The organism is Terasakiella pusilla DSM 6293 (genome assembly GCF_000688235.1).
GTDB lineage: Bacteria > Pseudomonadota > Alphaproteobacteria > Rhodospirillales > Terasakiellaceae > Terasakiella > Terasakiella pusilla.
This window is the reverse complement of sequence record NZ_JHYO01000003.1, coordinates 113,564-171,234: the sequence shown is the minus strand read 5'-3', so window position 1 is coordinate 171,234 and position 57,671 is coordinate 113,564. Positions and strand designations below refer to the sequence as shown.

The 57,671-nt window shown below is 51.1% G+C and carries 51 protein-coding genes (1 of these 51 cut by a window edge); 13 read left to right on the top strand and 38 right to left on the bottom strand.

Annotated features, from left to right (window positions below; translation table 11 throughout):
- From Q397_RS0103185 to hemC, 8 genes are all read right to left on the bottom strand, one after another.
- Nucleotides 1–117 carry the 5' portion of a BMP family ABC transporter substrate-binding protein gene (locus Q397_RS0103185; protein WP_028878175.1) on the bottom strand. 954 nt of this gene lie to the left of the window's left edge, so only the first 117 of its 1,071 coding nucleotides appear in the window; the start codon lies at nucleotides 115–117; its stop codon lies beyond the left edge, outside the window.
- Nucleotides 118–166: 49 nt separating this feature from the next.
- A complete protein-coding gene (locus Q397_RS0103180; protein WP_028878174.1) occupies nucleotides 167–1,102 on the bottom strand; it encodes an ABC transporter permease in 936 nt (311 codons plus the stop codon).
- A complete protein-coding gene (locus Q397_RS0103175; protein ID WP_028878173.1) occupies nucleotides 1,099–2,169 on the bottom strand; it encodes an ABC transporter permease in 1,071 nt (356 codons plus the stop codon). The genes Q397_RS0103180 and Q397_RS0103175 overlap by 4 nt, the downstream gene beginning before the upstream one ends.
- Nucleotides 2,166–3,695, bottom strand: coding sequence for an ABC transporter ATP-binding protein (locus Q397_RS20865; RefSeq protein ID WP_038012780.1), 1,530 nt, complete (start codon nucleotides 3,693–3,695; stop codon nucleotides 2,166–2,168). Before Q397_RS20865 ends, Q397_RS0103175 begins: the two co-directional genes overlap by 4 nt.
- Nucleotides 3,686–4,636 (bottom strand): tRNA dihydrouridine synthase, encoded by a 951-nt coding sequence (locus Q397_RS0103165; RefSeq protein WP_028878172.1) that lies wholly within the window; start codon nucleotides 4,634–4,636, stop codon nucleotides 3,686–3,688. The genes Q397_RS20865 and Q397_RS0103165 overlap by 10 nt, the downstream gene beginning before the upstream one ends.
- Nucleotides 4,637–4,719: 83 nt before the next feature.
- Nucleotides 4,720–6,078: a heme biosynthesis protein HemY gene (locus Q397_RS20860; protein WP_051609658.1), complete on the bottom strand. Its 1,359-nt coding sequence runs from the start codon at nucleotides 6,076–6,078 to the stop codon at nucleotides 4,720–4,722.
- Entirely contained in the window at nucleotides 6,078–7,874 is a 1,797-nt protein-coding gene (locus tag Q397_RS23825; RefSeq protein WP_051609657.1) for a uroporphyrinogen-III synthase, read from the bottom strand. Before Q397_RS23825 ends, Q397_RS20860 begins: the two co-directional genes overlap by 1 nt.
- Nucleotides 7,875–8,031: 157 nt before the next feature.
- Nucleotides 8,032–8,976, bottom strand: a complete 945-nt coding sequence (gene hemC, locus Q397_RS0103150) for a hydroxymethylbilane synthase (protein WP_038012779.1) — start codon at nucleotides 8,974–8,976, stop codon at nucleotides 8,032–8,034.
- 82 nt (nucleotides 8,977–9,058) lie between these two features.
- Here hemC and tsaD point away from each other — a divergent pair, with 82 nt between their 5' ends.
- Nucleotides 9,059–10,135 carry a tRNA (adenosine(37)-N6)-threonylcarbamoyltransferase complex transferase subunit TsaD gene (gene tsaD, locus Q397_RS0103145; RefSeq protein WP_028878170.1) on the top strand — a complete coding sequence of 359 codons (1,077 nt, stop codon included), beginning with the start codon at nucleotides 9,059–9,061 and terminating at the stop codon, nucleotides 10,133–10,135.
- On the opposite strand, the gene Q397_RS0103140 is transcribed toward tsaD, so the two are convergent.
- From Q397_RS0103140 to Q397_RS20850, 3 genes are all read right to left on the bottom strand, one after another.
- Nucleotides 10,132–11,550 (bottom strand): hypothetical protein, encoded by a 1,419-nt coding sequence (locus Q397_RS0103140; RefSeq protein WP_028878169.1) that lies wholly within the window; start codon nucleotides 11,548–11,550, stop codon nucleotides 10,132–10,134. The genes tsaD and Q397_RS0103140 overlap by 4 nt on opposite strands.
- Nucleotides 11,551–11,616: 66 nt before the next feature.
- Nucleotides 11,617–12,051: a thermonuclease family protein gene (locus Q397_RS0103135; protein WP_028878168.1), complete on the bottom strand. Its 435-nt coding sequence runs from the start codon at nucleotides 12,049–12,051 to the stop codon at nucleotides 11,617–11,619.
- A gap of 102 nt (nucleotides 12,052–12,153) precedes the next feature.
- A complete protein-coding gene (locus tag Q397_RS20850) occupies nucleotides 12,154–12,366 on the bottom strand; it encodes a DUF1674 domain-containing protein (RefSeq protein ID WP_038012778.1) in 213 nt (70 codons plus the stop codon).
- Between the two features lie 87 nt (nucleotides 12,367–12,453).
- Between Q397_RS20850 and htpX the strand changes: the two genes are divergently transcribed.
- Entirely contained in the window at nucleotides 12,454–13,362 is a 909-nt protein-coding gene (gene htpX / locus Q397_RS20845) for a zinc metalloprotease HtpX (protein ID WP_051609667.1), read from the top strand.
- A gap of 64 nt (nucleotides 13,363–13,426) precedes the next feature.
- Nucleotides 13,427–14,644, top strand: coding sequence for an RsmB/NOP family class I SAM-dependent RNA methyltransferase (locus tag Q397_RS20840; RefSeq protein WP_051609656.1), 1,218 nt, complete (start codon nucleotides 13,427–13,429; stop codon nucleotides 14,642–14,644).
- A 204-nt stretch (nucleotides 14,645–14,848) separates the two neighbouring features.
- Here the strand turns inward: Q397_RS20840 and Q397_RS0103115 are convergent, their stop codons facing one another.
- The 12 genes from Q397_RS0103115 to Q397_RS0103060 form a co-directional block, all read right to left on the bottom strand.
- Nucleotides 14,849–15,169, bottom strand: a complete 321-nt coding sequence (locus tag Q397_RS0103115; RefSeq protein ID WP_028878167.1) for a heavy metal-binding domain-containing protein — start codon at nucleotides 15,167–15,169, stop codon at nucleotides 14,849–14,851.
- Nucleotides 15,170–15,245: 76 nt separating this feature from the next.
- Nucleotides 15,246–16,013 carry a substrate-binding periplasmic protein gene (locus Q397_RS0103110; protein ID WP_028878166.1) on the bottom strand — a complete coding sequence of 256 codons (768 nt, stop codon included), beginning with the start codon at nucleotides 16,011–16,013 and terminating at the stop codon, nucleotides 15,246–15,248.
- Nucleotides 16,014–16,229: 216 nt separating this feature from the next.
- Nucleotides 16,230–17,801: a bifunctional phosphoribosylaminoimidazolecarboxamide formyltransferase/IMP cyclohydrolase gene (purH, locus tag Q397_RS0103105; protein WP_028878165.1), complete on the bottom strand. Its 1,572-nt coding sequence runs from the start codon at nucleotides 17,799–17,801 to the stop codon at nucleotides 16,230–16,232.
- Between the two features lie 94 nt (nucleotides 17,802–17,895).
- On the bottom strand, nucleotides 17,896–19,857 hold the full coding sequence (locus Q397_RS23820) for a hybrid sensor histidine kinase/response regulator (RefSeq protein ID WP_084148909.1): 1,962 nt from the start codon (nucleotides 19,855–19,857) through the stop codon (nucleotides 17,896–17,898).
- Between the two features lie 149 nt (nucleotides 19,858–20,006).
- Nucleotides 20,007–21,941 carry an acetate--CoA ligase gene (gene acs, locus Q397_RS0103095; RefSeq protein WP_028878164.1) on the bottom strand — a complete coding sequence of 645 codons (1,935 nt, stop codon included), beginning with the start codon at nucleotides 21,939–21,941 and terminating at the stop codon, nucleotides 20,007–20,009.
- A gap of 234 nt (nucleotides 21,942–22,175) precedes the next feature.
- The gene (locus Q397_RS0103090; protein WP_028878163.1) at nucleotides 22,176–22,517 is read right to left on the bottom strand and encodes a Rieske (2Fe-2S) protein; all 342 of its coding nucleotides are present in this window, start codon (nucleotides 22,515–22,517) and stop codon (nucleotides 22,176–22,178) included.
- Nucleotides 22,514–22,927, bottom strand: a complete 414-nt coding sequence (locus Q397_RS0103085) for an EVE domain-containing protein (RefSeq protein ID WP_028878162.1) — start codon at nucleotides 22,925–22,927, stop codon at nucleotides 22,514–22,516. Before Q397_RS0103085 ends, Q397_RS0103090 begins: the two co-directional genes overlap by 4 nt.
- 13 nt (nucleotides 22,928–22,940) lie before the next feature.
- Nucleotides 22,941–23,222: a YciI family protein gene (locus tag Q397_RS0103080; RefSeq protein WP_028878161.1), complete on the bottom strand. Its 282-nt coding sequence runs from the start codon at nucleotides 23,220–23,222 to the stop codon at nucleotides 22,941–22,943.
- Complete coding sequence (locus Q397_RS0103075; RefSeq protein WP_028878160.1) at nucleotides 23,222–24,211, bottom strand: NAD(P)H-dependent glycerol-3-phosphate dehydrogenase; 990 nt, start codon at nucleotides 24,209–24,211, stop codon at nucleotides 23,222–23,224. The genes Q397_RS0103080 and Q397_RS0103075 overlap by 1 nt, the downstream gene beginning before the upstream one ends.
- Before the next feature lie 71 nt (nucleotides 24,212–24,282).
- Entirely contained in the window at nucleotides 24,283–26,121 is a 1,839-nt protein-coding gene (locus Q397_RS0103070; RefSeq protein ID WP_028878159.1) for a carbamoyltransferase family protein, read from the bottom strand.
- A gap of 9 nt (nucleotides 26,122–26,130) precedes the next feature.
- Nucleotides 26,131–26,280, bottom strand: a complete 150-nt coding sequence (locus tag Q397_RS25180; RefSeq protein ID WP_169737961.1) for a DUF5989 family protein — start codon at nucleotides 26,278–26,280, stop codon at nucleotides 26,131–26,133.
- A gap of 13 nt (nucleotides 26,281–26,293) precedes the next feature.
- Nucleotides 26,294–26,719, bottom strand: coding sequence for an SxtJ family membrane protein (locus Q397_RS0103060; RefSeq protein ID WP_028878158.1), 426 nt, complete (start codon nucleotides 26,717–26,719; stop codon nucleotides 26,294–26,296).
- Between the two features lie 184 nt (nucleotides 26,720–26,903).
- On the opposite strand from Q397_RS0103060, the gene Q397_RS0103055 reads away from it, so the two are divergent.
- From Q397_RS0103055 to Q397_RS20830, 5 genes are read left to right on the top strand one after another with little or no spacing between them, the layout of a single operon-like run.
- Nucleotides 26,904–27,920: an NAD-dependent epimerase gene (locus tag Q397_RS0103055; RefSeq protein ID WP_028878157.1), complete on the top strand. Its 1,017-nt coding sequence runs from the start codon at nucleotides 26,904–26,906 to the stop codon at nucleotides 27,918–27,920.
- Nucleotides 27,921–27,922: 2 nt separating this feature from the next.
- Entirely contained in the window at nucleotides 27,923–29,206 is a 1,284-nt protein-coding gene (locus Q397_RS0103050; RefSeq protein WP_028878156.1) for a nucleotide sugar dehydrogenase, read from the top strand.
- 8 nt (nucleotides 29,207–29,214) lie between these two features.
- Complete coding sequence (locus Q397_RS0103045; RefSeq protein WP_028878155.1) at nucleotides 29,215–30,345, top strand: glycosyltransferase family 4 protein; 1,131 nt, start codon at nucleotides 29,215–29,217, stop codon at nucleotides 30,343–30,345.
- A 21-nt stretch (nucleotides 30,346–30,366) separates the two neighbouring features.
- Complete coding sequence (locus tag Q397_RS0103040) at nucleotides 30,367–31,368, top strand: MraY family glycosyltransferase (RefSeq protein ID WP_038012777.1); 1,002 nt, start codon at nucleotides 30,367–30,369, stop codon at nucleotides 31,366–31,368.
- 60 nt (nucleotides 31,369–31,428) lie between these two features.
- Entirely contained in the window at nucleotides 31,429–33,321 is a 1,893-nt protein-coding gene (locus Q397_RS20830) for a polysaccharide biosynthesis protein (protein WP_038012776.1), read from the top strand.
- Between the two features lie 3 nt (nucleotides 33,322–33,324).
- Here Q397_RS20830 and Q397_RS20825 read toward each other — a convergent pair whose 3' ends face one another.
- The 6 genes from Q397_RS20825 to Q397_RS0103000 all read right to left on the bottom strand — a co-directional run bounded on the left by Q397_RS20825 (nucleotide 33,325) and on the right by Q397_RS0103000 (nucleotide 41,388).
- Entirely contained in the window at nucleotides 33,325–34,980 is a 1,656-nt protein-coding gene (locus tag Q397_RS20825; RefSeq protein WP_051609653.1) for a heparinase II/III family protein, read from the bottom strand.
- Nucleotides 34,981–35,135: 155 nt separating this feature from the next.
- Entirely contained in the window at nucleotides 35,136–37,055 is a 1,920-nt protein-coding gene (cysN, locus tag Q397_RS0103025) for a sulfate adenylyltransferase subunit CysN (protein WP_028878153.1), read from the bottom strand.
- Entirely contained in the window at nucleotides 37,055–37,963 is a 909-nt protein-coding gene (gene cysD, locus Q397_RS0103020; protein ID WP_028878152.1) for a sulfate adenylyltransferase subunit CysD, read from the bottom strand. Before cysD ends, cysN begins: the two co-directional genes overlap by 1 nt.
- Nucleotides 37,964–38,142: 179 nt before the next feature.
- Entirely contained in the window at nucleotides 38,143–39,372 is a 1,230-nt protein-coding gene (locus tag Q397_RS0103015) for an ammonium transporter (protein WP_028878151.1), read from the bottom strand.
- Nucleotides 39,373–39,707: 335 nt separating this feature from the next.
- On the bottom strand, nucleotides 39,708–41,036 hold the full coding sequence (locus Q397_RS0103005; protein WP_028878150.1) for an ammonium transporter: 1,329 nt from the start codon (nucleotides 41,034–41,036) through the stop codon (nucleotides 39,708–39,710).
- Between the two features lie 13 nt (nucleotides 41,037–41,049).
- Nucleotides 41,050–41,388, bottom strand: a complete 339-nt coding sequence (locus Q397_RS0103000) for a P-II family nitrogen regulator (protein WP_028878149.1) — start codon at nucleotides 41,386–41,388, stop codon at nucleotides 41,050–41,052.
- A gap of 315 nt (nucleotides 41,389–41,703) precedes the next feature.
- Here Q397_RS0103000 and Q397_RS0102995 point away from each other — a divergent pair, with 315 nt between their 5' ends.
- Together Q397_RS0102995 and asnB are read left to right on the top strand one after the other, a co-directional pair.
- Nucleotides 41,704–42,924, top strand: a complete 1,221-nt coding sequence (locus tag Q397_RS0102995; RefSeq protein ID WP_038012775.1) for a UbiH/UbiF/VisC/COQ6 family ubiquinone biosynthesis hydroxylase — start codon at nucleotides 41,704–41,706, stop codon at nucleotides 42,922–42,924.
- A gap of 3 nt (nucleotides 42,925–42,927) precedes the next feature.
- Nucleotides 42,928–44,844, top strand: coding sequence for an asparagine synthase (glutamine-hydrolyzing) (asnB, locus tag Q397_RS0102990; RefSeq protein ID WP_028878147.1), 1,917 nt, complete (start codon nucleotides 42,928–42,930; stop codon nucleotides 44,842–44,844).
- A gap of 10 nt (nucleotides 44,845–44,854) precedes the next feature.
- Here asnB and Q397_RS0102985 read toward each other — a convergent pair whose 3' ends face one another.
- The 4 genes from Q397_RS0102985 to petA all read right to left on the bottom strand — a co-directional run bounded on the left by Q397_RS0102985 (nucleotide 44,855) and on the right by petA (nucleotide 48,782).
- Nucleotides 44,855–45,670: a hypothetical protein gene (locus Q397_RS0102985; RefSeq protein WP_028878146.1), complete on the bottom strand. Its 816-nt coding sequence runs from the start codon at nucleotides 45,668–45,670 to the stop codon at nucleotides 44,855–44,857.
- Nucleotides 45,671–46,157: 487 nt separating this feature from the next.
- Complete coding sequence (locus Q397_RS0102980) at nucleotides 46,158–46,967, bottom strand: cytochrome c1 (RefSeq protein WP_028878145.1); 810 nt, start codon at nucleotides 46,965–46,967, stop codon at nucleotides 46,158–46,160.
- A gap of 1 nt (nucleotide 46,968) precedes the next feature.
- The gene (locus tag Q397_RS0102975) at nucleotides 46,969–48,213 is read right to left on the bottom strand and encodes a cytochrome b (protein ID WP_028878144.1); all 1,245 of its coding nucleotides are present in this window, start codon (nucleotides 48,211–48,213) and stop codon (nucleotides 46,969–46,971) included.
- Nucleotides 48,214–48,227: 14 nt separating this feature from the next.
- Nucleotides 48,228–48,782, bottom strand: a complete 555-nt coding sequence (petA, locus tag Q397_RS0102970) for a ubiquinol-cytochrome c reductase iron-sulfur subunit (protein WP_028878143.1) — start codon at nucleotides 48,780–48,782, stop codon at nucleotides 48,228–48,230.
- Nucleotides 48,783–49,034: 252 nt separating this feature from the next.
- Here petA and Q397_RS0102965 point away from each other — a divergent pair, with 252 nt between their 5' ends.
- Entirely contained in the window at nucleotides 49,035–49,499 is a 465-nt protein-coding gene (locus tag Q397_RS0102965; RefSeq protein WP_028878142.1) for a tRNA (cytidine(34)-2'-O)-methyltransferase, read from the top strand.
- Here Q397_RS0102965 and Q397_RS23815 read toward each other — a convergent pair.
- Nucleotides 49,490–50,314 (bottom strand): hypothetical protein, encoded by an 825-nt coding sequence (locus Q397_RS23815; protein ID WP_051609652.1) that lies wholly within the window; start codon nucleotides 50,312–50,314, stop codon nucleotides 49,490–49,492. The two genes, Q397_RS0102965 and Q397_RS23815, sit on opposite strands and share 10 nt — an antisense overlap.
- Before the next feature lie 128 nt (nucleotides 50,315–50,442).
- Between Q397_RS23815 and Q397_RS0102955 the strand changes: the two genes are divergently transcribed.
- Complete coding sequence (locus Q397_RS0102955; RefSeq protein WP_028878141.1) at nucleotides 50,443–51,060, top strand: LysE family translocator; 618 nt, start codon at nucleotides 50,443–50,445, stop codon at nucleotides 51,058–51,060.
- Here Q397_RS0102955 and Q397_RS23810 read toward each other — a convergent pair.
- The 4 genes from Q397_RS23810 to Q397_RS0102935 form a co-directional block, all read right to left on the bottom strand.
- Nucleotides 51,057–51,521, bottom strand: a complete 465-nt coding sequence (locus Q397_RS23810; protein WP_051609651.1) for a hypothetical protein — start codon at nucleotides 51,519–51,521, stop codon at nucleotides 51,057–51,059. The genes Q397_RS0102955 and Q397_RS23810 overlap by 4 nt on opposite strands.
- 78 nt (nucleotides 51,522–51,599) lie before the next feature.
- Nucleotides 51,600–52,223: a bacteriohemerythrin gene (locus Q397_RS23805; protein ID WP_169737960.1), complete on the bottom strand. Its 624-nt coding sequence runs from the start codon at nucleotides 52,221–52,223 to the stop codon at nucleotides 51,600–51,602.
- Between the two features lie 150 nt (nucleotides 52,224–52,373).
- The gene (locus Q397_RS0102940; RefSeq protein ID WP_169737959.1) at nucleotides 52,374–54,329 is read right to left on the bottom strand and encodes a PhoX family protein; all 1,956 of its coding nucleotides are present in this window, start codon (nucleotides 54,327–54,329) and stop codon (nucleotides 52,374–52,376) included.
- A 101-nt stretch (nucleotides 54,330–54,430) separates the two neighbouring features.
- On the bottom strand, nucleotides 54,431–55,336 hold the full coding sequence (locus tag Q397_RS0102935) for a DUF1848 domain-containing protein (protein ID WP_028878139.1): 906 nt from the start codon (nucleotides 55,334–55,336) through the stop codon (nucleotides 54,431–54,433).
- Between the two features lie 110 nt (nucleotides 55,337–55,446).
- Here Q397_RS0102935 and Q397_RS23800 point away from each other — a divergent pair, with 110 nt between their 5' ends.
- Nucleotides 55,447–57,495, top strand: a complete 2,049-nt coding sequence (locus Q397_RS23800) for a sensor domain-containing diguanylate cyclase (protein WP_051609649.1) — start codon at nucleotides 55,447–55,449, stop codon at nucleotides 57,493–57,495.
- The last annotated feature ends 176 nt before the right edge of the window (nucleotides 57,496–57,671 follow it).

The window sequence follows — 57,671 nt, the reverse complement described above, 5'->3', positions numbered from 1 at the left end:
ACCGGCGTCCCCGATCGGTGATACATAAACGAAACCGATTTTCGTTTGTTCGGCCTGTGCTGCAGTCGCGCCCAATGCCAGAGTTGCAGCAGCCAAGACCGCTTTTAACTTACCCATAAAATTTGTCTCCTAGCCAAATATAAAAAGGTTACTCTTTACTTCCCAATTATCCATCAGCTCTGAATGGTTTGCCCAAACAAGCTGGTGCATTCAATCTGATCTTGGTTTCGTCACGCGAAATCAGGACCAGTACCAGAATCGTTGCGATATACGGTAGCATATTCATCAAATGCCCCGATACATCCAAGCCCAAGCTTTGCACATTTAACTGTAAAATGGTCACGCCGCCAAACAAATAGGCACCGATCAAGGCGCGTCCCGGCTTCCAGGTGGCAAACACGACCAGCGCCAGCGCAATCCAGCCACGACCCGCGGTCATGTTTTCAGCCCACATCGGCGTATAGATCAACGAAATATAAGCCCCTGCCAGACCACACATGGCCCCGCCAAACAGAATCGCACAAAAACGGATCAGTACCACCGGATAACCAATGGCGTGGGCGGCGTGGTGCGATTCGCCAACCGCACGCAGGATCATGCCCCAGCGTGATTTATTTAAAAACCAAGCCGTCACAGCCACCAGCACAAAAGCCGCATAGACCATAATGTCATGCCCAAACAGCAACGGCCCCACAATCGGAATGTCGCTCAAGCCCGGAATATCAATCGCCTGCAAGCCCTTGATCGGCGTGCCGATATATTTCAGTCCAAAAAAGGCGGAAACCCCGACGCCAAAAATCGTCAAGGCCAGACCGCTTGCCACCTGATTGGTATGGAGGAAAAGAACCAGCACCGCAAACAGTGCCGACAACAACGCCCCTGCCAACATGGCGGCGATAAAACCGACCGTTGGGCTGCCAGTTGCAACAACCGCAATAAACCCGCCGACCGCGCCAACCAGCATCATGCCTTCAACGCCCAAGTTCAGAACGCCGGCTTTTTCGGTGATTAATTCCCCGATCGCAGCAAACACCAACGGTGTCGCGCCCCGCGCAACGCCCAAAAGGATGGCAATTATCGTTTCGACTTCAAACCCGATCATGCGGCTTTCCTCTTAAACCCAAGTACCACGCGGTAATTAATCAACACATCACACGCCAACAGAAAGAACAACAGCATCCCCTGAAACACACCCGTTACCGCCAGCGGCAGGCTCAGTTCCATCTGCACCGTCTCCCCGCCCAGATAGGACAAGGCAACCAAGGTGCCGGCCAATAAAATCCCGATCGGGTGCAAACGCCCCAAAAAGGCAACGATAATCGCGGTAAACCCATATCCCGGTGAAATCACGGGCTGCAACTGACCGATGGGACCAGCAACCTCAAACATCCCGGCAAGACCTGCCAAGCCGCCGCCCAGCATCAGGCTCATCCAGATGACTTTTTTCGGGTTAAAGCCGGCATAATTCGCCGCCAGTGGCGTCAAGCCAACGACCTTGACCTGAAAACCGATCAATGTGCGGCTCATGATGAACCAACCGAGCAAAACAACAAACAGCGTAATCAGGGCGCCGATATGCAAACGGCTTTCGTCAAACAACAACGGCAACAAAGCCGCATCACCAAACATCCGCGATTCGGGGAAGTTAAATCCTTCCGGATTACGCAGCGGGCCATTGACCAGATAGCCCAAAAACAGGGTCGCCACATAAGTCAGCATCAAGCTGGTCAAAATCTCGTTGGCATGAAAGCGCGTCTTCAAAAAAGCCGGAATTGCCGCCCAAGCCATACCGCCCAGCACGCCTGCAATGATCATAATCGGCAGCAAAAACATACTTGTGCTGTCATACCATGTGACCGCAATGGCACCGGATACAATCGCGCCCATGGTCAACTGACCTTCCGCGCCAATGTTCCAGACATTCCCACGAAAACCCACAGCCAGACCGACCGCACAGAGGGTCAAAGGTGTAGCTTTCAAAAACAGCTCTGTCAGACCGTACGAATCGCTGATCGGCTGAATAAAAAACAGATAGAGCGAATTTAACGGATCATAGCCCAGCGCAGAAAACAGCATCGCGCCCGCAACCAACGTAAAACAGACGGCCAATATTGGCGCGCCATAGACCATCACCCGTGACGGGGCGAGACGAGGTTCAAAGCGGATCATCGTTGTGCCTCCTCGTCCCAGGCATCGACCTGATCAAACAGGCCGCCCATCAACAAGCCTACCTGTTCCACCGTTGTGTCATGGGTCGGGCGTGCAGGGGACAAACGCCCGTGGGAGATCACCGCCATACGATCCGTAATGGCAAACAGTTCATCCAAATCCTGAGAGACAACCAAAATCGCACATCCTTCATCGCGCAGGTTCATCAAAGCCTGATGAATTGACGCCGCCGCCCCGGCATCAACGCCCCATGTGGGTTGGGCGACGATCAACAGCTTTGGACTTTTCAACAATTCACGACCGATGATGAACTTTTGCAAGTTCCCACCGGACAGGGATTTCGCTTCCGACTTCGACCCGCCTGTACGCACATCGAAAGCCTCGATAATCTTTTTGGCAAGGTTATGCGCTTTGGAAAAACGCAAAAAGCCCATTTGCACCAGATCGGACACCCCATGACCGGACAAAAGTGTATTATCCGCCAAAGACATCTCCGGCACAGTACCGTGGCCTAAACGTTCTTCCGGCACAAAGGCCAAACCCAGCTTGCGCCGTTTATGCGGTCCCAAATGGCCAACAGACAGCCCATCCATGCGGATCGCCTCATCGTTAGGGGACAAGCGCTCGCCAGACAGCATGGACAGCAGATTGTTCTGCCCATTCCCTGCCACACCAGCGACACCAAAAATCTCGCCGGATTTGACGGTAAAGCTGACATTTTCCAGATCGGCAACAAACACATCGTCGGTGGACATGGACAGATTTTCGACGACCAAACGATCTTCCCCGACTTTGGCATTCGGATTGCGGGCCGGAATTTTGATCTCTTCACCCACCATCAACTGCGCCATAGAACGCGCACTTTCTTTGGACGGGTCACAGTCGCCCACAACTTTCCCCGCACGCAAAATGGTTGCGCGGTCGCACAGGGCTTTGATCTCGTCCAATTTGTGGGAAATATACAGAATAGAGCGCCCTTCTTCGCGCAGGCGGCGCAGGGTGACAAACAGTTTGTCAACTTCCTGTGGGGTGAGAACCGATGTCGGCTCATCCATAATAATAAGACTGGGGTCTTGCAGCAAACAGCGCACAATTTCAACACGCTGACGTTCCCCGACCGACAGCGTGTGGATATATCGTTCCGGATCAAGCGGCAGACCGTATTTATCCGACACCTCGACAATCCGTTTTGCGAGTTCCTTTAGCGGTCCCTTTTCGTTGATCCCCAAGGCCACGTTTTCCAGAACCGTCATGGATTCGAACAGCGAAAAATGCTGAAAGACCATGCCGATGCCCAATTTACGCGCCATACCGGGGTTTTCGATGGTTACGCTTTGACCTTCCCAGAGGATCTCGCCCTCATCGGGCTGCATAATGCCGTAGATCATTTTCACCAACGTGGATTTACCCGCACCATTTTCCCCCAAAAGGGCATGGATTTCGCCAGCTTCCACATTAAAGTTTACATGGTCATTCGCAATACAGGCGGGAAACGCCTTTGTAATGCCGGACAGTTCTAGGCGCATATGCCAACCTCGCGCGCTTCATTCATGACTATAGCGTTTATCGCCGCCGGGTCTTTCATCGGTTTGATCCGATCAAACAACTGTTTTGCTTCAGGGTACGTACGACCCAACAGTTTAATCCATTGTTTCATTCGCCCTTCTCCCCATTTGGGACGTTTTGTATCCTGCATCAGGGCGCAGTAAATTTCCAACCAGCCCAGCATTTCTGCCCACTGTGCAAACTCCCCGCCCTTAATTTCACGCGCTAAGGACGGTCGTGCAATCGCACCGCGCCCGATCATAATGTCGTGACAGCCACTGATCTCGCGACATTTCTGCGCATCTTCTGGCGTCCAAATCTCACCATTGGCAACAACCGGAATGTCCACGACTTCGCAAATTTTCGCAATCCATTCCCAATGGGCAGGCGCTTTATAGCCTTCCAGCTTGGTACGGGCATGGACGGTCAGCTTTTGCGCCCCCGCTTCTTGCAAGGCGCGCGCATTGTCAAGGGCGAGGGATTTATCCTCAAAGCCCAGACGCATTTTCGCACTGAGGGGAACAGAGGCGGGCAAAGATTTTTTAACCGCAGAACAAATTTCAAACAACTTTTCCGGCCATTGCAACAAGGCCGCCCCTGCCATATGGCGGTTAACGGTTTTGGCCGGACAGCCAAAGTTGAGATCAATGCCCGTTGCGCCCAATTCCACAGCAAAGGCGGCATTATCACCCATGACCTGCGCTTCGCCGCCCATCAACTGCACATGGACGGGCACACCCGCGCGGGTTTTTGCATCGGTCTTTAATTCCGGGCAATATTTGAAGTACCATTCAGCCGGTGCCACCACTTGAGAGACGCGCACAAATTCAGTCACGCACAGATCGAAACCTGAAATACGCGTCAACATATCACGCATATGAACGTCAACCACCCCTTCCATTGGGGCCAGTGTGATGGTCATCGATCCCACAATCCTTGACCGTTTGGTAAAAAAAGAGCTTGTAGCAAATCGCACCGAGCTTGTCTTTAGGGAAAATGATCCTTTTATGACAGTTTCGCGCTCTCTTCCAACAGCTCCGCCTCCACAGGTGCAGCAAGCTCCGCGCGGATTGCCTGCGGTGGGGTTTGCCACTGCTTGGTATCAAAATCAGCGCATTTGCCACAAACGGCTGACCACTGGGAACTCACATCCCCACAGGACTGACAGACCCACGCTGGATTTGCCGCCGCTTCGGTGGCTTTTTTCAACCATTCACGCGCGCCACGCATGTCGTTATTTTCGGTTTCAACCAATTGGGCTTGCAGGGTAAAGACCCGCGCACTGGGGGCTTCTTTAATCAAGACCTCCAGCTCGTCGCGTGCTTCCCCCCACAATTGGGCGTCAAGGGCCGCCCGCGCAATGATGATCCGGCTTTCCACATGTTGACGGTTTTGCGCTGCCAGCTTTTCAGCCAGTTTTACCCGTTTCAAGGCATCTGCTTCGCCATGCAAGTCTTGATAGAGATCATACAAATCAGGATGCGGCAGCCGCGCCCACATATCTTCTATCACACTATAGGCTTTGCGCAGCTTGTTGGTTTTCGCAAACAATTTCGCTTCCATCAACGCAGCGGGGACGCGCATCGGGTCGAGCTTCAGCGCCAACCCCAACAGGTTTAAGGCACCGGACAGCTCACCTTCTGCTTCGGCCGCACGTGCACGTTCCACCATCAAAGCCGCTTTTTGTGTTTTCCCGCTTTGGCTTTCCACGAACTTGTGTTTGATCGAGCTTTCCAGCGTCGATTCGGCTTCTGCCCAATTGCCCTGCTGGACTTGCAGGTCAAACAGATTTTGCGCCAGCCATTGTGCTTTCGGTTTAATTTTATACGCCTGTTGTGCCAGACTTAACGCTTCTTCCCGATCGCCACGGGCCAAAGCCTGATTAAACAGACCGCGCAATCCCAAAAACTCCATGCCTTTGGTTTTGGACATTTCTTCAAAGAAACGCATCGCGGCTTTGTCATCGCCTTCCAACTGGGCGGCTTGAGCAGAGAGCAACATGGTCAGGCTGGGGTCTTTTAATAAAGACTGGGCTTTACGCGCATGTTTAATCGCTTCACCCGATTCGCCTGCTGCCACGGCCACCAGACCTTTGGTTAAGGACTCATACCCCTGATGAGTGCGTTTTTCTGTGCGGTAATGACCAATCACTTGCGGGGAGCGACGGATAAACAGCCAGAATCGATACAGCACCGCGCACATCCCGATCACGATCAAAAAAGCGATCAAGGCCAGCGCAATCGGCACATCCACAATCAAGCCCTGCCAAGTCACCGACACCACACCGGGATTTTCTGCAAACCAGACCCCGACTGCGACACACAGCAGCAGCAGGATAATATATTTTGCGATGCGCCCGAACATTAGCCCTGTCCCCCGACGTTACCCAACAACGACAGAATATGCGCCTGCATCATGGAAACGCTCTGTTGAGCGTCCAATCGTGCTTTGGCTTGATCGATCCATGGCTGTGCCGCCTCGCGGGGGTTTCCTGCCAACGTCTCAAGTTCCGTAATGGCTGCCGCGATATCACCGTTCTGCACATTATGTTCAGCCCGCGCGACGATCCCCAACGCGCCTTCCCCGTCCAAATTCCCCGGTGCCCGCCGGATGGTCACAAGGGAGGTCACATTTTTAACCGTCTGTTCCATCCAACCAGCGCCTTCAGGCACGGCAACGGCGCGCACAATATCATTGGCGGTAGTTTTAAAGGACGTGGTCAAGGCCGACAGGGACGCCAGACCGCTTGTGGCATAAGGCTTCAAGCCGTCAACGGCACTTTCCAAAGTCACATCGCCTTGGGCCAAAGCGGCCAGTGCCGCAAGTTCTGCCTCAAATGGCGAAGAGGTGCGCAAGACTTCACGCAAGGTGCTCAAACTCGCGACCAGTGCTTGGGCATTATCGGACGAGCTGCGTTCTTGCACCTGTGCGGCCTCAAGGTCGGTCAGGCGGGCATTCAGCTCAATGACCAATTGGTTTAAACGGTCATTTTCAACCTTTAAGGCCACAATTTCTTTAACTTCTTCTACTGAGGCACCAGATGTATTAGAAATTTCGATAGACGCGATCTCGGTCTGAAGAGCCCCGATCGTCCCTTCCAACGCAGCGATTTTATCCAGCAACGGCTGCACATCCACAGGGGCCGGTTGCTTGCGTTTTTCCAGTTCTGCCATGCGTACAGAAATCGTGGACATGAAGCGTTCAATGTCTTCGGTCTGGTTGATCTTCAGGGCATGCGCCATCTCGGTCTTGACCGCAGGCACCCACAGATTCTGCGTGAAGAAGCCCCCAACACCGACAGCCACCACAATCACCGCCGCGCCCATCAAGGCTTTTGCTTTAAAGGACAGGCCGTTCGCTGGCGTTTGTGTCGTCGCCTGTGTCTCTGCTGCTGTGTCAGACGGTTTCGCCGCCCCTGCCTCTTTCTTGGTTTCGGGCTTTCCTTCTGGCAACAGCGTCAACAAGGCCGCCTGATCCGGTGTCTTTGCCGTCTTAACCTCTTTAAACGTGATCCCGTCCAGATTTTTGGCCACCGCATCACTCAGGCAATAAGCCGACATTTTTTTAAGATCAGCCTGCACGCCGCCTTTGCGCGCCAACTCCGCAAAAGCAGTCGAGGTCCGCGGGGAATAAAGTAAGACGCCGTCGATCTTACCCGCTTTGATCTCTTGTTTCAGCGTCAGGCTCAGTTCAGTGGTTTTATCTGCGCTATATAAAACGACACGGGCGTAGGTGAAGCCGTCTTTTTCCAACATCCCTTTCAGATCACCCGCAAGGCGGGAGCCCGCCACATGCAGCAAGGTGCCTTTTTTAGGATCGCACTTGTCCTTAACCAGCTTGGCAAGACCATCCACGTCACCCGTGGCGCACTCAATCTCTTTAAATCCGGCCTCGCGCGCGGCTTCCCCGGTCGCATCCCCAACAGCCATAATCTTGAAATGACGGCGTTTATCGGCGCGGGCGAAATGGCGCATCCCATTGGCGCTTGTCACCAACAGAGCCTGAATATCTTCATCTTTAAAGTTTTTAAGTTGGCCTGCCCCGTCGGCTTCCGGTTTGATGGTCAGCAGCGGAAACAACACAGGCTCATGGCCTTTGTCTCGCAGGATTTTGGCAAGGGGCTCGGCATCCTCTTTCGGTCGTGTGATAAGTAAACGCATAACTCCCCCAGTATTAATTGCCCATGCATTAAAAAACAGGGTCTTACTATAACACCACGGCGCGAGCGCTTAAAAGAGAATTGCTGTGAATAATCAAAAATATAGATAGAAAAAGGGCCGAACGTGTCATCCGTCCGACCCTGTTTTGCAATCAATCTTAGGCTTGGACGACGTCGCTTAAGAAATCTTCGCCCGCGCGGTCTTTCAATTCCTGCCCCGCTTTGGTGCCCAACCCGTCCGGGTCGGTAATCGGGCCGCGCATCTCATTCGTCAGCACTTCGCTGCCATCGGGTTTAGCAAGCATGCCGCGCAGATAAATCTCATCGCCGTCAATTTCCGCCAAGGCCGCAATCGGCGTGCGACACGACCCATCAAGCACCCGCAACAGCGCGCGTTCCGCCAACACGCGGATGGTGGAAGTTTCGCAGTTTAACGGCGCAAGATAATTCATCATGCGCTCATCCCCTGTGCGACATGAAATCCCGATAGCGCCTTGTGCGACAGCGGGCAACATATCTGTATCTTCAATCACAGAGGTGATCGCATCTTCATACTTAAGGCGGCGCATACCTGCATTTGCCAGCAAAGTTGCATCCACAACCCCTTCTTCCAATTTGCGCAAACGGCTTTGCACGTTGCCACGAAACGTGATGGTTTCAAGATGTGGGTATTTCGCCTTAATCTGGGCTTGGCGACGCAAAGACGCTGTCCCCACAACCGCGCCTTTCGGCAGGTCAGCCAATGTTTTGGCTTTTGGCGAAATAAAGACATCGCGCGGATCTTCACGCGGTAGAATGCACGGCAGGGAAATGCCCTCCGGCAACCATGTCGGTACATCTTTCATGGAATGGACAGCGATATCGATGCGCCCGTCAAGCTGTGCGTCATCAATCTCTTTTGTAAACAGGCCCTTGCCGCCAATTTCCGACAAGGGACGGTCTAAAATCATGTCGCCGGTGGTCTTGATCACTTCAATGGCAATCGCGCCGTCTGCGCGCAAATCTTCATGGGCGGCTTGCAAACGATCGCGTGTTTCGTAAGCTTGTGCGAGTGCAAGCGGGCTGCCACGGGTACCGATCACTAATTTTGGTTGGTCCGACATGATTTTGAATCTCTACCTTTGGGTTATCTCAAATTCGTGGTATCTCTGCCGCATAATTGTGACAGCATTAGGGCTATGACACTTGAAAATATTAGGTATTGAAACAAGTTGTGATGAAACCGCTGCTTCCGTCGTCACCGATGACGCACGGGGTGAAGCGCGGATTCTGTCCAACGTTGTCCTGTCCCAACTGGATGAACATCGCCCCTATGGCGGGGTTGTACCAGAAATTGCCGCGCGTTCCCACCTTGATCATATCGACCGCATCGTCGAAGAAGCCATGAGCGAAGCGAATGTGGATTTCAGCGAGCTTGATGCCGTGGCCGCAACCGGTGGGCCGGGCCTGATCGGTGGCGTCATTGTCGGCGTGATGACCGCAAAAGCCATTGCGCTGACCCACAATTTGCCCTTTGTCGCCGTCAACCACCTTGAAGGCCACGCCCTGACCGTACGGCTGAACGAACAAGTGGACTTCCCCTATCTGTTATTGCTGGTGTCAGGCGGCCATTGCCAATTGCTCGCCGTGGAAGGGATCGGTAAATATAAGCGCCTTGGCACCACCATTGATGATGCGTTGGGGGAGGCCTTTGATAAATCAGCAAAATTGTTAGGCCTTGGCTATCCCGGCGGCCCCCATGTAGAAAAAGCCGCCCTGAAAGCCACCAACCCGGATCGCTTTAAACTGCCCAGCCCCATGAAGGGCAAACCGGGCTGCGACTTTTCTTTTTCCGGCCTGAAAACAGCCGTGCGCCAAGCCGCCGAAGCCCTGCCCCCCGGCCCGTTTAAGGAAGAAGATTTAAACGATCTCTGCGCAGCCTTCCAAACCGCGGCTGCAGACAGTCTGGTCAATCGCTGTAAAAATGCGATCAAAATGTTTAAGCAGGATTATCCCGGCGGCAATACCTTGGTTGTGGCAGGGGGTGTGGCGGCAAACCAAGCCATCCGCAGCCGCTTGACCGAGCTATGCAACAAAGAAAAGATGCAGATGGTCGCCCCGCCCTTAAAGCTGTGTACCGACAATGGCGCCATGATCGCTTGGGCAGGTCTGGAAGCCTTTAAAGCTGGACAGCGCGATGACCTGTCTTTTGCCCCGCGCCCGCGTTGGCCCCTTGACCCCGATGCGCCGAAAGCCGCCTATGCAGGGGGCAAAAAGGCCTAATCAATCAGGCGGTTGGCACGGTCTTCTGCGATTTGTTCGCGCAGGTCGTGGGCTTTTGTGATGTTTTTATCAATCACATGGACCATGCTGGTTTTCCCCGTTTCCTGATAATAGGCGCGGGCCTCTTCAAAACACATCAAGGCATGATCCAACCATTGCGGGGTGTGCGGATCGCGCTTTGCCAAGGCAAACAGGGTCGCGCCCAGATTGTTGTGCGTGCTGGCGCGTTGGGCGGGATACTTATCTTCTGTGTAGACTTTCAATACCGCCTGAAAGGCAACGCCTGCCTGTTCCAGTGATTGTGCGCCCTTCATCATCTGACCGTGCAGCATCAGGGCTTTTGCCATGCGCGACATACAATCGGCCCAATTCAGCGGGAACCGTGTTTCCGTATACACGCCCATGGCTTTTTTATAATAGCGGGTGGATTTTTGCAGATAATCCGGCTCGCTCAACTGTCGCCCGATCTTGGAACAGGTCGCCGCAATGCGTAATTGCACCGCCGCCCATTCCAGACCTTGCTGTTTGCGGCTGAAAATATCGCTGACTTCTTCAAAGATTTTAATCGCGCGATCAATATGTTCCAGCGCAGTCGCATCATCGTCATGCCCGATCATGACTTCATAAAGCCAGCCCTGATGGTTTTTGGTAAAGGCCCAATCAATGGGATATTTTTCTTTATCCGCAACGGCTTCCCATTGCTCAAACGCCCGCACCGCCTGCTGGAACCAGCCAAGTTCCTGGCCGCGTCGGGCAATATTGGCAAGGATGATCGCCCCCATCCCCATGGCCGACATGCGGGCAGCGGGTTGGGTTTTACGGGTTGAAAGGCCGGTGGACAATTTGGTCAGCGGATCAACCGCGCCCAACAGATATTCCCCAATTTTAAGACCTTGTGTTGTATGGGTCGGCACGGTCGCCGCAAAAATGGCGGCATAAAGCACATCAAGGGAGGCTTTTTCAGGCGCAAAAGGGACCAACAAATTTTCCAGCTTCCCCGGAATACCCAGATCAGCGTCGCCTTCTTTTGCCGACAGAAAGTACCAGCGCACGGCTTGTTCGTCCAACAGGACTTCCCCCCACAGTAGCAAATCGGCCTGTTCCTTCGCCAACCATTTGCGCCCTTGCTCGACAATCTCTTTGACCTGATCGCTCAGGCTACCGGTCTTTGGTCGCGACAGGGTTTTGGGGAACAAACGGATAGACAGGCCCTCACGTTCTTTTAATGGCCCGAGCACATTTTCCAGTAAGACGGTCTTTGCTTCGACATTGGCAAACTCCCCTTCCGGCTCAGCAACGAGAACCGTGACGTCATTTAGCCCCTGCATCAGCTTGGACGGACTGGTCATCGGCGCGGGTTCTTTACTTTCGCGCATTGTAAACCAGTCAACAAAACGGTTGAAATAACTCGGCATAGGGTTTTTCCACTCTATTCGTACTTTATCTAGGAATACCCTAATGACGCTTGAGAAGAAACAGGTTTAACCACACCAGCCCATACGTTTCTTGCCCTGATAGGGGCGCGCAAAACCATTTTGAATCAGAAGTTCTGACAAGGGTTGCCCGGAAGCCGTTTCCACATCCGCCAACACGCGCCCGGCATATTTACCCGTTGTGACGTTTTTTAAAACAACCGTGCCAGTCTCGATGTATTTTTCCAGTGCCTGTTGCGCTTCAAGAGCAAGCTTCTTTTCTTCGGCGCATTTGCCGCGTTTTTCCGGCGTATCAATCCCAGATAGACGCACACGGGTTTGCAGATATTGCCCCAGCCACACGGTGATACGTACATCCAGTGTATCCCCATCCACAACGCGCAACACTTCCGCCGGAAAGGGACCGCTTAAGGTTTCTTTCGCGCGCGCCTCCACTGTGATCAACGCAGACAGAAAACAGGCAAAAAACAAAACAGCACGCATGGGATGGCCCCTTCATTTAAGAAGCCATCAATTTACCATAACGAGCAAAATAAAATCTACACACTAATAAGTGTAATCGGCCGTACCTTTTACAGCCGAATATTAAAAATCGACGCAGCGGCCGCCTTTTTCCCAATCCCCATAGCGGGTTGGATTAGGGCCATCTTTACGCCCGCCAATTTCTTTTTCTTCATCCACCTGATCAGCCATCGCTTCAAATTTACGCGGCGGTTGTGGCCCGATCGGGCGGCCGGCTTCGTTGCGCATCACATCGGTTGCTGTGAATTTAGGGCGATTAATTTGGTCGTCAGACATGATCCACCTTCAAGAAGGACTTGCGAAAAAGTTAAACTCCTACCTAAATACGCTTGGAAGACCTCAATTGCAAGGATGCAGGCTATGATGAGCTATACCCGTACGGCCCTTTTGTTGGCTGGCATGACCGGACTTTTTCTCGCCATCGGATTTATGATCGGTGGGGAAAGCGGCATGATGCTCGCGTTTATCTTCGCTCTGGGCATGAATATTTTCTCATATTGGAACTCCGATAAGGTTTTGTTGCGCATGTATGGCGCACGCCAAGTCGATGCCCAAAGTGCGCCGGAATTTTACCGAATCGTGGCTGACCTTGCCAAAGGTGCCCAACTGCCCATGCCCAAAGTCTTCATCATGGAAAATGCCCAGCCCAACGCCTTTGCCACAGGGCGCAACCCTGAAAACGCCGCCGTTGCCGCCACCACAGGCTTGTTAAACATGCTCAGCCGCGAAGAAATCGCCGGCGTCATGGCTCACGAACTGGCCCACGTCAAAAACCGTGACACGCTGATCATGACCATCACCGCAACCATTGCCGGTGCCATCTCCATGCTGGCAAACTTTGCCTTTTTCTTTGGCGGCAACAATCGCAACAATCCACTTGGCCCATTAGGGGGCATCTTGATCATGATCCTTGCGCCCGTTGCTGCCATGCTCGTGCAAATGCTGATCTCGCGCACCCGTGAATATGAGGCCGATCGCATCGGGGCTGAAATTTGCGGACACCCCATGTGGCTTGCCAGTGCCTTGAATAAGCTGGATAAAGGCGCATCGCTTGTGGATAACCACGCGGCAGAAAACAATCCGGCAACCGCACACCTGTTTATCGTCAACCCGCTGCATACCCGCAAAACCGACAGCCTGTTTTCCACCCACCCGAATATGGAAAACCGCATCAACGCGCTGAAGCAAATGGCAAACAGCCAGCCGCAAAAACGCAGTGCAAAATCCCGCATCCCCAGTAGTGATCAATCCATCAAGGGACCTTGGGGCTAGCTATCGCGGATCAGGTGGAGTATAAGGCCCCTTCAGCCCTCAGTTTATTTAGAAAGTGCCGCCTATGCCCCGTCGTGTTGCCTATGATGTTATCTGCCAGGTTCTGGGTAAAAAGCGCCCGTTGGATGAAGCCTTTAACACTCACCCGCATCTGGAAAAACTGTCGCCGAAAGCAAGGTCTTTTTCGCGTGCTGTTGTCACCACCGCTTTGCGCAACAAGGGGTTTATTGATCAGTTGATCGACGCCTGTATGGACAAGCGCCCCAAAGGACAAGCGCGTGATATCCTGAATATTATGCGCTTAGGGGTCGCACAGCTATATTTTATGGCGGTTCCGGCCCATGCAGCAGTCAACGAATCGTTAAAACTGACCAACTACGCCAAACTGATTCAGTATAAAAGCCTGATCAACGCCGTTCTGCGCCGCATTGAGCGCGAACGTAAAGAATATCCGGCTGCCCAGATCGCGCGCGCCAATATTCCAAACTGGTTGTTTGAAAGCTGGGTCAACGCCTATGGCGAAGACACCGCCCTAAAAATCGCGGAAAGTCATCTTGTCGAAGCGCCGCTGGACATCACCCTTAAATATGACGACGAAGCCGCCATCTGGATGAAACGCCTTGGCGCTGAACAGTTGGACAACGGCAGCCTGCGCATGAAAGCAGGCGGACGTATTGAAGAACTGGACGGCTACGGCAACGGATCATGGTGGGTGCAGGATGCTGCGGCTGCCGAGCCTGTCAAAATGCTGGGCGATGTCAAAGGCAAGACCGTATTAGACCTTTGCTGCGCACCCGGGGGCAAAACCATGCAACTTGCTGCCCGTGGCGCCAAGGTCATTGCGGTCGATAAAAACGAAAACCGCCTTAAGCGCGTGAACGACAATCTTGAACGCACCAAACTCACGGCAGAAGTCATTGCCGCCGACCTGATGGAATGGCAGCCCGACAGCGAAGTCGATGCAATTTTGCTTGACGCCCCCTGTAGCGCAACAGGCACCCTGCGCCGTCACCCGGATGGGCTTTGGACCAAAAAATCGGACGATATCAAGGCTATGTCTGATATTCAGGGGACTTTGTGGCACCGGGCCAGCAACTGGGTCAAACCCGGCGGTCTGATCGTTTACTGCACCTGTTCCCTGCAGCCGGAAGAAGGGGAACTGATGCTCAAAGCATTCCTCAAAGGACATGAGAATTTTGAACAGGTGGGTGAGGCACAACGCTTTTTGCCCTGTGACAACAAAGACGGGTTCTTCATCGCCTGTGTGAAACGTACTAAGTAACCCACCCGTCATGGGCGCACCCGTTGCGGCATCATCGGTAGAGGCCATACGCCTGCTTTCAACAGCTATCGCGCAACAGGTGCGCGATGACAGGTTCGGAGTGCGGGAGTGCGGGAAACTCCTTAAAAAACGTCCTGCCGGAACATCAAAAAAGGGCCATCGGTTTAATCCGTGGCCCTTTTTTCTATATAATACCGCTATATTTTAAAACTTAACGGCTGTCCCGTTGGCTGACACCATCAGCATTGTTTTCTGATCACCACCAATGACTTCATAGTCCAGATCAACACCAACAACAGCATCTGCGCCCATGTCTTGTGCTTGTGCAATCATGTCTTCAAGGGCGGCTTCTTTGGCTTTGCGAAATTCTTTTTCATAGGCGCCACTGCGACCACCAACTACATCGCGGATACCGGCGAAAAAGTCTTTAAACAGGTTCGCCCCTAAAATCGCTTCACCCGAAACAATACCGCAATATTGGGAAACCGTTTTTCCGTCTACATTATCCGTCGTTGTTACGATCATCTGTGTCATCCTTAAAGTAATAAATTTAATGCCCGTAAGGATATCATGGGCTTGGGATTATGGAAGGAGAAACAGCCTATTCGCTATATTTTTTAATAATCTGGTCATAACGTCCAGAAGCTTTCATCCGGTCCAGCACGGCCTGCCACTGAGCCACTTGCTCACTAGGAACACTTTTGTGGACCGCGATATACAACTCCATATCCAGAATTTTAACCGGAGTCTGAATCAGGGCTGTTAAAGGTTGCCCCAAGCTTTTCAAGACGTACTTAACCCCCAACGGCGAGTCACTAATCCCTAAATCAGATCGACCGGCTAATAACTTTCGATAGACTTCCCACCCATTTTTGGCCGTGTCTTCCAAATTGGTAAACCCATTTTTCTTCAAGAGTCTATGAACAAGGCCAGATTGACGGCTCGCCACCCTGTCCACCCGCTTTGCATCTTCAAGGCTCTTGATTTCGAGGGGGCTGCCTGCCCGTTTATAAAAATAAACCGATGAAGAAATGATCGGGCCAACCCACTGATATTTGTTTTCGCGGTCCTTGGTTCGGAATAACGAAACATATAGAGAGCCAGATTTTTTTTCAAAATTCGTTAACGCCCGCATTCCTGGCAGGACAACAAAATCCGCAGTGGTCTCAAGCTGGTTCAACAGATCTTGCAACACCTCGACAGCGATCCCTTTAAAAACACCTGCTTCCAAGTAATTATAAGGGGCCCATTCATCTGAAAAAACCGTAACGGTTTTATGTTGTGCAAACGCAGTAGAGACGCCATAAGCCAGAGAACAACAGAGAGCTGCTCCCCCTATAGTAAGACCCAAAAACTTACGTCTTGCCATCGAAATCCTGATCCTCCGCTTCTAAGGCGACATCTACAGAACAAAACAAACCTGTCTTACGATCCTACCTGATAGAGTGGGGGCAAGGCAAACAGTTACATCAACCTATAAATACTAGGCTTTAAACCTATTCAACCAAAAAACAAAAATCCCGGCCTTACCATCAAGCCGGGATCTTTGTTTTCGTGTGGCTCCCAGACGGGATCACCAAATCGCTTAGTGGCGGAAGTGACGCATGCCAGTGAAGACCATCGCAATGCCACGCTCATTAGCAGCGGCGATCACTTCTTCATCACGGATGGAGCCACCCGGCTGGATAACGCACGTCGCGCCCGCTTCAGCCGCTTCGATCAAACCGTCCGCAAACGGGAAGAACGCGTCTGAGGCAACCACAGAGCCTTTGGCCCAGCTTTCGCTATCACCCGCTGTTTTCGCCGCTTGTTCCGCACGGAAAGCCGCAATCCGGCACGAGTTGACGCGGCTCATTTGACCTGCGCCCACGCCGACAGTCATGTTATCTTTACAATAGATAATCGCGTTTGATTTCACATGCTTACACACAGTGAAGGCAAACTTCAGATCCTTCATTTCTTCCTCAGTCGGCTGACGCTCTGTCACCACTTTAAAGTCTTCGGAGAAAATCTCGTTATCTTTAGACTGAACGAGGAAGCTCCCGGACAGAGTTTTTACCATGTCAGCACTATCGTTCGGGTTCGGCATGCCACCGGTTTTGAGAACGCGCACGTTCTTTTTCGCTTTCAAAACCTCCAGCGCGTCATCATCAAAGTCCGGTGCAATCACCACTTCGAGGAAGATTTTCGCCAGCTCGTCGGCTGTTTCTTTATCCAGCTTGCGGTTAAAGGCGATGATACCGCCAAAGGCACTTTCTGTATCACAGGAATAAGCGCGCAGGTAAGCGTCTTTCATGTTGTCGCCAATGGCAACGCCGCAAGGGTTGGCGTGTTTAACGATGACACACGCAACATCTTCGGTAAATTCGCTGACCAGTTCAAAGGCCGCGTCCGTGTCGTTTGCGTTGTTGTAAGACAGTTCTTTCCCGTTCAGCTGTTCAGCCGTTGCCACACCGGGGCGGTTTTCACCGGTTGTGTAGAACGCCGCTGACTGGTGGGAGTTTTCACCGTAACGCATGGTCTGTTTTAGCTCACCCGCGATGACTTTGCGTTTCGGATACTCAATGTCCAACTGATCCGCATACCAGCTGGAGATCGCGGCGTCATAAGCGCCTGTGCGTGCATAAGCAATCGCAGACATTTTCTTGCGGAACTCCGCCGTTGTGCCGTTGTTCGCTTCCAATTCTTCCAGAACCAGCGCGTAATCTTCAACGTCAACGACCGTACACACGCCTTGCCAGTTTTTCGCAGCCGCACGGATCATGGCCGGGCCGCCAATGTCGATATTTTCAATGCAGGTATCAAAATCCGCACCCGCAGCCACGGTGCTTTCAAACGGATAGAGGTTAACGGCCAACAGATCGATCGGGGCGATGTTATGTTTTTCCATCGCCGCTACATGCTCGTCATTTTCGCGCAGCGCCAACAGGCCACCGTGAATTTTCGGATGCAGGGTTTTAACGCGACCGTCCATAATTTCCGGGAACCCTGTGTGGGCGGAAACTTCGATGACCGGCACACCAGCATCAGCCAACGCCTTATAGGTGCCGCCCGTAGACAACAATTCAACACCTTTGGAAGCCAGCGCTTTACCAAATTCAACAAGACCGGTTTTGTCGGAAACCGATAACAATGCACGACGGATGGGAGTAGCCATGGGGCAATCGCTCCTGCAATAATAAGAAGTGGGGTAAGAAACTCGCGCGCTCTATACCAGATCGCGTGCTAGTGTGCAATGCAACAGTGCGGGTTTAACCGTCGATGGTCATGTTCAGGACACTCAGCAGATCCGCCATGTTAAACGGCTTGGTCAAATATTCCACAAAGCCGGTTTCACACGCCTTTATCTTGGCTTGCTCCATAGCATCCGCACTCAGGGCAACCACGGGAATATTTTTAGTCTCCTCATGTTTTTTCAACAGTTTAAAAGCTTCATAACCATCCATGTCCGGCAAATTGATATCCATGATGATCAAATGTGGCTTTTCACGTTGCGCAAGTTCGATCCCATCGGTTGCGGTTTGGGCGCAAATCAAATTCAGGTTGGGGATTTCATCCACAATCGCCTTCATCAATTCACGATTAATGGCGATATCTTCCACATACAATAAGGTATGCAGGCTATCACAACATTGCATGTTCAAGGTTTCTGAAAAATCAAAACCGCTGGCAGGCATGGCCTGTGCCCCATAGGACGGCAGATCAATCCAGAAAGTACTGCCAACGCCCGGACTACTTTCAAAACCGATTTCGCCCCCCATGCCTTCAACGAGCTGTTTGGTCAGCAACAGGCCGATGCCCGTGCCTTCCACCTGTGTTTTTTCCGCCCCCAGACGCTGGAACGGCTTAAACAGTTTATCGTGGTCATATTCCGGGATGCCGTCCCCCGTGTCCCGGATTTTAAGGCGGAACATGGAACCCGGTCGCAACTCACCAGACACATAGACCTTGCCATTTTCCACATTGTATTTTTTGGCATTGGACAGCAGGTTCAAGATCACCTGACGCAAGCGCATTGGATCGACTTTCAAGGCAGGCAGGCTGCTTCGGGTTTCATCGATTACGGTCACATCCAATGTATTATAGGAGGCATCTGCCAGTTGTAGACAGTCATCCAGCGTGTCGCGCAAATTCACATTCTGGATATTGAACTGCATTTTCCCCGCTTCGACCCGCGCAAGATCCAACACCTCATCAATCAAGCTCAACAGATGATCACTTGCCGACTTGATGTTCGCCACATAGCTTTTCTGGCGATCACTCAACGGGGTCTTTTTCCCCATATCCAATAATTGGGAAAAGCCCATAATGGCATTTAACGGCGTGCGCAGCTCATGGCTCATGGAAGACAGAAAAGAGGACTTCGCCCTATTGGCATTTTCGGCCCGTTCCTTTGCCTCGATAAAGTCGGTAATATCCGTTTCGATACCGACATAGTTTATAATCTCTCCCCGATCGTCCATCACCGGAGAAATTTTCAAACGCGCCCAGTACAACTCACCATTTTTACGCTTATTTTTAAGCGTGCCGCTCCAAATCTGTCCGCTTTGAATGGTTTTCCACATTTCCTGATAGAAGTCACGGCCCTGCAAACCAGAATTGAGGATACTCGGTTGCTTACCGATAATTTCCTGAACATCATATCCATTAATCTGACAAAAAGCCGGGTTAATATACTCGATCATGCCTCTTGGGTCTGTGATCAAGATGCTGGCAGCCGATTGATTCACCGCCTCCCCCAGCAAGCGAGCTCCTCTTAACGCCTCTTCCAATTCCTGTGTGCGACGAGAAACTTCCTGCTCCAATTCATCGCGGCGACCACGTAGCTGGTTCTCCAACTCGACACGATCGCTAATATCGCGCAAGACCGTGTGTAAAACCGTTTTGCCTTCGAACGGAATAGCGGTCAGCAAGACTTCAACCGGAAAAACATCCCCATTTTTACGACGGTGCATCCAATGAAACCGATTGTTGCCCTGCTCAATAGCAAGGGCCATCATCTCATTGGCTTTATCAAACGAATTACGTCCGTCCGGCTGTTGCGGCGGAGAAATTTCAGCAGGATGGGTGGCAAAAAACTCTTCACTCGACGCAAAACCAAAAAGGTCTAATGTTGACGGGTTACATTCAACAAAGACCCCGCCATCAATAATAAGCATGGCATCCGCCGACGCCTCGAAAAAGACCCGATGCCTGTCTGATATTTGCGTCATATAGTATCTACCCCCCAGAAACACTACAAGATTACAAAAATATTATACATACAATCACGTGTATTGACCAGTTTGTTCGTCAACTAAAAAACAAAAAGGCCTCCCTCTTTATAGAGGAAGGCCTTCTGATTACCAATTATACGGACGCATTAATCGGAGCGATTCTGACGGTTGTCGATCAGTTCATCAACCACGCTCGGATCCGCCAATGTGGACGTATCCCCCAACGCACCGAAATCATCTTCCGCAATCTTGCGCAGGATACGGCGCATGATTTTACCGGAACGTGTTTTCGGCAGACCCGGTGACCACTGCAACCAATCCGGTGACGCAATCGGGCCGATTTCATGACGAACCCATTTCACCAGTTCCGTTTTCAACTCGTCAGAGGGTTCTTCATCCGCATTCAGAGTCACATAGACATAGATGCCCTGCCCTTTCAGGTCATGCGGTGCGCCCACCACAGCGGCTTCCGCCACTTTCGGGTGCGCCACAAGTGCAGACTCGATCTCTGCCGTGCCCATACGGTGACCAGACACGTTGATCACGTCATCCACGCGACCTGTAATCCAGTAGTAGCCATCTTCATCACGACGCGCGCCGTCCCCTGTGAAATATTTCCCTTTATAAGTCGAGAAATACGTCTGGATGAAACGTTCGTGATCGCCATAACAGGTGCGCATCATGCCCGGCCAGCTATCGACCATACACAGGTTCCCTTCGGTCGCGCCTTCCAGCACGTTGCCGTCATTATCAACCAGTTGCGGCTGAACACCAAAGAACGGACGGGTTGCAGAACCCGGCTTCAAGTCTGTTGCCCCCGGCAGCGGCGTAATCAGGATTCCGCCTGTTTCTGTCTGCCACCATGTATCCACAATCGGGCATTTACCTTTACCGACAACTTCGTTGTACCAGTTCCAGGCTTCCGGGTTGATCGGCTCACCCACAGACCCCAGCACGCGCAAGGTAGACAGGTCACATTTTTCAACCGGCTCATTACCTTCACGCATCAAAGAACGGATCGCCGTCGGTGCTGTGTAGAAGATGTTGACCTTATGCTTGTCGCACACTTCCCAGAAACGAGAGACGCTCGGATAGTTTGGCACGCCTTCAAACATCAATGTGGTCGCGCCGTTCGCCAACGGACCATAGACGATGTAAGAATGACCAGTCACCCAGCCCACATCTGCCGTACACCAGTAGACATCGCCTTCCTGGTAATCAAACACATACTCATGCGTCATGGATGCATAGACCAGATAACCGCCTGTGTTGTGCTGAACACCCTTCGGCATCCCGGTTGAACCGGATGTATAGAGAATGAACAGCGGATCTTCCGCATTCATTTCTTCTGCCGGGCAATCGCTAGAGGCAGCCGCTGTAATATCTTCGTACCAGACGTCACGACCTTCTTTCATGTCGATATCGCCGCCTGTGCGTTTAACAACGATGCAGGTTTCAACGTTTTCACGGTCCATCGCCAGATCAGCGTTGGCTTTCAACGGCACTTTACGACCACCACGCAGACCTTCGTCAGCGGTGATCAGACATTTTGCCTGGCAGCCTTTAATGCGATCCGCCAACGCATCCGGGGAGAACCCGCCAAAAACGATAGAATGGACCGCGCCAATACGGGCACACGCGAGCATAGCAACAGCAGCTTCCGGAATCATCGGCATATACAAGGTGACACGGTCCCCTTTGCCGACGCCGCGCGCTTTCATCGCATTTGCGAGTTTGCACACACGTTCGTGTAAATCTTTATAAGTGATATTTTCAGAATCAGACGGGTCGTCGCCTTCCCAAATAATAGCAACCTGATCGCCGCGTTTTTCAAGATGACGGTCAAGGCAGTTGTAGGCCACATTTGTGGTCCCGTCTTCAAACCAGCGGATGTCAACATTGCCGTCAAAACTGGAATTTTTAACTTTCGTGTAAGGCTTGAACCAATCGATTCGCTTACCGTGTTCACCCCAGAATGCTTCCGGGTTTTCCACTGACTGCTTATACATTTCCAGATATTTGTCGTTATCGGCATGCGCCTTGGCGGCAATCTCTGGATTGACTGGATAAATGTCGGACATTTTCGTGCGAATCTCCCTAGGTGTGTCGAGTTGTGAGCACGTATTTTCGTGCTTCGGTTTAAACTTGTGTGCCTTGCGAAAAACCATATCGCAGTGCACTGAGGGCTGATTATGTCAGAAAGTTCGCACGAAACAAGTGAATAAATCACTCTTCGCATACGCAACAAAGTTTTAAAATAGGTGCTACCAATTTGCCCCCATTTCTAAGCCCTTAAAACCTTTGGGGAAAAGGAGTTACAACCCTTTGGACACAAACAAATCTTCCCCAATAATTTCATAAGAGATCGGGGTCAGATTTTTTCCCAGACAGGGTCCATGGACACATTCGCCATCATCAAGCTTGAAAAGTGCCCCATGGGTGGAACAGATGACAAAATTCTTTTCCATATCCAAGAATCCGTCAGGTTGTATATTTAACGGGATGCCCAGATGAGGGCAGGTATTGGCAAAAACACTAATCACACCGTCTTTTTTCACCGCAAATACAGATTGCCCCTGGCTGTCATCAGGAACCATAAATTCCTTGCTGGTTTCTTCTTCAATCTCATGAATGCTGCACAAACGATGTGTTGTCACGGCTTTCCCTTTCCCTTTTCGCAAATAATTTCCCATGCCACAGGCGCAACCGGCATCACCGACAAACGGGCCTGTTTGACCAACGCCATGTCCTGCAGGCGGGGGTCGTCCTTAACTTCTTTCAACGTAACCGCGCACCCCAAAGATCGTCCAGCCTTTAAATCCACCATGACAAAACGCCCGGTCTCATCGCTGGGGTCCGGATAGGCTTCCCGGACCACTTCTACGATCCCGACGATCGCGCGTTCTTTGCCGGAATGATAGAAAAAGGCCAGATCACCGACCTTCATTTCCTTCATAAATTTACTGGCCTGATGGTTGCGCACCCCATCCCAAGGCTCAACACCTTTTTTGACATGATCCTGCCAGGACCAGGTTTCCGGTTCGGATTTAACAAGCCAGTACGCCATGATCAGCCCTTACTTACGCAGGTAAAACTTTCTTCCATTTGGAAATGGTGACGCTTTCAAACAAGCCTGCTTTTGCGTAAGGGTCATTGGCGCAAAAATCTTCCGCTTCTGCCTGATTTGCGAGGTCCAGAATAACCACGGATCCGTTCATGGCATCGTCTTCTTCTGACAACGTCGGGCCAGCGCCAACCAGTTTGTCGGCAAAGCTATTCAGATAGTCCAGATGGGCCGGACGGTTATCCAGACGAACCTGCAAATGATCCGGTTTATCCACACATGTAATGACATAAAGCATCAGAGTTCTTCCTTAAATGGACGTGATAACAGGTCTTCAACCACTTGGGTGATATCCGCACCTTCATTCAAAATACGATTAACCGCGGCACAAATCGGCATTTCAACGCCTTGGGTTTCGGCCAGTTTACAGACGGAGCGGGCGGTAAACACCCCTTCGGTGACGGCCTTGCGCACCTTCAGAATATCTTCCAGCTGTTCGCCCTGCCCCAGCGCCACACCAAGGGAAAAGTTACGCGATTGCATGGAGTTACAGGTCAGGGTCAAATCCCCCATCCCGGACAGCCCCATCAAGGTTTCCGCTTTTGCACCTTTGGACACACCCAAGCGCACCAGTTCCGAGATCCCGCGGGTGATTAAGGCCGCACGTGCATTATCGCCAAACCCTTTGCCTGAGGCCATCCCGCTGGCAATCGCCAACACGTTTTTAACCGCCCCACCGATTTGCGCGCCGACAATGTCGTCACTGGCATAAATCCGAAACCGATTCGACCCGATCGCGTTTGCAATCTCCATCGCGTGCGACAGGTTCGACATCGCAAGCGTACAAGCTGACGGCAGGGCGTTTACAACTTCAATCGCAAAGGTCGGACCGGATAAAATACCGACCTCCGCCTCCGGCAACTCTTCGCGCAGCACTTCGCTCATCAGCTTGCCACTGTCCAGCTCAATGCCCTTAGCACAGACCAGCAAGGGTGTTTCTTTTTTAAGGAAGGATTTAATCTGACGGGCGGTTGCGCGCACAAACTGGGCCGGGGCAACCATCAAAATAATGTCGCTATCTGCCAGATCGCTTAAATGAGGCGTGGCCTTTATATTCACATCAAGGCTGGTATTGGGCAAATAAACCGGGTTTGAATAAGTCCGGTTAATTGCTTCAGCAACCTCCGGCTCATGGGCCTGCAACAGGACCTCATTGCCCGCGCGTTGTGCCGCACAAGCCAATGCCGTGCCCCAAGCACCCGCGCCGATCACACCCACTTTTGTCATTGAACGTCAGACCTTCTCTCTAAAGAATTCAGTGTACCCTTTATGCGATGGAAAGGCCCAACGGTCAAATATCAATCCAGCTCAAACGCGTTTTTGTAATCCAGCTTCAGCTTTTTGTCCTGATCTTCTTTTTTCAGGAAGCAGTTGCCCACAACCAAGTTGTCCAGTTCGGTGCCCATAAAGCAACGGAACGCATCTTCCGGCGTATTCACAATCGGCTCGCCGCGCACGTTAAAGCTGGTGTTGACCGATACCGGACAACCCGTACGTTCTTTAAACGCTTTTACAACGCCATAAAAACGCGGGTTTGTGTCTTCATGGATCGTCTGGATCCGTGCCGAATAATCCACATGCGTCACCGCCGGAATGTCTGAGCGCGGCACGTTCAGTTTTTCAATCCCAAACAGGGCCTCTTGCTGCGGCGTCATCTCTTTTTGCTTGTCCTTGTGGACATCGGCAACCATCAGCATGTAAGGGCTATCGCCGTCCAGATCAAACCATTGGGCCACATCTTCACGCAACACAGACGGGGCAAAGGGACGGAACGATTCGCGATATTTTACCTTTAAGTTCAAGATCTTCTGCATCTTTGGGGAACGTGGGTCCGCAATGATAGATCGACCACCAAGGGCACGCGGGCCAAATTCCATGCGGCCTTGCATCCAGCCAATCGCACGTTCTGCCGCCATGGCATCGGCTGTGGCCGCAATGGTGTCTTCATCGCTCAGGACTTCAAAGACAGCCCCCGCCTCAGTCAGGCGTTTTTCAATATCCGCTTGTTCATAAACCGGGCCGAGGTACGATCCGCGCATAAAGTCTTTGCCCGTATCGGCAACACGTGGTTCGCCTTTATGGTGATAATGGGCTGTCATGGCTGCGCCCAAAGCGCCACCCGCATCGCCTGCCGCAGGCTGAACCCAGACATTTTCAAACGCCTGATCGCGCAAAACCTTCCCGTTTGCCACACAGTTCAGGGCCACACCACCAGCCATACATAGGTTTTTGATGCCATACTCTTCAGCCAACGAACGGGTCAGGCGCAAGACCACTTCTTCCGTCACCGCCTGTACAGAGGCCGCAATATCCATATGGAACTGCTCAAGCTCTTCCCCCTCACGGCCGCGCACCGGTTTGCCAAACAAATCGGCAAACTTCTGGTTCGTCATGGTTAAACCCGTTGCATAATTAAAGTAGGACATATCCAGACGGAAAGAACCATCCTCTTTCACATCAATCAGATGCTCCATGATCAGGTCTTTATATTTTGGCTGCCCATAAGGCGCCAGACCCATCACTTTATATTCCCCAGAATTTACCCGAAACCCCGTGTAATAGGTAAAAGCGGAATACAGAAGACCAAGGGAATGGGGGAAGTGAATTTCCTTCACCATTTCCAACTTATTGCCCCGCCCGATCGCAACAGACGTGGTCGCCCACTCGCCCACACCGTCCATGGTCAAGACGATCGCTTCTTCAAACGGACTGGGATAAAAAGCCGAGGCTGCGTGGCTTTGATGGTGTTCTGCAAACAGAAGTTTGTTCATCCAGTCAAAATCTGGATCGTACTTTTTAAATTCTTTGCGCAAAAAATCTTTCTGGAACAGCTTTTCCTTCATCCACACCGGAATGGCTGTTTTGAATGAGAGAAAACCACGCGGCGCAAAGGCCAAATAGGTTTCCAGCAAACGTTCAAACTTCAAGAACGGCTTATCGTAGAACGCCACATAGTCCACGTCTGCCATCGTGATGCCCGCTTCTTCCAGGCAATATTCAATCGCGTTTTTCGGGAAGGCCGGGTCGTGTTTTTTACGGGTGAAGCGTTCTTCCTGTGCTGCAGCCACAATCACGCCATCCACCAACAAAGCCGCCGCACTGTCGTGATAGAAAGCGGAAATTCCCAAAATGCGCATTAAAGGCTCCTAGAACAAAGTGTAAATAAACGGAGCCACCGCAGACCCCTGCGCCAAAACCAGCAGGCCGCCAAACAGCACCATGACAACAATAACCGGCAGGAGCCAGAATTTCTTGCGTTCTTTAATAAACGCCCAAAGTTCAGCAATAAAAGCCATTTTTTTCGATCTCTTAGAATTGTTTTTTCATAGATTCAGGGGAGGGGCCAGCCGGATCACGTTCGATCCAATAACTCTTGGCCTCTTTATCCAGCTTCATGCGCATAGGATCTTTGCCCGCCAGTCGCATCAACAAGCCGATAGGCACAATTGTAATCACGTACACCAGAAACATGATGATCGGATTCACAATCTTAAACATCAAAAAGCCAAGCTTCGTCCAAGCCTTGTTCAACGGTGCCAAAATTTTGGGATAAACCAACCCGAGCAGAAACAGAGGCACAGCAATCGCCAATAAAATAATACCAAATGTATCCAAGATCCCGCTTGACCATAATCGGTACGCTGCAATCAAGGCCAGAATACCACCAACGGTCAGGCCAAAGCTACGGTCCGATGAGGTTTCAATTTCATGAGTTGACTGATGTTCTTCGTGCATAACGCCCCCCTAGAATCCAAAGATTTTTTAACTACCTTTACAGACGAAAGCAAGAAAAGATGAAATTCATTTTAAACCCGCCCTTTTCAATCGCATGAAAATAAAATTCTCTATTCACTATTTACGCTACACACGCCCCCGTTTATGATGCGGCCTTTATTGATAAAAATAGGTTTTTTAAACTATGAAAGTCCTCGTCACGGGAACGGCTGGTTTTATTGGCTATCATCTGGCAGAAAAGCTCATTGCAAACGGACATGAGGTTGTCGGAATTGATTGCGTGAGTGACTATTATGATGTGTCTTTAAAAGAAGCCCGCCTTGCGCGCCTCAAAAAACACGCCGCGTTCACAGAAATCCGCGAGGACTTAGCAAATTCAGACGCCGTCATGGACGCCTTTGCAACCCACAAGCCGACACACTGCGTGAACCTCGCGGCTCAAGCCGGTGTACGCTACAGTCTGGAAAACCCCGCCGCCTACACCCATTCCAACATCGACGGCTTTTTAAGTATCCTTGAAGCCTGTCGCGCCCATCCGGTGCAACATCTGGTTTTTGCCTCCACCAGTTCCGTCTATGGCGGCAACCAGAATATGCCGTTTTCTGAACATAACAGCACAGAACATCCCCTGACGCTTTATGCCGCTACCAAAAAAGCCAATGAGCTGATGGCGCACAATTATGCCCACCTATTTAACATTCCGGCAACAGGCATGCGCTTCTTCACGGTTTATGGACCTTGGGGCCGCCCGGATATGGCGTTGTTTATGTTCACCAAAGCGATCCTTGAAGGCAAACCGATCAATGTCTTTAACCATGGCAATATGGAACGCGATTTCACTTACGTTGGCGATATCGTGGAAGGTATTTTCCAACTGCTTGGTACCCCACCGCAAAAAGATGCAAATTGGGATGCCAAAAACCCTGACCCTTGTACCTCCGGCATTGCGCCCTACCGGATCATCAATATCGGCAATTCCAAATGCGAAAAGCTCACCCGATATATCGAGGTTCTGGAAGAAAAGCTGGGTCGCAAGGCAGAGCAAAACCTCATGCCCATGCAAGATGGGGATGTGCCCGCCACTTGGGCAGACACAAGTGAGTTGAACAAAATTACTGGATATGCGCCCAATACATCTATAGAAGAGGGCGTGAGCAAGTTTGTCGACTGGTATGTCGATTTCTATAACGTGGACCTGTAAAAATGACTGAACGTAAAATCGCTGTTGTTGGCTTGGGCTATGTCGGCCTTCCGGTTGCTGTTTCCTATGGGCGCGCGGGCTTTCCCTGCGTTGGCTTCGATATCGACCAGACGCGTATTGCCGAGCTGAAAAAAGGCTGTGACAGAACCGAAGAAGTTGAAGACGGCGATGTTCTCCACGACAGCTTGACCTACAGCAGTGAACTTGACGATCTCAAACAGGCTGATTTTTATATCGTTACCGTACCAACGCCAATTGACAGCGCGCGTCGCCCCGATATGGGCGCTGTCCTTGCCGCCTCACGCACGGTCGCTAAAGTCTTGAAAAAAGGCGATATCGTCGTTTATGAATCCACCGTTTATCCCGGTGCGACCGAAGAAGATTGCATCCCTGTCCTTGAAGAAATCTCCGGCCTTAACTGCGGAACAGACTTCAGCGTCGGCTATTCGCCCGAACGCATCAATCCGGGGGATAAAGAGCACCGTTTCGAAACCATTTTGAAAGTGGTTTCCGGCTATGATGAGGCCACACTGGATATCGTCGCGCGCACTTATGAAGCGGTTGTTACCGCCGGTGTCTATCGCGCAGCAAACATCAAAACAGCCGAAGCAGCCAAGGTCATTGAAAATAGCCAACGCGACCTGAACATCGCCTTTGTGAACGAACTGTCCCAGATTTTCGATCTCGTTGGTATCGATACACAAGATGTTTTAGAAGCCGCAGGCACCAAATGGAACTTCCTGAAATTTACCCCCGGTCTCGTCGGTGGTCACTGCATCGGGGTTGACCCGTACTATCTGACCCATAAGGCAGAACAACTGGGCCACCACCCGCAAGTCATCCTTGCCGGTCGCCGCGTCAATGACCGCATGGGCCACCATGTTGCCATGCAGATTATCAAGATGTTGATGAAGCGGGGCCGTACAGACACACCTCGCGTGACCATTTTGGGTCTGACCTTTAAAGAAAACGTCCCGGACCTGCGCAACAGCAAAGTCGTTGATATCATCACAGAATTGGAAAACATGGGCATTAAGACCCAAGTCACCGACCCGTGGGCCGATAAAGCCGAAGCCATGGAAGAGTATGGCGTGACCTTAAAGGACACAACAGAGCTGGAACCAGCGGATGTGGTCGTTTTTGCCGTGTCTCACCGTGATTATATGGACGGGGGCTGGCCATTGGTACAAAGCCTGTTGAAAAGCAATGACGGGTTTGTGGTCGATATCAAATCCGCCCTTGATCGCGCGACAACGCCGGAAGGCCTGACCCTCTGGCGCCTGTAGACTGTGCCATGACAAAAAAAGCCCTGATCGTCGTCGCAGAAGACTGGTCTTTTCTATCGCATCGGGTGCCGCTTGCCCGTGCGTTGAAAGACGACGGCTATCAGGTTGCGATCGCCTGTCGCATCAAAGATCACAAAAACACGATTGAGGAGATGGGGTTTACCCCCATCGCCCTTGATCTGGCGCGGGAATCCATTTCCCCGACCACGGCCCTTAAAACCATCAAAGGGCTCATGAACCTTTATAAAGCAGAACAACCGGATGTGATCGTTCACTCTTCGCTGTTTCTTTCCCTGCTCGGCTCCCTTGCCGGGCTGTTCAGCGGCTTTCGAAAAAATGTCAATCTGATCACTGGTCTGGGGTTTATCTTCATTTCAAACTCCGCCAAAGCGCGGATTGTCCGCCTTGCACTAAAGCTCTGTTTCCGGCTATTTGCGAAGCTTAAAACCATTTCGGTTGTGGTTCAAAACCGCGATGACCAGCAGATTTTCCAAGCCCTTGGCTTCCGTGAAGGGGACACCTTGCATGTCATCCGCGGGTCCGGGGTGGATGATCAGGCTTTTCGCCCTTCGCCTCACGAACCGGAAACGCAACAAGTCACCTTCGTCGGGCGTATCCTTTGGGCAAAAGGCGTTGCTGAATTGGTAGAAGCCGCCCGCCTGTTAAAAGAACGGGGCAACCTGCCCAAAATCGTCCTTGTCGGGGAGCCTGACCCCGGCAATCCGCAAAGTGCCACCACCCAAGACCTTGAAAATTGGGCTAAAGAAGGTTTGGTGGACTGTTGGGGGCGACGCAGTGACATTGCCAACATCTATCAACATTCAACCATCGCCATCCTGCCGTCCTGGCGCGAAGGACTGCCCAAAAGTCTGCTGGAAGCTGCGGCCTGTGCCCTGCCCATGATCACCACTGATGTGCCGGGATGTCGCGAGATTGTCACCCACGAAGAAAATGGGCTGTTGGTTCCCCTGCAAGATGCACAAGGACTTGCCGATGCGATTGAGCGATTGATCCAAAACCCGACGGAGCGCCAAAAATTTGGACGGGCCGCACGCAAATTGGTAGAAGATGAACTCAACCAAAACGCCATTGCACAAAAAACACTGGCGGTCGTCAATCAGGTCCGAAACCACCCTTAACTCAAGGTAAAATCGTTCGCCATGCTGGATTTTTTGATTATCTTTGTCTGTGTCGCCCTCATTAGCCTGAGCGCAACCGGTCTTGTTTTAAAATATCTGGTGAAAAAAGCTATTCTGGATCACCCCAATGAACGCAGCAGCCACAGTACCCCCACCCCGCGCGGCGGAGGCATTGGCCTTTTGGTTGCCGTGTTGCCTGCCCTATTTATCAGCCACACCTTTAGCCCGACCCCGATTGCAGGCTATCAACCTGTCTTGCTCGCAGCCTTGGCATTGGCCTTGTTATCTTGGCTCGATGATCTTAAAAACCTCGGACCGCTGATCCGATTTGCCACCCAAATCCTTGCGGTTGCCCTCTGTCTTTATTTTATTCCCGCAGGCGAACACGGCTTTTTAGGCGGCTTTCTGCCGATTTGGGCCGAAAAAATCATCCTCGGTCTCGGTTGGGTCTGGTTTATCAACCTGTTTAACTTCATGGATGGGATTGACGGACTTTCCGGTATCGAAATCACCTCCATCGCAGGCGGGATTATCCTCATTGCCGCGCTTGCCCACCTGAATACCCAATATATCAACAGCGGATTGATCCTTGCCGCTGCGGCCCTTGGGTTCCTCAAATGGAACTGGCATAAAGCAAAGGTCTTTATGGGCGATGTGGGCAGTGTCCCCATGGGCTTTCTGATCGGCTGGCTGCTGATCTCCTTGGCGGGGGAAGGCTTTCTCATCGTCGGCATTATCATCGCGCTTTATTACCTGATGGATGCCACCCTCACCCTGATGAAACGAGCCTTACGTAAAGAAAAAGTCTGGCAGGCCCATCGGGAACATTACTACCAAAAAGCCACGCAAGCCGGTATGGCCCATGACCAGGTGGTCATCCGCATTGCCCTTGTTAATCTATGCTTACTCGGTTGTGTCTGGATCGCCTTTCATTTTCACCCCCTTGCCGCCCTTGCCCTAGGGATCATCACCGTTGGCCTAGCCTTGAGGTTTTTCGCCACCCTAAAACCAGCAAACGGTTGAAATCCTGCTCAAAAGGGGGTACTCCGAATAGGTTTTCAATTGGTCGAGCCGAACTGACTCATGAGCTATACATTCACCAGACTTTCCCCACGCGGGATAATTGCCTTCGGTCATGATATTCTCATGGCAGCAGTTTCCATGAATGTGGCGCTCTACCTACGTGTTGGTACGGACCTTTTTAACCGGCTTGACCTTTTACTTGTGGCAACCCCCTTGATTGCCGCGCTTGCCGCCGTGATTTTTTATACAATGGGGCTTTATCGCGGCGTCTGGCGTTATGCCTCCATGCGCGATCTTGTCGCGATTACCAAATCCACAAGCCTGCTGATCCTGATTTTCGCGCTTGTGATGTTTTTTGTCACCCGTCTAGAAGATTATCCCCGTTCTGCACCGCTGATAAACTGGTTTGTTTTGATGGCGCTACTGGGTGGGCCACGCTTCCTGTATCGTATGATTAAGGATCGACGGGTAAACCTATCGCACATTACCAGCAATACCCAATCCATCCCTTCTCTGCTGGTCGGTGCCGGTGATGGGGCTGAACTGTTCTTGCGTGCCGTCAGTCGTAATCCCCACATACACTACACACCGATCGGTCTTGTCGCCGAACAAAAGTCACGCACAGGACTGGATATCCACGGGGTCCGCGTTTTAGGGTTGATCGACGATCTCGAAGACATTATCCGCACTCTGGACAAAGCTGGCGACAAACCGCAACGCCTGATCCTGACCAAAGATGATTGGCCGGGTGAAAAAGTTCGCGAACTTTATGATATCGCCGACAAACTGGGGATTCCGCTGGCCCGCTTGCCAAAACTCACCGACCTGAAATCCGGGGCCAACGATGCCATTGAAGTGCGCCCTATTGATGTGGAAGATTTGCTCGGTCGTCCGCAAAAAGCCCTTGATAAGTCCCTACCGCGCACCCTTGTCACCGGTAAACGTGTGTTGGTCACAGGGGCCGGTGGCTCCATCGGGAGTGAGCTTGTCCGTCAGATTTGCAGCTTCGGCCCCGCAGAAATTCTGTTGGTGGAAGCGTCCGAATATGCGCTCTACACCATCGATATGGAAGTCTTTCGCACCTATCCGGGCCTGAAACGACAAGCGCTCATCTGTAATATCCGCGAAAAAACCCGCTTAAACCAAATCTTCACCGAAACACAGCCCGAACTAGTGTTCCACGCTGCCGCCTTAAAGCATGTCCCATTGGTGGAAGAAAACCCGCTGGAAGGAATTTTAACCAACGCCATCGGCACCCGCAATGTGGCGGATGCCTGTGTCACCCATAAGGTGCAGGCCATGGTACAAATCTCCACAGACAAGGCGGTTAACCCCACCAATATTATGGGCGCAACCAAACGCATTGCAGAAAGTTATACCCAAGCCCTTGATCTCAAAAAAACCGGCTGTCGTTTTGTGACGGTCCGGTTTGGCAACGTCTTGGGGTCAACCGGATCCGTCGTGCCGCTTTTCCAAAAGCAGCTCAACACCGGGGGGCCACTCACCGTTACCCACAAGGATATGAACCGATACTTCATGACCGTGCGTGAAGCGGTGGAACTTGTGCTGCAAGCGGCTGTTCTCGCCCAGAAAGACAATACACTGGATGGTAAAATCTGCGTCCTTGATATGGGGGAACCGGTTAAAATCCTGCATCTGGCCGAACAGATGATCCGTCTCTCCGGTTTTGAACCTTATAAAGATGTCGATATCGAAATTACCGGTTTACGTCCCGGCGAAAAATTGTTTGAAGAAATTTTCCATGGAGATGAACCCCCCACCCCCTCCGGTCTGGAAGGTGTTTTAATCGCCACGCCACGGGTACGTGATGCGGATGAATTAAGCGCGACCTTACATAGTCTGGAAGACCTCTGTCTGCATAAAGAAAGTGCGGATGCTTTACGTGCTGTCAAACAACTGGTGCCAGAACTGAAGCACGAGAAACTGGGTTAAGCCTTACAGGCCCCCAATGCGGCTTAAACGCCATTTCACGTCACAGCCGTCCCCGCGCAAGGGGCCTTGGATAACGATTTGATCTGTCTGGCGGATTTGGGAGGAACTGCCAACAAAAATGCTATCGCGCATATCCAGCTTACCGCCCTGCACCCGCAAATGCCAACCTGTGCCGCTGGGCAATTTCAGTAAAGCCGCCTGGCCTTCATTAACAATAGAAGCCTGCACGTCGGGGTGTAGATGTAACGAAATGGCAAAATGATCGCCACCGGTGCCGACCAATTTGTCTTCAAAACGAATATCCGTGCCGACTTTGTTGACATAGACGCTTCGTTCGTGGATTAAGCCGAAGGTTTCCCGATACGCATCATGACGCGCATCGATCAAAACTTCGCCATTTTCCTCAAAGCGTTTGCTGCTGACCTCGATCTCACGCGGGATAATCCCGCCACCGGCGCGCAAGTGCAGACAATTTTTGTCATCGACTGTCAGCGTATTATGCGCGGCTGTCGCCGCCAACGCATCCTGCCAGCTCGCCTCCCCGCCGATCATCGCCCCACAATTAACCAACACCCGTTCATCACCGCAGCTAAATTCAAAACTCAACGGAGCCGCATGACCATGAGCCTGCACGTCTAGCGACGGCGGCGCCGCAACATCCATAATCAACACGGTTTGACCGGCTTCGATCCGCTGATAACCGCTGTGGCGCGCATCACTTAACGCGCTGCCCTGATTGCCCGTTTGTTCCAACAAAGCATCAATCTGTTGTTTGTCTTCTTCCTGCGCGCCATGAAACAGGGCCAAGGCCCCATCCGCGTGACGCAAGGTGCGCACCATCGGAGCCATACGATCAATCGCACGGTGCACGCCATCCGGCACCTCGATTTTCTCGGCATCCAGAACCGCCTTCACCTCTAGGGCAAAAGCCAATGTTTCCAACAAGTCTGAAGGCGAGCGCGAAATATGGCCGCCATCCGCCAGAATTTGCTGATCCAGTTGCTCAGACAAAGCCAGCAACACCTTATCACGGCCCCTGTCGAATCCCGCAACAAACAGCGCAAGATAAAGCTTTCCACGCAAAGCCCGAAGCAAATCAAGCCCCTTTAAACCGCGACAGAAAGAACGCGCCAAATGAGACGCCTGCATAGAAAAACTGGTGTAAAAGCCTTTTACAAACGTTTCGTCAGCGGACTGAGTGAGATGGTGCTGAAACACCATCCACATCACCAAACGGTCCGCGACCACGTCCGCACGCCATGCCGGATCGGCCCAAAGAGCATTTTGCTCCATCCAGTTTGACACCAGTTGACGCGCCTTAATCAGGGCTTCCGCCGTGCCTTGCTGACACAGGTCTGCCAACCATGCATGACTATGGATATATCTCTGCCAAGGGCGATTCTGCGGGCTGGCTTGCCACGGACTCGCCCCCTTTTCATAAACCCGTCCCGAAAAGGCAAATTGATCCTTGATTATTTTCTGGGCCGCATCCGCATCTTGCGAAAAGGAAACTCCGGACAAGACCTTTATGTCCAGATGAGGTTTCTTTTTAAGCGTCAGCTGATATGCCTTTGAGCGATAGATCAAACGGCGCAGTTTCTGGAGCCAAATCTCAGAAAGGGCGGGACGGTATGATTTTTCTTTTTTGTTCAATAACATGAAACCATAAATTCCGGTAACGAAACTGTCCAGATGTGCAGCGCACCCAAGATATATGCAATTCCTATCAGTTTCCTGAAATAGAGACAAGGACAGACATAAAAAAAGCGGTGTTTCCCAACCGGAACACCGCTTTTTTACTGGATTATAGAACTCTAGATTTCCGGGAACCAAACCCCAAGGACACCAAAGTCTTCCAACTTCTTGACCACATATTCCGCGGCCTCTTGGGCATCCATCTGACTGCCGTCGATATGGATTTCCGGATTTTCAGGACGCTCATAAGGCGAAGAGATCCCAGTGAAGTTCGGCAAGTCCCCCGCACGCGCTTTCGCATACAAGCCTTTAACATCGCGTTCTTCACAAATCTCTAGCGGCGTATCAACAAAGATTTCGATAAACTCGCCCTCTTCCAACAGCTCGCGCGCCATTTTGCGCTCAGATTGGAACGGGGAGATAAAGGAGGTCAAAGTGATCATTCCGGCATCGACAAAAAGTTTTGCCGTCTCGCCAATCCGACGGATATTTTCCACCCGATCGGCATCACTAAAGCCCAAATCCTTGTTCAACCCATGACGCACATTGTCACCATCCAGCGTATATGTATGTTTATGCAGTGAATGAAGTTTCTTCTCTACAAGGTTGGCAATAGTGGATTTTCCAGAACCGGATAAGCCCGTAAACCACAAGACACACGCCTTTTGACCTTTGCGTTCGGCACGGGCCTCTTTGTTAATGTCCATGGACTGCCAATGCACGTTGGTTGCCCGGCGCAAGGCATGGTCAATCATACCGACACCGACCGTCGCATTGCTATAACGATCGATCAAGATAAAGCGACCTGTCCCCGGACTTTGATCATACGGGTCAAACGCGACATTGCGATCAAGGGCGATATTGCAAATCCCGACCTCGTTCAACTCCAATGTTTTGGAAGCGCAATGTTCTAGGGAGTTGACGTTGACTTTATATTTCAGCTCACTCACCTGCGCGCCCGCAGATTGGGTACCAAACTTAATCAGATACGATCGACCCGGCAGCAAGGCATCATCATGCATCCAGATGACTTTCGCTTCAAACTGATCGGCAAATTCGGGACGTTTTTTCGGGTCCGTCAACATATCCCCACGGGAAATGTCAATTTCATCCGCCAAGGTCAGTGTGACCGCTTGGCCCGCAATCGCCTGATCCAGATCCCCATCCATCGTCACAATACGCGCGACTTTGGAAGTTTGACCAGATGACGGCACTGCCACTTCGTCACCGGGTTTAATCGTCCCGGCTTCAATCGTGCCGCTAAAGCCACGGAAATCTAGGTTCGGACGGTTCACCCATTGCACCGGCATACGAAACGCAGCGCTTGGCAGGTCAGATGCGACTGGCACAGTTTCCAGATAACTCATCAAGGTCGGGCCGTGATACCAATGGGTATGGGGGCTGGGTTCAATGATGTTGTCGCCCTTAAGCGCCGAAATCGGCACACAAGTGATCTCTTCAAAGCCGAGGTCTTTAGCAAACAGGCGATATTCTTCCTCAATCTGGTCAAACTTATCTTGAGAGTACTCGACCAGATCCATTTTATTGACCGCAACGACCACCTTTTTGATGCCGACCAAAGACACGATATAGCTATGTCGTTTCGTCTGCGTCAGGATCCCTTTGCGCCCATCCACCAGAATTACTGCAATGTCTGCGTTGGAGGCACCGGTTGCCATGTTACGGGTATATTGTTCATGGCCCGGTGTGTCCGCCACGATAAACTTACGCTTATCCGTGGAGAAGAAACGATAGGCCACGTCAATGGTGATGCCTTGTTCGCGTTCCGCCTGCAGACCATCCAGCAACAGCGCATAGTCAATATCGCCGCCTTGGGTGCCGACTTTTTTGGAATCCGCTTCAAGGGCAGCCAGCTGATCTTCAAAAATCAGCTTGGAATCCCAAAGCAAACGCCCGATCAGCGTGCTTTTGCCATCATCCACAGAGCCACAAGTGATGAAACGCAACAGGCTTTTGTTTTCCTGTGCATGCAGGTATTGCAGAATATCTTCTGAAATCAAACGATCGTGGTGGGCCATTAGAAGTACCCTTCTTGTTTTTTCTTTTCCATAGAACCGGCTTGGTCATGGTCAATCAGGCGACCTTGACGTTCCGACGTACGTGTCAGCAACATTTCCTGAATAATTTCCGGCAAAGTCGCGGCCTCAGACTCAACCGCACCTGTTAGCGGATAACAGCCCAATGTTCTAAAACGCACGGACTTCATCATCGGCTTTTCACCCGGATCCAACGGCAAACGGTCATCATCAACCATGATCAACATGCCATCACGTTCCACAACAGGGCGTTCCTTCGCATAGTACAGGGGCACGATGGGGATATTTTCTTTGTAGATATACTGCCAGATATCCAGCTCCGTCCAGTTGGACAGCGGGAAAGCCCGAATGCTCTCCCCCGGTTTGACCCGCGCATTAAACACGTTCCACAATTCCGGACGCTGGTTTTTCGGGTCCCAACGATGATTTTCTGAACGGAAGGAGAAAATACGTTCTTTCGCGCGTGATTTTTCCTCATCCCGGCGCGCGCCGCCAAAGGCTGCATCGAATTTATATTTGTTCAAGGCTTGCTTTAACGCATCGGTCTTCATCACATCTGTATGCATGGCAGAGCCATGACTAAACGGTCCGATGCCCTGCTTCACGCCGTCTTCATTGACATGCACCAACAGATCAAAGCCGTATTCCTTGGCAATGGTGTCACGAAACTCTATCATCTCGCGAAACTTCCATGTGGTGTCCACGTGCAACAACGGGAACGGCGGTTTCGATGGATAGAAGGCTTTACGCGCCAAATGAAGCATCACAGCCGAGTCCTTCCCGATGGAATAGAGCATGACCGGATTTTCAAACTCTGCGGCGACTTCGCGGATAATATGTATACTTTCCGCTTCCAGCTGACGCAGGTGTGTAAGTTGTGTTGTGTCCATCTACAAATACCTAAACATGGATAATCTCGTTATCGGCAATCTAGTGAGTTCTTTTTCCAGAGTCAAAGATAAAATACAAGTTTTTGTGTAAAATAATTTTATACAACATAATTAGATTGTTTAATTTAAGAAAAAGAAAGCTGCCAACCCTTTGCGCGTCGGCAGTTTCCCTTTGAAAATTAACGGTTTTGAGTCAAATCTTCTTCCGGATATGCGCCAATCTGATGGATCGACAAATCGGCCCCGCGAAATTCTTCTTCCTCACTGAGACGAATACCAACCGTTTTTGACAGAACGCCATAAACAACAAACCCTGAAATTCCGGCAAATGCAACACCCAGCAACGACCCGATTAACTGGGAGGCGAAGCTTACACCGCCCATACCGCCAAACGCCTCCAAACCAAAGACGCCGCAGGCCAAGCCACCCAACAGGCCGCACATACCGTGTAAGGGCCAAACCCCCAACACATCATCGATTCGCCATTTATTCTGGCATTGCTCAAACCCCCAGACAAACAGCGCACCTGCCAAACCGCCCGTCACCAACGCGCCCACCGGATGCATCACATCAGACCCCGCGCACACCGCGACCAAGCCTGCCAACGCGCCGTTATGGATAAAGCCCGGATCGTTTTTACCCACAACAACCGCCACCAGAATACCGCCGATCATCGCCATCAGGGAATTCACCGCCACAAGACCTGTCACCCCTTGCAGGCTTTGGGCAGACATAACGTTAAAGCCAAACCAGCCGACACATAAAATCCACGACCCGAGGGCAAGAAAGGGAATGTTGCTCGGCGGAATACCGACCACGCGACCGTCCTTTTTATACCGGCCCATCCGCGCCCCTAGCATGACAACCGCCCCTAAGGCCAGCCAACCACCAACGGCGTGCACGACAATTGAGCCTGCAAAATCATGAAAAGCAGCGCCAAATGTATTTTCCAGCCATCCCTGTAAACCTAGGTTCCCATTCCAGACGATCCCTTCAAAAAAGGGATAGACCAAACCAGTGAGCACAGCAGTTGCCAGCAATTGGGGATAAAACTTTGCTCGCTCCGCAATCCCACCGGAAATAATCGCTGGAATAGCCGCTGCAAAAGTTAATAAGAAAAAGAATTTAACCAGATCAAAGCCACTTTTTGCGAATACATCACCCGTAGCACCCGAAATTACGCTCGCCGGAGCCAGAAAATTGACCCCATACGCCACCATATAGCCCACAAAAAAATAAGCGATGGTTGAAACGGCAAAATCGACAATGATTTTAACAAGGGCATTCACCTGATTTTTACGGCGAACTGTACCGACTTCCAAAAAGGCGAAGCCCGCGTGCATCGCCAGCACCATAATAGCGCCCATCAGCACAAAGAAGACGTCCGCCCCCATTTGAATGCTTTCCATATTTCTCTACCTTTATCTCCCGATGGACAAAACAACTTCCCTGGTCAGTTTGCCCATTTCATAAACATTGCCTCCCCCTTAACAAGAAATATGCCACTTCTATAGGCATGCCCATCAACTGGGCAGAAAACCAAGGATTCGATATAAAATCACAACGCGAAGAAACTTTGACACTTTTCGTGCAACTGCCCGCCATTTAAGCAATTTTGTGACTATCTTTTAATCATGTTTCTTTTCTGATTATTTATAAGGCAAACAAAAAGAGAGCCCCGCTAAACACTTGCTTAGCGGGGCCAACCTTTGGGAAGGTAGAGAGATTTAGTAATCGTTTTCGATTACATGGTCTGTGAGCCGCGACCGAATTCCGGGTATGCTTCCATACCTAATTCAGCACGATCCAAACCCAGCTCCTCATCTTCTTCGGAGCAACGGATGCCAACTGTAACTTTCAGAATGGTCCAGACGATGGAAGACGCGACGATCACGAATGCACCGATGGAAACCACACCAATCGCTTGAGTGACAAATGAGGTATCAGCGTTTGTAGCCGGCACAATCATTGTGCCCCAGATGCCACACGCCAAGTGAGCAGAGACTGCACCGACGACATCGTCGATTTTCAGTTTATCAAGCAGCGGCACAACAAAGACAACGATCACACCACCGACAGCACCGATCAGGAAGGCCGCCGCGATAGAAGGTGTATCCGGCCCAGCCGTGATGGAAACCAGACCACCGATCGCACCGTTCAATGTCATGGACAGATCAACTTTTTTGTAAACGATCTGTGTCAGGATAGCTGCTGCGATTGTACCGCCAACTGCTGCAATGTTTGTATTTACAAAGATGTTAGAGATGGCAACCGCGTCGGCAGCTGTCCCCAGTGCCAGTTGCGAGCCACCGTTAAAGCCGAACCAACCGAGCCACAGGATAAACGTACCCAGTGTCGCCAGCGGCAAGTTTGCACCCGGGATCGGCGTGACACGACCTTCAGAGTCGTATTTGCCTTTACGGGCACCGAGGATGATTGCCCCCGTCAACGCAGCCCAGCCGCCAGTGGAGTGAACGAGGGTAGAACCAGCGAAGTCATAGAAGCCCATTTCAGACAACCAGCCGCCGCCCCACTGCCAGGAACCGATAACCGGATAGATAAAGCCGGACAGAACAACAACGAAACCAAGGAACGGCCACAGTTTAATACGTTCCGCAACCGTACCGGACACAACAGACGCCGCTGTTGCAACAAATACCATTTGGAAGAACCAGTCAGAAGCAGACGCATAACCGCCGCCAAAGTCGCCGCCCAGTGCCGCTGCATCATCAGCAGACCAGATGGAGAAGGAGCCCATGAAACCACCATCAACGCCGGCGTACATCAGGTTGTAGCCTACGAGGTAGAACATAAAGCCCGATACCGCGTAGAGAACGATGTTTTTCAAACAGATGGTTGCCGTGTTTTTAGAACGCACCAGACCGGATTCCAGCATGGCGAACCCAGCCGCCATGAACATAACCAGAAAGCCACAAACCAAAAACAGAAAGCTGTTCAGGATATATTGTACTTCAGTTGTCGGCGCATCTTCGGCCAGCGCCGGCTCCATCGCAATCACCAGACCCAATAGGCCCAGTAGCGAGATTTTGGAAAGTTTTTTCCACGCAGTCATATCATAAACTCCCTTAAAGCGCTTCGTCATCAGCTTCACCCGTACGGATACGGACAGCTTTCGAGACGTCATAGACAAAGATTTTACCGTCACCGATACGGCCCGTTTCAGCAGATGTGCGGATGGTTTCCACAACGCTTTCAACCATATCTTCAGAAGTGACGACCTCGACTTTCACTTTAGGCAGAAAGTTCACGACATATTCAGCACCGCGATAGATTTCAGTCTGACCTTTTTGACGACCAAAACCTTTGACCTCGGACACGGTCAAACCGTGAACGCCGAGTTGCGTGAGGGCTTCACGCACATCGTCAAGCTTGAAAGGCTTGATGACGGCCATTACCATTTTCATTTTACGCTCTCCTCAACTGAAGAAATAAAAAAATAGATTTAAACAAAAGCTTGTTTGCTCTTGCCTCTTTCTTTACAAAAGCCGTGCCAGAATCAAAAAATTTCTATAAAATTATTTTAAAACAACATCTTAGTTGATTACGAATGAAAGACAGTGGCAAAACTCATCACACTAAACTGATTAAATTTTAATCACTGAAATATGCATGATTAAAATTTAGGCATATTTTTTGATCAATTTTTCACCCCTCCCTTTTTCCTAGACAAAAAAGCTCAGGAAGCTACATATGTCACAGGAACTTTTAAGAGGGTGAATATGTCTACACATCTTGAGACGGACGTACTTATTGTTGGCGGCGGGCTAGTCGGCGGCCTCGCAGCCTGTGCACTGGCCCATGGCGGTGTTAATGTCATCGTTGTGGACGCAGACGACCCCGAAACCCTGCTGAAAGCCGAATATGACGGGCGTTGCTCGGCAATCGCACGATCCGTTCACAACGCCTTTGTCTCCCTTGGCCTCTGGGACCATATGAAGGACGAAGCCGGCGTTATTGAAGAGATCCGCGTGACTGACGGGAAATCCCCTCTCTTTCTCCATTTTGACAGTCTCGACCTCACAGGCGTGCCCTTTGGCTATATGCTGGAAAACCGCACGATCCGCAAAACGCTGCTCAAAGTCCTGCCGGCAATGGCGCATGCCACCTATCTTGCCCCCAAACGGATGATATCACTGGATCGCACCGCCTCAGAGGTAACGGCTGATCTTGATGATGGCACGACGATCAAAGCCAAACTTGTCATCGGGGCTGATGGCCGGGGCTCTTGGGTGCGTCGTTCTGCCAATATTGACATCACCAAATGGTCTTATGACCAGACCGCCATCGTCTGCACGGTAGAAACTGAAAAATCCCACCAGAACGTCGCGCAGGAACATTTCCGCAGCACCGGACCGTTTGCCATCCTGCCCATGCCGGGCAATCGCAGCAACATCGTCTGGACGGAAAGCAGCCGCAATGCGCCCGTTCTCGTCGGGTTAAATGATGAAGATTTCCACGCGGAACTCAGCGAACGGTTTGGCGATTATCTTGGCGCCATTAAAGTGGTCGGTCCCCGCTGGTCCTATCCGTTGACGCTCCAATATGCCAAGCGCTCCATCGATCAGCGCCTTGCACTGATCGGAGATGCCAGCCATGGGATGCACCCGGTTGCCGGTCAAGGCTTTAATATGGGCGCGCGCGATGCCTGTGCCCTTGCAGAACTGATCATTGAGACCAAAAAACTGGGCCTTGATGTCGGCGCAGGGCGCGTATTGGAAGATTACGACAAATGGCGCCATTTCGATAACCACCTGATGCTGGCCTCGACAGACGCCATCGTCAAGCTGTTCTCCAACAACATCGGACCGGTACGCTTTGCCCGCGATGTGGGGCTTGCCGTGGTCGATAAATTGCCCTTTGCCAAAAAATTCTTTACCAAATCAGCCATGGGTCTTGTCGGTGAACTGCCGGAGATCATGAAAGAGCGCGAGGCCGTCTAGATCATGTGCGGCATTGCAGGCCTCCTCGATTACACGGGCAACACATCCTCATCGGACCTTGCCCGCCTGACCCGCATCATGACAGATACGCTCATCCATCGTGGACCCGATGGCGGTGATGTGTGGGTCGATGGGGAAAATGGTGTTGGCCTTGGCCATCGCCGCCTTGCCATCATCGACCTGAGCCAGGCCGGACACCAGCCGATGACCTCTCAGGATGGTCGCTTTGTTATGGTCTATAACGGTGAAGTCTATAACGCAGAAGACCTACGCCCCGACCTTAGCCAAAAAGGCGCTCAGTTTCGGGGGCATAGCGATACAGAAGTCATCCTCAACGGTTTTACACATTGGGGCATTGAAGCCACGATCAAGAAACTGATCGGCATGTTCGCCATTGCCTTGTGGGATAAAAAAGAACGCTGCTTTTACCTGATCCGCGATCGCCTCGGCATTAAACCTGTTTATTGGGCCGATACGGGCAAGCAATTTCTATTCGGCTCCGAACTAAAGGCACTTTACCCCCATCCCGATTGCCCGCAAGCGTTTGATCGCAATGCCATCGCAAGCTTTGTGCGCCACAATTGCATTCCCGCCCCGCACACGGTAATCACGGGCATTCAAAAGCTCATGCCCGGTCATATCCTGAAACGGGACGCAGCAGGCAGCCAAACGATCCAGCCTTTTTGGTCTTTGCAACAGGTTGTGGAAAGCCGCCAAATCCAAAATCGACCGGACACCGAGATCATTAACGATCTGGAACATCTGTTAAAAGATGCGGTTAAGCGACGCATGATCGCTGATGTCCCTTTGGGGGCCTTTCTCTCTGGCGGGATTGATAGCTCCCTTGTCGCTGCCCTCATGCAAAGCCAGTCCGACCAGCCCATCCGCACCTTTTCCATCGGGTTTGAGGAAGAAGGCTACAACGAAGCCAAACACGCTGGCGAAGTCGCACGCCACTTAGGGACAGATCATACAGAACTGTATGTCAGCCCCGAACAGGCCCGTGATGTCATCCCCAAATTGGCAGATTATTACGACGAGCCCTTTGCCGATAGCTCGCAAATCCCGACGTATCTTGTCTCTCAAATGACGCGAGACCACGTTACCGTTGCCTTGTCCGGCGATGGGGGGGATGAATTATTTGGCGGCTATACCCGTTATTTGACCGCGCAAAAATACGGCAATAGCCTATTTGCCCTGCCCCAACCGCTACGCACGCTCGCAAGCACGATGATCCGCGCCCTCCCGCCCCGAGCGTGGCAGCAACTCATCAAGGTTATTCCTGCCTCAAAACGACCAAGCCATATGGTGGATAAGCTTTATAAGCTGGCGAATGTCCTAAAGGGCGATCAGGATGATTATTATCGCAGCCTCGTCACCCATTGGCCCGAGCCTGATCAATTGGTCAAAGGCGCAAAGGAGCCGCGCGGCCTGATATGGGAGGACAGTGTACAGCACCTTATCCCCGATGCGGTTGAACGTATGCAGTATCTGGATACACTCACCTACATGCAGGATGATATTTTAACCAAGGTTGATCGCGCAAGTATGGCGGTCTCGCTGGAAGCGCGCGTGCCGCTGATTGACCATCGCGTGGTGGAATATTCTTGGTCTCTGCCCGATCACCTTAAAATCCAACACGGTGTTGGCAAATGGGCCTTACGCGATATTCTCTATCGCTATGTCCCTCAAGACCTGATCGAACGCCCAAAAATGGGCTTTGGCGTGCCGATTGACGCATGGTTGCGCGGCCCGCTAAAAGACTGGGCGCATGATCTGTTATTTGATGAGAATGATATTTTCCATCACGGTCCGATCCAGCAAAAATGGGACGAACACCAAAAAGGCGAGCGCAACTGGCAGCATCACCTGTGGGATATCCTGATGTTTAATGCGTGGTATCGAAAGTGGCGCACGTAAGCCAACGGGCTTATTTTTCGCGCAAAAACCGCATCTGATCGATGATGTAACGACCGACTTTCTTGCGCAAACCCTGTACTTCTTCACGCAGGATCAACAAGGCACTGGCCACACCGGCGGTTTCCGTCATGTTGGATTGAACCTGACTACGCAGAGTCTCCAATTCAAACTCCAGCTTTTCAATGCGCAAGGCCTGATCTTGGGCCCCGGCTTCCAAATCACTGGTGCGCAGGCGGGTTTCATCCAAATCATGACGGACTTCGCGGACCTGACCCGCAAGGTCTTTCAGACCGCCTTCCCCTTCGACCAGCTCAATCAAATCCGCCATATCTTGACGCGCACCGTGCAGAGCTTTCTGATATCCGAAAATCTCGTCCTTCATCTGCGAGAATTCCTGCTGGACTGCATCTGCGCGCAACGCGGCACGTTCCATACGCTGGGTTCTTGCGCGAATACCCTTCAGTTCAACCTGCTGACGCTCCATCGCAACGATGGCCTGCTTTAACAGAACACGAATGTTCTGGATATCACCGGCCTGTGCTTTGCTTGGCGCCTGTGCCACATCTTGAATACGCAACACCAGTTGATCCACAGTCCCACGCAAGGCTTCGTATTTGGCTTTCGACTCGTCGCGTTCCAGACGCAGGCGGTGCAAATCGACCTGACGCTCTTGCTGGACACCTTCTTCATAGCGCTTGACCGCATCGGGACGAATACCGAAACGCTTTGCCGCAGAAGCCAATCCGGGAGTCAACACAGAACGTTTAACCGGAACAATATGTGCCGAACGGGACTGAGCATCCTGAATATGTTGAGCGTGAGCCATTTCTTTTTCTCCAAAACATGGGGCAAATCGCGCAGAAACAATACGATTCGCTTATGATGAACGAGAAAAGTGAGTAGATGGTTAACAGAGCTTAATTTTTAGATAAAAAAACCCCTTTGATTTAACAACTGACGTCGAGGGGGAGACTAGAGGACGTCAAGTGGTTTCGAAGGTTGGAGGGGAGAGAAACACCCACCTCTCGGCGGGATACTTGGGTGGGAAGAAAGTGGACATTCCTCACTCACCCTCCAATTCGAAACCTGTGTCAGTTGATGAAGATAAATCAAAGGGGCAACAGGCTTCATGTATAGATATAATATAAACTTATGGGTTAATGTCTATACGAATGAATACTTCAGAGGTTTTACTTATAGGGAAATTACGCAGGCTTTTTCCCCAATCTGTATATAACTTTTTGTTTATGAACAAAAAAACCGCCGCCTCCCAAAAGGAAGCGGCGGCTTAATTTTTTTCCGGTATGTGAAACTTAATGTTTCACATTTGCCCAGATTTTACGCTTCAGCGCGTAAAGCATTGCTGTCAGTACCAACAGGAACAACATTACTTTAAGGCCGAGAGATTTACGCTCATCCAGTTCCGGTTCAGCAGCCCAGTTCAGGAACGCAACAATATCAAGCGCGTGCTGTTGTGCTGTCATCGGCGTCCCGTCTTCATACTCCACCAACTCGTCATAGATTTGCGGCGGCATAGAGTTGTAATAGCCCGGGAAGTAAAGGTTGAAGTTTTTGTCTTCATTTACGGCGAAGCCTTTTTGAGACGAAACTTCTTCCGGAATCTCTTCAGCATAGCCCATCAGGAAGCTGTAGATATAATCAGGTCCGCCCATACGTGCTTTAGCCATCAAGGACAGGTCTGGCGGCAACGCCCCACCGTTTGCGTCCTTAGCAGCCGCATCGTTCGGGAATGGGTTTACAAAACGGTCGTGTGGTGCAGCTTCACGTGTGAAGAATTCACCATCGTCGTTCAGTTCAGCACCCGTTTCATCATGAGGAACACGAACAGATTTCTCTGCTGCGATTTCCTTGATTTCATCTTCGTTAAAGCCCAAAGCGGACAGGTTACGATAAGAAACCAGACGCAGACCGTGACAAGAAGAACAAACTTCGTTGTAGATCTGGAAGCCACGGCGCAATTGCGCTTGATCGTACTGACCAAAGATCCCTTGGAAGGACCAAGACGCTTCTTTAAAGTCCGGGTGATATTCACCACCGGCAGCCTGTGCTGTGCCCATGCTCATGGTGAAGGCGGCAACAGCAGCAATCATCAGTTTACGCATGTTACGCATCTCCTTTTTTGAGTACGGCGGAAGCAATGCTCTCCGGCAACTCTACAGACGTCTCGAATTTGCTCATTAGCGGCAAAATGATCAAGAAGTGTGCAAAATAGTAAGCCGTCGCAAGCTGAGCCATGATGATGTACGGCTGTTCAGCAGGCTTCCCACCGAGGTAACCGAGGAAGATAAAGTCTGCCAACAGCACCCAGAAGAACCATTTGTAAACCGGACGGAACTTACAAGAACGAACCTTGGAACGATCCAGCCACGGCAGCGCCATCCAGACAAGGATAGAAGCAAACATCGCCAAAACGCCACCCAGCTTCGCCGGGATAAACCAGAAGATATCAAATGTGATCGCACGCAGGATCGCATAGAACGGCAGGAAGTACCATTCCGGAACGATGTGTGCAGGTGTCACCATCGGATCAGCCGGGATATAGTTATCCGGGTGACCCATGTAGTTCGGCGCCCAGAAAACAAAGGCGAGGAAGAACATAAAGAACACACCCATACCAAACAAATCTTTGATGGTGTAATACGGGTGGAACGGGATTGTATCTTCCGGCTGCTTCACTTCAATACCCAGCGGGTTGCCGGATTTAGAGGTGTGCAACGCCCACAGGTGCAGCCCAACGACGCCGACCAGAACGAACGGCAACAGGTAATGCAGGGAGAAGAAACGGTTCAATGTCGGGTTATCAACAGAGAAGCCACCCCATAGCAGTGTTACGATGAAATCACCAACGATCGGGAAAGCCGAGAACAGGTTGGTAATAACAGTTGCACCCCACAAGGACATTTGACCCCACGGCAGTACGTAGCCCATGAACGCTGTGCCCATCATGATCAACATGATGATAACGCCCAGGATCCACAGTAATTCGCGTGGTGCCTGATAAGAGCCGTAGTAGAAACCACGGAAAATATGGATGTAAACCACAATGAAGAACATGGACGCGCCATTCATATGGACATAGCGGAGCAGCCAGCCATAGTTTACGTCGCGCATGATACGTTCAACGGAGTCAAACGCCATGTCTACGTGCGGCGTGTAGTTCATGACCAGGAAGATACCTGTCACGATCATCACGATCAAAACTGTCAGAGCCAGAGAACCGAAGTTCCACCAGTAGCTCAGGTTACGCGGCGTCGGATAGCCCGCAGTCGAGTGGTGCATCAAAGAGAAGACTGGCAAACGCGAGTCAACCCACTTGATCACCGGATTGTTCCATTCAGGAGAACTCATGGTGTATGGACCCCTTAACCAATTTTTACGTGTTCGTCATCGAGGAAAGCGTACGGCGGAACCGCTAGGTTCTTCGGTGCCGGACCTTTGCGAATACGACCAGATGTATCGTAGTGAGAACCGTGGCATGGACAGAACCAACCACCAAATTCACCGCGCGGATCACCTGGTTTCTGGCCGAGTGGCACACAACCAAGGTGCGTACAAACACCCACCAGGATCAGCCATTCAGCTTTCTGAACGCGATCAGCGTCTGTTTGAACATCCACGAGCGCCGCAGCGTCGTCTGTGGCAGCCTGTTCGATCTCTTCTTGAGTACGATGACGAACAAACACCGGTTTCCCGCGCCATACTACAGTGACGCTTTGTCCCTCTTCGATCTGCGAAATGTCAACTTCGGTGGTCGACAACGCCAGAACGTCAGCAGCTGGGTTCATGCTGTCAACAAAAGGCCAGATGGCGCCAGCAACACCCGCCGCACCAACAACAGAAGTTGCCAGCAGCAGGAAGTCGCGGCGGCTTTCCCCGCCTTCCGTCTTATTCTCTACGTTAGTAGCCGTATCAGCCATGTGATTACCTCATTCATGTCCCCGGAGTGTATGCGGGGTGCCCAAGTCGTTGTTATGGTTGCCATTCTAAATAATTAAAAAAAACAATGCACAACGCAGGCCCAATTTTTATAAAAATGAACCGCGCTCGGTATAATCTATTTTGCAACGCAAGAAAAGGTTTAAGAATGATTTTCCAGTGAATTAATGTTACGAAAAGCCTTAGAAACCCTCGTTTTTAATAATCGTTCGCAATTAAAAAGGATCCTTCCCGTGCGTCTCGCCCTTTTTCAACCTGATATTCCACAAAACACCGGAACATTGCTTCGACTCGCCGCCTGTATGGGCATTGGCGTTGATATTATTGAACCTTGTGGTTTTGTTCTGGATGACAAACGCATGCGCCGCGCAGGTATGGATTATCTCCACCGTGTTGACCTGATCCGTCATAATTCATGGGACAGTTTTGTTGCCGCAAAAAAAGAAGCGGGCGGCCGATTGATCCTGCTCTCAACCAAAGCCGCCCACATTTATACCGACTTTACATACGCCAAAGACGATACTCTTCTGTTAGGCCGTGAAAGTGAAGGCGTTCCCCAACACGTTCATGATCATGCCGATGAGAGACTCATCATTCCCATGGCACAAGGCATGCGATCCATCAATGTCGCCATCTCCGGTGCCATGGTCTTGGGAGAAGGCCTCCGCCAAACTGGTGACTTTCCCGCCTATCCGTAAACCGTTTCTGCATGGTTCTGCCCACCTTCTGGGGTGCGTCTGGAAAGAAACGCCCCCAGCGCCGTACACAGACGATCATGAAGCGCACAAAGAATTTTTCCACGATAAGATCCATGGGGTGTTCTGCCTAAACGATATAGGATTTCGCACGTCCGCCAGCGTACAAACGGGTGAATAAAGGCAACGGCCCATTCAAAGCGTTTCATCACACCAACGTAAGGAACCGCCCAAAACTGATAGCCACGCATAAATGATGCAGGTAAACGAGTCGTGGCATACAGATGGCTGTCGTTATAGTCCCGCAGGCTCATCAACCCACGCCGATGCAATTCTGTGCAAATCACCGTACCTTCCGACCCGGCCCCACTTTCACTGCCCGTCCCATTACTCTCTTTATTCCCCGGTTGCTGTGGGGCGGGCACAGGTGGTTTAGCGACTTTTTCCTGTGGTTGTGTCTTCGCCTGTCCTTGTGTGGCCGTCGCTTCTTCCTTCACCACTGGTCGTGTACGCGCGGTGGCGGATTGCTCCCCATACACGGGATTATCCCAAGGCGTTAAGCTATGCTCTGCCGTCTCCGGTGACGTCCCCTTGCCCGTCGATAAACGCTCCCCACCGGCGGATTGCGTAAAATTGTTTATGTTTTGTTCATTTTCTACCGATCCTTTAGATGATGTTTCCGCCCGTTTGCGTTCAAAGGCGGCAACCGTTAATGTTTGAGACGGTTTTCTCTTATGTTTGTAATAGCCTTTACCGAGTCGACCCATACCGTCTGGCACATAGACCCAATCTGCTGCATTAAAAATTTCACCCTGCATTAATCCTGTTCCTTCCTCGTTCATCAACTTACGCTGTTAGATATAAGGTAAAAATTCCTATTCACAAGAGGGGTTGATTTATCGACCAAACCGCCGCATAGTCTTGATGATTGAGAAAGGCGCCCCCTATGTCCCTAGAATTTTTCCTGACGTCATTGATTGTCGTCCTGATCCCCGGCACCGGGGTCATTTATGTGTTAACAAATGGTCTGTTACGTGGACATTCTTTCGTCTGGAGCGCCGCCCTCGGCTGCACCCTCGGGATCGTTCCGCACCTTGTCGCCAGCGCACTTGGCCTCGCCGCTTTGTTACATACAAGCGCTCTTGCCTTTCAAGTCGTCAAATATGTCGGGGCAGCCTATCTGATTTATCTGGGCTATTGTATGTGGAAAGACACTGGATCTATCGATCTCTCAAGCACTGCTGAACAGGCGCAAAAAAACCACCTGCAAACGATCCTCAGCGGGTTTTTGATCAATATCCTGAACCCGAAGCTATCGATCTTTTTTCTCGCCTTTCTGCCACAATTCATTGCGCCAAACCCGGCACAACCCGTTTTGGAGATGGTCAAGCTCGGGGGCTTCTTTATGGCACTGACGTTTGGGGTATTCTTGCTCTACGGCTTTGGGGCTGCCTTTGTGCGGCGCTACATCATGTCAAACCCACGCCTTTTACAAAACATTCAACGCGGGTTTGCCGGCCTCTTCGTCTTTCTGGGGATTCGCCTTGCCCTTGAAGACCGCTAGGCCTTGCCAAACATTTTGGCAAAACCTTCCTGCGTATAGCCCGGTGGCAGCACTTTTACATGATCCGTGCTGGCATACATTTCGACTTCGGGATTGCGCACTTCGGGCTGCAATACTTCATTGAGGAAAGCAAAAACACCCGGTGTCTTGTTTTTAGGGAAGGTCTGCCACGTAATAAACAAGCCGCCGCGTTTGTCATACTCCATGATATCACGGCTTTGACGAGCGTCTTCAATATCGGTCGCCAGATCATCTGTCATGCCCACATAGACCCAGCCGGGTTTCATCCCCCCGTGCCAAATCACATAAACGCCAGCAACGCCGGTAACATTCTCATTCGCGACATCAATAAACGACAAACGACGAAACTTACCCGTCTTGCCCTTGGACCATGCAACATCCAGCGCACCGGATTTTTTTGTCTTGTTTTTACTGCCGCCAAATAAACCAAAAAGTCCCATGGTCGGTGCATCCTGTCTATAACTGTTTAATTACTCTATATTTTTTACATAAGAGTTTTGATTTTTTCAATATACCAGTTATTTCCCAAAAAGCTCACTGGCTTTTTTATCGCGGCGGTTTTTTTGTATTCGGGTGATTTTTTCCACCGCCTGATCTACCAACATCCCTTCTTCAGATGCATCGGTAATCAATTTAATAAAATGGCGCACCTGTTGTTCTTTATCCGCAGGACAAGGAATTTGAACCATCTGTGCCGCCGCATTGGCCTGATAGCGTTGGGTAATGGTTGGATCACCTTCCTTTTCGCCCAGCAGATAAGGTTTATATTGCACATCAATTTGCAAAATATGATGCAACAACCAGTCTTCCAGAAAAGAAACGATTTTTTGGGCATCAATCTCTGTCGGTGATTTCGCGTGAAAGTCTCTCAAAGACGCAATCGCATCACGAAAAGAATCATGTTCTTTACGGTGGGCCACATAGTCAGGATAGCCCGCACGGATCATAAACCGTTCTTCCCGTTCAAAATGTTCGTCTACATAAAGCTGTAACGCATTGATCGTTGCTTTGACCCGTCCTTCACGACGGGCCTCCTTAATATGCTCACCCAACTGCCGGATTGTATTAAACAGAGTTTGGTGATCATTATCAATTGCAGCAATTCCGATTTCAAATTCCCGCGACCATTCTTTAAATTTCATTATGCGCCCGCCCATGAAGTCCTGATGTATTTCTCGTGATAGGGAGCGTGTTACTTTTTGTTCTAGGCTCCTTTTCGTAGAATAAAGAAAAAGGCCTCTATTTCACAGTAAAATAGAGGCCTTCATCCTAAAAAGATCAATCAAGATCGTTTAGCCAATTGCACCACCGCGCTTTTTGGTAATCGCCACCACACTGGGCCGTGGCGGCATACCGGCTTTAAAGTCCGGCCAACGTGTTGAGGGATTTGCAAAAGTAGACTCCTTGGTATCCCCCGGATGCTGAATCGCGACAAACAGGGTCGAATCATCCGGTGTAAAACACGGACCGCACAATTCAGCACCCAAGGGTGCCGCAAAGAAGTGACGGGTTTGCGCACGGGCCGGACCCGTTGCATCCGCCGCCCACAAACCGTCGGCAATCCCGCTTTTGGGTGCGCCGTCAGTTGCAATCCAGACACGGCCTTTATTATCAAACGCCACGTTATCCGGACAGGACAACCAACCATCCTTTGACGTCCCTTCACCATACATGGCGCCATCTGCTTTATTGGCCGGATTCCCTGCCAGCAAGAAGATGTTCCATTTAAACACGTCAGAGGTATGATCCGCCTCTTCCCCACGGCCCCCCGGTGGAGTCATTTCAAGGATATGGCCGTGCTTGTTTTCTGCACGCGGGTTGGACGCATCGGTTTGATCTGATTTACGTTTGGTGTTGTTGGTCAACATCATAAAGACAGACCCTGTCACCGGGTTCGGTTCTACATCTTCCGGTCGATCCATCGGGGTTGCGCCCAACAGGTCTGCTGCTTTACGGGTTTCCAGCAACACATCGGCTTGCGAGTTAAAACCGTTTTCTGCCGTCAAGGGCGCACGCCCCTGAACCAATGGCAACCAGAACAGGTTTCCATCCGCCCGGAACTGGGCCACATACAATGTCCCTTCGTCCAGAATGTCCTTATTCGCTTCCTGATTGGCGTAATTATATTTGTTTTTGGACACAAACTTATAGAGATATTCAAAGCGCTGATCATCGCCGGTATACACCACCACATGACGATCCTTATTGATCAGCGCATTTGCGCCTTCATGCTTGAAACGCCCCAGAGACGTGCGTTTTTTCGGCTTGGCTTGCGGATTATACGGGTCAATCTCGACCATCCAGCCGAAGCGGTTCGGCTCGTTCGGTTCTTTCTCCACATCAAAGCGATCATGGAAACGGTGCCAGCCATAATAAGGTTTGCCCTTCATGCCATAGCGCTTATAGTTGGCCCCTTCAGGTGTTTTTGCCGGATCACCGCCGAAGTACCCATGGAAGTTTTCTTCCGCAATCAACACAGTGCCCCATGGTGTGACGCCCCCGGCACAGTTGTTGATCGTCCCGATGACGGTCTTACCTTCTGGATCAGCAGACGTTTTGACGCGGTCATGACCGGCAACCGGACCGGTTAATTCCATTTCGGTTTCCAGCGTGTTGATCCGGCGGGCATAGTCAGACCCTTCCACAACAGCCCATTGACCGTCTGTTTTTTTGATCTCAACGATCGTGTGACCATGCGCGGCCATTTCAATATCGATCTGGTCTTTGCTCTGTTTGTCCTGAGCGTTTTTCCCAATGCCGTTAAACATCAAGTGACGGTTGGTATATTCATGATTAATACACAGCAAACCATGCTCAGAATTTTGCGAGCCATGCGGCAACGGCAAATAGCCCACAAAGTCACAGTTATAGCCAAACTGTTTCAACTGGGCCTGGGTTGTCTGATTGTCCGGGTCAAACGCAGGCGCACCTTGCTCAACCGCATCGCCCCAGCGCAGCAAAACCTGCGAGTCGTAGCCTTCTGCCACATGGTGATTTTCATCATAGCCCAACGGCAGTTCTTTGAAGGTCATAGACGACTTTGGACCGGACAGCGCCAAGGCGGCTTGAGAGGTCATTGTGCTGCCCGCCGCAAGGGCCGCACCAAAGGTCATCCCTTTCAGGATAGAACGACGGCCGATACGTTGTGCGAGAATATCGCCAATGGTCTGTTGCTCAGATGGATTGACGGCAAAGTCATCATCTTCATGTTCATCCATCGGGTCAAAGAAGTGCGGATTATCAACCATGTATACAGGTCCCAGATTGTTGTGTTGTGAAACGAGAAGGAAACAATCCCTGAGGAAAAGAAAATCTGCATGACTGTAATATGATATTTTTTTGAAAGTTTCTAAAACAGACTCCCCTGCGGATCTTCCGGCATCTCTCCTCCTTCGGGAGAAAACAAAAACGGACTGTCCGGGTCGTGGGCCTGATAACGCTGTTTTGCGAGGTCTTGGCGCTGTACCGCATAACAATAAAAGCAGCCATGGGGACAGGTATCATATTCCCCGATATCGCGTGATGCCGCACACCCACATTCTGCCCGATGCGGTTTTTTAGAAACCATCACCCCCCGTCCCGACAGGCTTTCCAGACGCTGCACGTCAATACATGCACTGGCCTGCACCGGATCGATTAACAAGTCCGGCTGGGCACACAAGGTCAAGGTCATCTGATGAGATTGAGCAATCTGATGCAAGGCACGCAACAGGTTTTGCTTCTCCTCACGGCGCATGTCAGGGAAGTCAATTTCTTGCGCCATAAAATTGCGCTTTGTCTTTTGATAGACCTGTAGAAAAGACACCACCACCTCGTCCACATGACCGGCGAGCTGACGGGCAAGGACTGCAAAATTCTCAAGATGCCAATCCACCGTGAGACGTTCATTCACCACAATCGGATCATAGCGCCAAACCACCGCTTTTGGGCCAAAGCGTCCGGACAAATGCCGTACTTGGTCCAGCGCCTTATCAGCCGCAATCGTCGAGACTTCCAGCCAGCGCGGATAATTGAGGATGGTCATCTGACAGACAAACGGTTTGCCTAGCTCCTCCAACACCCCCATATCCAAAAAGGGCTGATAATTGCGGCTCCAAAAGACATAGGCCTGCACATCGACAGGCGAAAGGGAAATCGTCTGTACGTTCTGGTTATAGGGATTTATCGTCTGACAAAACCCCGCACGCAACAGATTTACAAACCAGCGCGCATAAAAAGCAGGGATATCCGTCTTATAGGAAGCTGAAATAATCATGTGTCTAGACTCATCATACCACGAAACTCTTGCATTTGCGCAGCAACCAGTAGATGATCGGGCGCAAAAATGAAATATATGTTCAGATAAGCTGCTCAGGAATAGAAAACGTGTCGTTTTCGACGGACTTAAATTCAAACTCGGGTGTCTTCGCCGCCGCTGTAGAAAATGCGGATGCCCTTATTGCCGTGACCGATAAAAACGGTCTGATTGAGTATGCAAACCCGGCTTTTGAAGAGTGTCTCGGCCTCCCCCTTTCTGTTGCGCGGGGACAGAATATCGACATTCTCTTTACCAACGAAGCGCAACGCAAAACCCTCAGCGAAATCTGGGCCCATATCCATGACGCAAAACGCTGGCGCGGAGAACTTGATCTTTCCTCCCCCACAGGTACAACCATCTGGTGTCGTACCACCGTCTCGCCTTTTTGCGATGAAACAGGCCAATTGACGCAATGTGTCTGGGTCCAGCTTGATATCAGTGAACAAAAACAGCTGGAACGCAAACAACACCAGAACGAACAGCGTCTACGGAGCATCCTTGACAATATTCCGGCCTATGTGTTTTCCAAAAACCAGCAGGGCGAATATACCTACGCCAACCGCATGTTGACCATGCTCCATGCCGTCCATACCGACGACATTATCGGCAAGACAGACTTTGACCTCTTTACCGATCAAGCCGCACGTATTTTCACCAAAAATGACGAGCAGGTCTTTACCAAAGGCAAAACCATCCGCGCCCTTGAAAATGCCGGCACCGACGAATATGGCATTGCACGCAGTTACCTGTCTGTCAAATGCCCGTTATGGAATGAAGACGGCACTGTGGACGAAATGCTCGGCATGTCCGTTGATATCTCCGAACAACAACGTCTTGAACGGGCTTTGCGCGAAAGTGAAGAGAAACTCAACAGCATCCTCAATAATATGAAAGCGCGGGTCTATATCAAGGATGCAGACCTTAAATATACCTACGCCAACGAAGAACTCTGTCAGGTCATCGGCACAGATCGGGTCAATATTATCGGTAAAGACGATTACGACCTGTTTGAACTGGAAACCGCCATCGGATTTCGCGCCACCGATCAGGAAGTGTTCCAGACCCAGCAAAAAGTCGACCGGATGGAAACCTCCATCAATCCCAAGACCAAAGAAAAACACTATTACTGGTCGGTCAAAGTCCCCTTGATGAATGCACAAGGCGATATTTACGCCCTGCTGGGTATTTCCACCGATGTGACCGAACAAAAACGCCTTGAAGTGGCCTTGCGTCAGAATGAAGCCCAGCTCACCACCATTCTGGATAACCTGAAGGCCCACGTTTATATCAAGGACATCAACTACACCTACACCTATGTCAACAGCGACATGTGTGACTATCTCGGCATGAAGAATGAAGACGTCATTGGCAAAACCGATACCGAGATTTTCGGCAAAAAAGTTGCCGAACGGTTCCATAAATCCGACCGTCAGGTTTTCACCTATAAGGAAAACTGCTCGAGTATCGAGAAATCCCGCCATTTCCAGACCCGCAAAAAACGCTATTTCTGGTCCGTTAAAGTTCCCCTGATTAATGAACTGGGCAACACCTACGCCTTGCTCGGCATTTCAACAGATGTGACCGAACAGAAGCGACTGGAAAAGAAGCTACGTGAATTGGCCTCCACAGATGTGCTGACCGGCGTAAATAACCGACGTTTCTTCATTGAACTGTTTAACCGCGAGCTGAAGCGGGTCAAACGCTATCAATCCAAGCTCTCCCTGATCATGCTGGATATCGATCACTTTAAAAGCATCAATGACAATCACGGACATTCGGTTGGCGATCTTGCGATCAAAGCGATGACCCAGCTGTGCAAGGACAGTTTGCGCGATACCGACTTTATCGGGCGCTTGGGTGGGGAAGAATTTGCCATTCTCCTTCCCGAAACCGACCTGGCGGCCGCCCAGTTGATCGCCGAACGCATTCGTCAAGCAACAGAAAGCCACCACTTCGTGATTGATAATGGCGGGCGCTGCAACTTTACCGCCAGCTTTGGGGTGACAGAATATAACAGCGAAACCGACGACACACCCGATGACCTGTTAAAACGGGCGGATATTGCGCTTTATGATGCCAAGACCCAAGGACGCAATCGGGTTTGCGAAAAAATATAATTTTCTTGATTTAAGCTCCTCAACAGCCTGATTTTAAACGACATCACCGATTCAACTGCTGAATCAATGCCCTATAGGGAAGCCGTCTGTCTTTTTGCTTGCCTTTTTATTGCCATTTTTACAAAATCTTTTGCGAAATCATCCCCTGCAACGCTTGCATGATGATCTTGTTCAGC

Bases quoted from the DNA above. Each gene is read 5' to 3' on its own strand.
- Q397_RS0103180 (WP_028878174.1), bottom strand. From the start codon at position 1,102: ATGATCGGGTTTGAAGTCGAAACGATAATTGCCATCCTTTTGGGCGTT.
- Q397_RS0103175 (WP_028878173.1), bottom strand. From the start codon at position 2,169: ATGATCCGCTTTGAACCTCGTCTCGCCCCGTCACGGGTGATGGTCTAT.
- Q397_RS20865 (WP_038012780.1), bottom strand. From the start codon at position 3,695: ATGCGCCTAGAACTGTCCGGCATTACAAAGGCGTTTCCCGCCTGTATT.
- Q397_RS0103165 (WP_028878172.1), bottom strand. From the start codon at position 4,636: ATGACCATCACACTGGCCCCAATGGAAGGGGTGGTTGACGTTCATATG.
- Q397_RS20860 (WP_051609658.1), bottom strand. From the start codon at position 6,078: ATGTTCGGGCGCATCGCAAAATATATTATCCTGCTGCTGCTGTGTGTC.
- Q397_RS23825 (WP_051609657.1), bottom strand. From the start codon at position 7,874: ATGCGTTTACTTATCACACGACCGAAAGAGGATGCCGAGCCCCTTGCC.
- hemC (WP_038012779.1), bottom strand. From the start codon at position 8,976: ATGTCGGACCAACCAAAATTAGTGATCGGTACCCGTGGCAGCCCGCTT.
- Q397_RS0103140 (WP_028878169.1), bottom strand. From the start codon at position 11,550: ATGCCGAGTTATTTCAACCGTTTTGTTGACTGGTTTACAATGCGCGAA.
- Q397_RS0103135 (WP_028878168.1), bottom strand. From the start codon at position 12,051: ATGCGTGCTGTTTTGTTTTTTGCCTGTTTTCTGTCTGCGTTGATCACA.
- Q397_RS20850 (WP_038012778.1), bottom strand. From the start codon at position 12,366: ATGTCTGACGACCAAATTAATCGCCCTAAATTCACAGCAACCGATGTG.
- htpX (WP_051609667.1), top strand. From the start codon at position 12,454: ATGAGCTATACCCGTACGGCCCTTTTGTTGGCTGGCATGACCGGACTT.
- Q397_RS20840 (WP_051609656.1), top strand. From the start codon at position 13,427: ATGCCCCGTCGTGTTGCCTATGATGTTATCTGCCAGGTTCTGGGTAAA.
- Q397_RS0103115 (WP_028878167.1), bottom strand. From the start codon at position 15,169: ATGATCGTAACAACGACGGATAATGTAGACGGAAAAACGGTTTCCCAA.
- Q397_RS0103110 (WP_028878166.1), bottom strand. From the start codon at position 16,013: ATGGCAAGACGTAAGTTTTTGGGTCTTACTATAGGGGGAGCAGCTCTC.
- purH (WP_028878165.1), bottom strand. From the start codon at position 17,801: ATGGCTACTCCCATCCGTCGTGCATTGTTATCGGTTTCCGACAAAACC.
- Q397_RS23820 (WP_084148909.1), bottom strand. From the start codon at position 19,857: ATGACGCAAATATCAGACAGGCATCGGGTCTTTTTCGAGGCGTCGGCG.
- acs (WP_028878164.1), bottom strand. From the start codon at position 21,941: ATGTCCGACATTTATCCAGTCAATCCAGAGATTGCCGCCAAGGCGCAT.
- Q397_RS0103085 (WP_028878162.1), bottom strand. From the start codon at position 22,927: ATGGCGTACTGGCTTGTTAAATCCGAACCGGAAACCTGGTCCTGGCAG.
- Q397_RS0103080 (WP_028878161.1), bottom strand. From the start codon at position 23,222: ATGCTTTATGTCATTACATGTGTGGATAAACCGGATCATTTGCAGGTT.
- Q397_RS0103075 (WP_028878160.1), bottom strand. From the start codon at position 24,211: ATGACAAAAGTGGGTGTGATCGGCGCGGGTGCTTGGGGCACGGCATTG.
- Q397_RS0103070 (WP_028878159.1), bottom strand. From the start codon at position 26,121: ATGCGCATTTTGGGAATTTCCGCTTTCTATCACGACAGTGCGGCGGCT.
- Q397_RS25180 (WP_169737961.1), bottom strand. From the start codon at position 26,280: ATGGCTTTTATTGCTGAACTTTGGGCGTTTATTAAAGAACGCAAGAAA.
- Q397_RS0103060 (WP_028878158.1), bottom strand. From the start codon at position 26,719: ATGCACGAAGAACATCAGTCAACTCATGAAATTGAAACCTCATCGGAC.
- Q397_RS0103055 (WP_028878157.1), top strand. From the start codon at position 26,904: ATGAAAGTCCTCGTCACGGGAACGGCTGGTTTTATTGGCTATCATCTG.
- Q397_RS0103050 (WP_028878156.1), top strand. From the start codon at position 27,923: ATGACTGAACGTAAAATCGCTGTTGTTGGCTTGGGCTATGTCGGCCTT.
- Q397_RS0103045 (WP_028878155.1), top strand. From the start codon at position 29,215: ATGACAAAAAAAGCCCTGATCGTCGTCGCAGAAGACTGGTCTTTTCTA.
- Q397_RS0103040 (WP_038012777.1), top strand. From the start codon at position 30,367: ATGCTGGATTTTTTGATTATCTTTGTCTGTGTCGCCCTCATTAGCCTG.
- Q397_RS20830 (WP_038012776.1), top strand. From the start codon at position 31,429: ATGAGCTATACATTCACCAGACTTTCCCCACGCGGGATAATTGCCTTC.
- Q397_RS20825 (WP_051609653.1), bottom strand. From the start codon at position 34,980: ATGTTATTGAACAAAAAAGAAAAATCATACCGTCCCGCCCTTTCTGAG.
- cysN (WP_028878153.1), bottom strand. From the start codon at position 37,055: ATGGCCCACCACGATCGTTTGATTTCAGAAGATATTCTGCAATACCTG.
- cysD (WP_028878152.1), bottom strand. From the start codon at position 37,963: ATGGACACAACACAACTTACACACCTGCGTCAGCTGGAAGCGGAAAGT.
- Q397_RS0103015 (WP_028878151.1), bottom strand. From the start codon at position 39,372: ATGGAAAGCATTCAAATGGGGGCGGACGTCTTCTTTGTGCTGATGGGC.
- Q397_RS0103005 (WP_028878150.1), bottom strand. From the start codon at position 41,036: ATGACTGCGTGGAAAAAACTTTCCAAAATCTCGCTACTGGGCCTATTG.
- Q397_RS0103000 (WP_028878149.1), bottom strand. From the start codon at position 41,388: ATGAAAATGGTAATGGCCGTCATCAAGCCTTTCAAGCTTGACGATGTG.
- Q397_RS0102995 (WP_038012775.1), top strand. From the start codon at position 41,704: ATGTCTACACATCTTGAGACGGACGTACTTATTGTTGGCGGCGGGCTA.
- asnB (WP_028878147.1), top strand. From the start codon at position 42,928: ATGTGCGGCATTGCAGGCCTCCTCGATTACACGGGCAACACATCCTCA.
- Q397_RS0102985 (WP_028878146.1), bottom strand. From the start codon at position 45,670: ATGGCTCACGCTCAACATATTCAGGATGCTCAGTCCCGTTCGGCACAT.
- Q397_RS0102980 (WP_028878145.1), bottom strand. From the start codon at position 46,967: ATGCGTAAACTGATGATTGCTGCTGTTGCCGCCTTCACCATGAGCATG.
- Q397_RS0102975 (WP_028878144.1), bottom strand. From the start codon at position 48,213: ATGAGTTCTCCTGAATGGAACAATCCGGTGATCAAGTGGGTTGACTCG.
- petA (WP_028878143.1), bottom strand. From the start codon at position 48,782: ATGGCTGATACGGCTACTAACGTAGAGAATAAGACGGAAGGCGGGGAA.
- Q397_RS23815 (WP_051609652.1), bottom strand. From the start codon at position 50,314: ATGCAGGGTGAAATTTTTAATGCAGCAGATTGGGTCTATGTGCCAGAC.
- Q397_RS0102955 (WP_028878141.1), top strand. From the start codon at position 50,443: ATGTCCCTAGAATTTTTCCTGACGTCATTGATTGTCGTCCTGATCCCC.
- Q397_RS23810 (WP_051609651.1), bottom strand. From the start codon at position 51,521: ATGGGACTTTTTGGTTTATTTGGCGGCAGTAAAAACAAGACAAAAAAA.
- Q397_RS23805 (WP_169737960.1), bottom strand. From the start codon at position 52,223: ATGAAATTTAAAGAATGGTCGCGGGAATTTGAAATCGGAATTGCTGCA.
- Q397_RS0102940 (WP_169737959.1), bottom strand. From the start codon at position 54,329: ATGGTTGATAATCCGCACTTCTTTGACCCGATGGATGAACATGAAGAT.
- Q397_RS0102935 (WP_028878139.1), bottom strand. From the start codon at position 55,336: ATGATTATTTCAGCTTCCTATAAGACGGATATCCCTGCTTTTTATGCG.